We start from the raw sequence: 56,746 nt of genomic DNA, 5'->3' as shown, positions 1-56,746 counted from the left end.
CTACCGGCTGACCTGGGGCGCGATCGAGGAAGACCAGGCCCGGCTCGCCCGCGTCATCGATATCCGCAGCGGCGAGGGCGGCGTGTCCGGTGTGGCCAATGACAATGACGACGTGCGCAAGCTCGTCGTTGATTTCGCCGGCGGCCCGCTGGATGACATGGCGCCCGGCTCGGAACTGCAGGAGCGCCTGCACATTACCAATGGCGAGGTCGTGCATTCCACGGTCTCGGCGATCAGAGGCCAGGGCGTCTGGCGTCTGGCAATCGATATCAAGCCCGCCGGCGACGCGCCGGTGGAAATTGTCGGGGCGCTGACGGACGGGAGCCGCGACGTGAGTGAAATCTGGTTATATCAGTGGAGAAAAGGCGATGACCAACCAAATTGACGGGTCGGATCAGAACATGGAATTCAGCCGGTTTCTTCCGGCGTCCGCGCCGCTTCCCATGCCCGAGCAGCTTCTGGAGCGCCCGCGCCGCCGCGGCGTTATCGCAACGATACTCTCGCCGGTTCTCGTGTGGCAGCGTCCGCGCTCGGCACGGCTCTAGAAACCGGAAGGTAACTTTTCCGGACGGCCCCCCGTTTTCAACGGTGAGGCCCGCAAGGACCAAAGGGATAACCGATGCTGGCCTTCAGACGGACCTTTTCGATCGTATTCGCCGCAATCATCGCGATTGCGGCGTCTCGCATCGCGATGGACGTTTTCTTCGCCGACGGCGCCGACTGGGTCGACTTCGTGCGGATCGCGCTGTGCGCTGCGACCGCCGCTTGGATCGCCTGGGGCGCTGCACTCGGCATTGGCGGCCTTATCGGCCGCAGGTTCAAGACGCCGCCGCGGGCCTCGCTTGCCGAAAGCGGCCAGGCGGCAAAGACGGCCATCCTGATTCCGGTCTACAATGAAGACCCGCGCGCGACGTTTTCGTCGGCCGCCGCCATGGCGCATTCGCTGGCGCAAACGCCCTATGCCGGGCTTTTCGACATCGCCATCCTCTCCGACAGCCGCGATCCCGAGGTGATTGCGCAGGAGGAGGCGTGGTTCCTCACCCTTCACGCCGACATGCCGCGCGGGATCGACGCATATTATCGCCGCCGCACCGACAATAGCGGCAAGAAAGCCGGCAATATCGGCGATTTCGTCCGCCGTCACGGCGCGCGCTACACCTATATGCTGATCCTCGACGCCGACAGCCTGATGGAAGGCGAGACGATCGTGGAAATGCTGCGCCGTATGGAGGCCGAGCCGCGGCTTGGCCTGTTGCAGACGCTGCCGAAGATCATCGCGTCGAAGACCTGGTTCGCCCGCGCCCTGCAGTTTTCCGCCGGCCTGTTCTCGCCGATGTTCACCCGCGGCCTTGCCCGTATCCAGGGTGAGGAAGGCCCGTTCTGGGGCCACAACGCCATGGTGCGCACCAATGCCTTTGCCGAAAGCTGCGGCCTGCCGGCGCTTTCCGGCGCGCCGCCCTTCGGCGGACATATCCTGAGCCACGACTATGTCGAGGCGGCGCTCCTCAGGCGTCAGGGCTGGATCGTGCGGGTCGACCCCGATCTCGAAGGCTCCTACGAGGAAGGGCCACAGAACGCGATCGACTATGCCAAGCGCGACCGCCGCTGGTGCCAGGGCAATCTTCAGCATATCCGTCTTGTAACCGCACCCGGCCTGCATGGGTGGAACCGCTTCACCTTTCTGCAGGGCGTGATGGCCTATATCAGCTCGCCGCTGTGGATGGCGTTCATTGTCGCCTCGATCGTCGCCCCGCTGTTTGCGCCCGCGATCGACTATTTTCCGAGCCCCTACCTTCCGGCGATCTTTCCGCGCGCGGAAACCGCGCTCGCGGTGACGCTGCTGGTCGGCGTCGGCGGGCTGCTGATCGGGCCGAAACTGCTGATCGCGCTGCGCGCCGGCGTCTCCGGCGAAGCGCGCCGTTTCGGCGGGTTTTTCCGGGTGTTCCTGTCCACGCTCGCGGAGATCATATGGTCGTCGCTGCTCGCGCCGATCACGCTGATGTATCAGAGCCGCTCGGTGATGCAGGTGATCTTCGGCATGGATGGCGGCTGGCCGTCCTCCGACCGCGAGGGCCAAACGCTGAAATTCGGCGAGGCCTTCCGGGCAAGCTGGTGGATCGTGCTGACCGGCATTCTGACGCTCGTCGGCTCCTGGACGCTCGCGCCGGACCTGTTCTGGTGGCTGACGCCGATTGCCGGCCCGCAGATCATCGCCCCGCTGCTGATCGCCGTCAGTTCATCGCCGACAAGCGGTCGGTTCGCCTATCGCTGCCAGCTGTTCCGCACGCCCGAGGAACTGGCGCGCCCGGCCATCGTCCAGGAACGCGACCGCGTTCTTGCGCGTTGGAAGGAGAGACCCGCTGTTGACCGGGAGACCGCCGCGCCGAGGACGGATGCAATCGAGCCCGCCTATTCGGCCGCGCAGGGATAACGCCTTTGGACGCAAACAGAAGCAATGCCGCCGCCCCGGCGGCGCCGGTGAAAAGCAAGCGCGATCCGCGCCTCGATGTTCTGCGCGGTCTGGCGCTGATCATCATCTTCATCGACCATGTGCCGGAGAACCTCTATTCGTTCTACACGATGAGGATGTATGGCTTCTCCGATGCGGCGGAAGCCTTCGTGCTGATCTCGGGCATTTCTGCCGGCCTTGCCTATAGCGGCCGGTTCGTGGCCGGTTCGCTGATGGAGACGGCCAAACGCATCTGGCGGCGGGCGGGCACGATCTATGGCGCGCATCTGTTTTCCACGCTTGTCGTGCTGGCGCTTGCAACGCCGCTTCTGGTGCGCTTCGGCATGGAGGAATTCGCCGAGCTGAACGGGCTGTCATGGCTGTGGGAACAGCCGCTCGGCACGGTCGCAGGCTCCGCCCTGCTCACCTACCAGGTCAGCTATTTCAACATCCTGCCGCTTTATATCGTGCTGTTTGCGGCCCTGCCGGCGCTGCTATTGCTTGGCAAGCGCAGTATCAGACTGATGCTGTCGGTCTCGTTCGCGGTCTGGCTTGTTGCGCGCTATTTCGAGATCCGACTGCCGGCCTATCCGGCCGACTGGGCCTGGTTCTTCAACCCGTTTTGCTGGCAATTGCTGTTTGCGATCGGCCTTGCGGTCGGCATCGCCAACCGGCGCGGCAAGGCGCTGGTCGGGTTTCACCCTGCGCTTTACGCCGCCTCGGTCGCTTTCGTGGTCTATTCGGTGTGGTGGCGGCTGATCGGGGAGTATAATTTCCCCTTCCCCGCCTTCATGCCGGACTTCATCGCCGATACCAGCAAGGAATGGCTCAGCCTGCCGCGCATCGCCCACATTCTGGCGCTCGCCTATATCGTGGTCTACATGCCGGGGCTCAAGCGTTTCCTGTCGCTGCCGATCTTCGAGCCGATCAATGTCATGGGCCGGGCGAGCCTTGCCACCTTCGTCACCGGCTCACTGACCGCCTTCGCGTTTCAGATCCTGCGCGAAATGACCGGAATCACGCTCCTGGGAGATAGTATGTTGCTGCTGGCGGGCATCGCGATCCAGTATTTCGCCGCCCGCACCGCACTTGCCCGCGCCGGCAAGGCCAAGGCGGCTGTGATACCGCCCGCGATCACGCCACCGCCGGAGGCCGCCATCAAGCGGTCAGGCTGATTCCGCAGCCTGCGCCGGCGCGCCAAGGAGCATGGGCCGCAGCGCAAGCGCCGCGACAAGGCCGATCAGACAGACGACGGCCGCAAACATGAACAGCATGGTGAATGTATCGCCGTAGCCGCCGATCGCCAGCGCGCGGGCGGGCTCCGGCAGCGCGGCAATGGCGGTCGGCGAGAGCTCGGTAAGCGGTCCGACGCCCGGAATAGGCGCGGAACGGCCAAGGCCATGGGCCAGAATTGCGCCGTAGATGGAAATGCCGGCCGACGCGCCCACCATGCGCGACAGCGTCACCGTGCCGGTGGCCGCCCCGACATCGCCGCCGCGCGCGGCGTTTTGCACGCCAAGCACCGGCACCTGCTGCCCGAAGCCGATGCCGAGCCCGTGCAGGCCGAGGATCGCCGCCGTGAGCGCCAGCGGGGCGGAAACGGCAAACAGCGAAAGCGTCACAAAGGCCAGCGTCGAGAGCGACAGGCCGAGAATCGCCAGCGGCCGGTATCGTCCGGTGATCGACATCAGCCGCCCGCCGGTGAGCGCGCCGACAGCCAGGCCAATGGTGACCGGAATGAAGAACAGGCCCGCCGCCGTGGGCGATAGCCCGTGAACGGTCTGCAGGAACAGGGCGAGATAATTGACCATGCCGATGGCGATGCTGCCGCTGGCAATCGAGATGATCAGAAGCAGGACGACGGTCCGGTTTGAAAACAGCGAAAGCGGGATCATCGGCTCGGGCGCGCGCCGCTCCACCATCACCCACAGGCCGGTGAGCACGGCGACCGCGGCCACCACGCCAAAACTTGCCGGCGACAGCATCGAGCCGAAGATCTCGCCGGAATCGCACCACAGCACGATCCCCGTCACCATCAGCGCCAGAAGCAGCGCGCCAAGGAAATCGATCTTCGGCTTGCGCCCGGTCTTGCGGTTGGGGAGCAGAATATGGAGGCCCGCAAGCACGACGAGCCCGACCGGCAGGTTGACCAGAAAGATCGAGCGCCAGCCGAAGGCGGCCGTCATCGTGCCGCCGAGGATCGGGCCGAGCGCGCCAGACGTCATCAGCACAAGGCTGGCATAGCTCTGGTACTTGGCCCGTTCGCGCGCGGGAAACAGGTCGGCGTTGAGCGAGAAGATCGACACCATCAGCCCGCCGCCGCCGAAACCCTGGAGAACGCGCGCGGCGATCAGCGTGTTCATAGAGACTGCAAGCCCGCAGGTCAGCGATCCGACCAGAAAGATCACGATCGCCGCCATCAGCACATATTTTCGCCCGATAAGATCGCCAAGCTTGCCGTAGATCGGCATCACCGCGCAGGAGGCCAGCAGATAGGCGGAGGCGACCCAGCCGAAGCGCTCGACGGCGCCGAACTCGCCGACGATCGTCGGCAGCGCGGTGGAGACGATCTGGTTGTCGAGCGTTGCCAGGAACATCGACATCAGCAGGAACAGGAAGGCGATGACCCGACGACGCGGATGCTCGACCAGCGAGACGAACTGGCTCTGTTGGTCCATGGGCGGGGCAGTCTCGGTGGAACGCATGGACGATAAATGTGCTGAAAGCAAGTATTTGTCAACAGCATGGATATGCACTATGCATGTTTCAAAATTTCCGATGATCTGATAGACAGAGAGCATGGACGAAAAGCGCGATACGACACCCCCCGACCTGGCCGACGCCATGGACCGGATTTCCGACGCCATGACGCAGCAGCGGCTGATGATGCGGCGCCGCATCATCGGGCGGATCGCGATCGCCAATGTCGCGCCGGCGCTGGAGATCACCCATCTCGATGTGCTCGACGTGGTCTATCGCGCCGGCGAAGACGACCGTGCGACGATCGGCTCGGTTGCCGAAGGCATGCGCATCGATCCCTCGCGCGCCAGCCGCATCGTCGCCGAACTCGTTTCCCAGAATGTGCTGGAACGCCGGGTGTGCCAGAACGATGCCCGCCGTTCGATCCTGGTGATCACGGCGAAGGGCAAGGTGCTTCTCAACGAGGTTCACGCGGTCAAGCGGCGGCTTCTGGAAGGCGTCACCGAAAACTGGTCGGCCGAGGACCTGGATGCGTTCTCCAGGCTCTATCAGCGCTTCGTCAACGGCCTCGAGGACTACGCCCGCGCACACGCCGCCGGCGAAGCCCCCGAGATCGCGCCCAAGGCCCGTTCGGCGGGCTGAGCAGAACGGACCGGGCGGGGATCGACAGGCGAACGCGTCCGGGCGTGCGTGCCACCCTTCCCTTTGCGCCCGATCCGCTCTATTGCGTAGGCGATGAACGAGACCTTCACGATATTGCTGGGCGGCGCGCTTTCGGTTGATGACCGGGTGCTGGCGCTTGTGGCCGAAAGCCGGGTGATCGCCGCCGATGGCGGCATGCGCCATGCCGAGGCGTTGGGCGTGAGACCGGAAGTCTGGGTCGGGGATTTCGATTCCACCGATGCCGAGCTTGTGGCCCGCTTTCCCGAAATCACGCGCAAGAGCTTTCCGCCCGCCAAGAACCTGACCGATGGCGCGCTTGCCGTTGAAGAGGCGCTGGAGCGGGGCGCGGCGCGGATCGTGATGGCCGGCGCGCTGCAGGGCGAGCGCACCGATCACGGGCTGATGAACCTTCTGCTCGCCGTCCGGCTGGCTGGCGACGGCATCGACATCGTGCTGACCTCCGGCGAGGAGGAGGCCCATCCCCTGCTTGCCGGCGAGACGGTGGTGGAGATGCCCGAGGGCTCGCTGTTTTCCGTGCTCGGCGTCTCAGACCTTGCCGGCCTTTCGATCGACAACGCCGTCTATCCGCTGGCTGATTTCGCCCTGCCCTTTGGTGCTGCGCGCGGCGTGTCGAACAAGGCGAAGGGCGGGCCGGTGCGCTTCGGCTTGAAAAACGGTTCGGGGATCATCATTCTCCGACCGCATGATTTTTCGGGAGTATGAGGCGTTATGCCGCCGATTTTGAAACTGGACGATATCCATTTGAGCTTCGGCGGAACGCCGCTGCTTGCCGGCGCGGGCCTGCAGGTCGAGCCGGGCGACCGGATCTGCCTTGTCGGGCGCAACGGATCGGGCAAGTCGACGCTTCTGAAGATCGCCGCCGGTCTGGTCGAGGCGCAGTCCGGGGAAATCTTCCGCCAGCCCTCGGCCACCATCCGCTATCTAGAGCAGGCGCCGGATTTTTCCGGCTATGCCACCGTGGAAGCCTATGTTGCCGCCGGCCTTGCGCCGGGCGACGAGCATTACCGCGCCGACTACATGATGGAGCATCTCGGCATTTCGCCATCGGCGGATCCGAAAAAACTTTCCGGCGGCGAGGCGCGGCGGGCGGCCCTTGCCCGGGTACTGGCGCCCGAACCCGATATCCTGCTGCTCGACGAGCCGACCAACCATCTCGACCTCACCACCATCGAATGGCTGGAAGAGGAGCTTGCCGGCACCCGTTCGGCGATGGTGCTGATCTCGCATGACCGGCGCTTTCTCGAAAACGTCTCGACCGCCACCGTCTGGCTCGACCGCGGCATCGCCCGGCGGATGGACCGGGGCTTTGCGCATTTCGAGGAATGGCGCGACAAGGTGCTGGAGGAGGAAGAGGCCGAGCAGCACAAGCTGGCGCGCCAGATCGTGCGCGAGGAACACTGGCTGCGCTACGGCGTGACCGCCAGACGCAAGCGCAATATGCGCCGCCTTGGAGAACTGCATGACATGCGCGCCCGCCACCGCGGGCATCAGGGGCCGCAGGGGACGGTCAACGCCACGGTCAGCGATGTGCGCGAAAGCGGCAAGCTGGTGATCGAGGCGGAGAACATCACCAAATCCTTCGGTGACCGCGCGATCGTGAAGCCGTTCTCGCTGCGCGTCTCGCGCGGCGACCGCATCGGTCTCGTCGGCCCGAACGGGGCTGGCAAGACCACGCTTTTGAAGATGCTGACCGGCCAGCTTGCGCCCGACAGCGGCTGGGTCCGCCTCGGCGTCAATCTCGAAATCGCCGTCATCGACCAGAAACGCGAGGAGCTCGACCCCGACGACACGCTGGCGCATTACCTCACCGACGGGCGCGGCGACACGCTGCTGGTCAATGGCGAGCAGCGCCATGTCGCGGGCTACATGAAGGACTTCCTGTTCCAGCCCGAACAGGCGCGCACGCCGATCCGCAATCTGTCGGGTGGCGAGCGGGCGCGGCTGATGCTGGCGCGCATCCTGGCGAAACCGTCCAACCTGCTGATCCTCGACGAGCCGACCAACGATCTCGACATCGAGACGCTGGATCTGCTGCAGGAGATCGTCGCCGGTTTTGCCGGCAGCGTCATTCTCGTTTCCCATGACCGCGACTTCCTCGACCGCACCGTCACCTCGACGATCGCGCCGGCCAATCCGCTGTCGCCGGATGGCGAATGGCTGGAATATGCCGGCGGCTATTCCGACATGATGGCGCAGCGCAAGGGCGCGGCCGTCGAAGCGAAGGCCCAGGAAAAGAAGGAAAAGCAGGCCGCCCGGGAAAAGGCAGCGCCCGAGCCCGCCAAGGCAAAAGGAAAACTTTCCTACAAGCAGAAATTCGCGCTGGAAAACCTGCCGAAGGAAATGGCGAAGATCGAGGCGGATATTGCCAAGCTTGAGGAGCGCATGGCCGATCCGCAATTCTTTGCACGCGACCCCGACGGCTTCTCCAAGGCCGCGAAAGTGCTGGAACGCGAACGCGCGACGCTCGCCGCCAAGGAAGAGGAATGGCTGGAGCTGGAAATGCTGCGCGAGGAACTGGAAGGCTGATGGCGCTCGCCTATTTCGCCTACGGCTCCAACATGCTGACCGAGCGGCTGACGCGGCGCTGCCCGTCGGCAAGGCCGGTCGGTCCGGCGGTGCTGGAGAACCATGCGCTCGCCTTTTCCAAGATCGGCAATGAGGGATCCGGCAAGGCGACGATCGTGGAGCGGGCGGGCGAGGCGGTGTTCGGCGTGGTGTTCACGCTCGACGTGGCAGAGCGCGATCTGCTTGATGCGTTCGAGGGCAAAGGCAAGGGGTATGACCGCATCGATGACTGCGCGGTGCGCCTCCTGAAGGACGAAGCGACGGTCTCAGCCTGCACCTACAAGGCCCCGCCCGCTTTTCGCGATCCGACGTTGCTGCCCTTCGACTGGTATCATGCGCTGGTGGTTGCCGGCGCGCGCCAGCACGGTCTGCCGGCGGATTATGTCGACCAGCTCGCCGCCGCCCCTTGCCGCGCCGATCCCGACCGTTCGCGTCCGTCCGGTGTGGAGGCGAGAGAGGTTCTGGCCAGCGCGGGCTTTGATGGCGACGGGGCTTTTGCTGGCTATCGACCTTGAAAGGCGATATGGGGGCAGCATAGATAATGCCGGTCGGCCCGACGGGAAAGAAACAGGCGATGGATCAGAAACCGCATCACAGGACGCAAAGCTGGATCGGCACGGCAGCCGCCGCCCGCGCGCCGCTGATCCCCTCCGTCACGGCCGCGCGCTGGCTTCTGCTCGGCGTGGCGCTCGCGGCGATCTATTTCTTTCACGGCTTCCTGGTGCCGGTGCTGGCGGCACTGATCATCGCCTTTGCCTCGCAGCCGGTCTATCGCAAGCTTGACCGCCGGCTTGGCGGGCGGCGCAAGATTTCCGCCGCGATCGCAATTTTCCTGATCCTTTTGTTCCTGATCCTTCCGATCGTCTTCGCGGTGATCTACATGTCGCGCGAGCTCGAGGCCTGGATCACCTGGGCCGCGGAGGCAAACCGCGTCGGCGCGCCGGTGCCCGACTGGATTTACAACCTGCCCGCCATCGGCGCATGGGTTGCGGCGAAGTGGCAGGAATATCTCGGCCAGCCCGGCGATATCGGGCAACTGATCCAGGCCGTCAGCGGCGAGAATATCGGCAGCATCTATCGCACCGCCCTGTTCGTCGGCGGCCGGGTGTTCGGTCTGGCGCTGGCGGCGCTGTTCATGCTGATCGCGCTGTTCTTCCTCTACAAGGACGGCGACAAGTTCGCAGCCCAACTCGACATGATCGGCGAGCGGCTGTTTCCCGATCGCTGGTACCGGATTTCGCGCGTGGTGCCGGCGACCATCTCCTCGACCGTCACCGGCATGACGCTGATCGCCATGGGCGAGGGCATCGTGCTTGGCACGGCCTACTATCTGGCCGGCGTGCCGAATTTCGTGTCCTTCGGCCTGCTGACGGCGGTGATGGCGATGGTGCCGGGCGGCGCGCCGCTGACCTTCACGCTGATCTCGGCCTATCTGGTGGCGCGCGGCACGCCGATCCACGGCATCGCGCTGTTCGCCTGGGGCACGATCGAGCTGTTCATCGTCGACAAGACGCTGCGGCCGCGCCTTGTCGGCGGGCCGATCAAGCTGCCCTTCCTGCCGACCTTTTTCGGCCTTGTCGGCGGGGTCAAGACCATGGGGCTGATCGGGCTGTTCGTCGGCCCGGTGCTGATGGCGCTGATCGTCGCGATCTGGCGCGAATGGGTGCTGGAGGCAAACCTCGCCGCCGCCGAAAAGCCGGCAGAAGCCGAGCCCCCGCCTTCGCAAGGCCCAACCGCAATTAGCCAGGACTGACCCGACATCGCCTGAACCCGCCTCCCGGAGACGATTGCGACGGCGAAAGATGCTTTACGTACATCATTTTTCCCGCTAGGCTCATCAGGGAAAGGGCAGCCGTCGCCACAAGAGCGAAGCCGCGCCCGTTTTGCGCCGCTCGGGAAGGCGGCGCGGAGGACCATCTTCCGGCGCGGCGCGCCGGAGAGAAATGAGCGCTTCAAGACCGGCGCCTGGGGAGGATCATGATTGAGAAAGCGGGCGGAAACGCCGCTATTCTGCAGACCGAGGGGCTTAGAAAATCCTTCGGCCCGATCGAGGTGCTGCACGGCATCGATCTTTCCGTTCGCGCCGGCGAAATCCATGCCGTGATCGGCGAAAACGGCGCCGGCAAATCCACGCTGATGCGGCTTCTGGCCGGCAATCTGAAGCCTTCGGCCGGCTCCGTGAAGGTCGACGGCGCGCCGGTCAGTTTCGAAAACCCTGTCGAGGCGGAAGCCGCCGGCATCGTGCTGGTGCATCAGGAAATCCTGCTCGCGCCCGACCTTACCGTCGCCCAGAACATTTTCCTCGGCCGGGAGGTCCGCCGCGGCCTTGCCGTCAACGACCGGGTGATGAACGCCGAAGCCCACAAGGCGCTGCTCGAACTCGGCGCCGATATCGCGCCCGATACCCCCGTTTCCAGGCTCTCGATCGCCAAGCGCCAGCTCGTGCAGATCGCCCGCGTGCTGTTGACCCCGCACCGCGTGGTGATCTTCGACGAGCCGACCGCCTCGCTGACGCCGTTCGAGACCGAGGCGCTCTTGAAGGTCATCCGCGCGATCCGAGACCGCGGCGTCGCCGTGCTGTTCATCTCCCACCGCCTCAACGAGGTGAAGGCGATCGCCGACACGGTGACCGTTCTGCGCGATGGCCAGCTGATCGCCAGCCGCGACGCCGATACGCTCGAGCCTGCCGACATGGCCCGGCTGATGGTCGGCCGCGACGTCTCCAAGCTCTATCCCGACCGCGCCCATGACGGCGCAGGCCTGCCGGTGCTGGAGGTCGAGGACTTTACCGTGCCGGGCTATGCCCAACGCTGTTCCTTCACGCTGAATAAGGGCGAAATCCTCGGTTTCGCCGGCCTGATCGGCGCCGGACGCACGGAACTGATGGAAGGGTTGCTGGGGCTCAAACCCGGCAAGGGCGCGGTTCGGCTGAATGGCCGGACGGTCAACTTCAATGCCCCGATCGCGGCCCTTCGCTCCGGCATCGTCTATCTTTCCGAGGACCGCAAGGGCAAGGGGCTGCTCCTGACCAAGGACCTTCGAACCAACCTCACGCTTTCCGCTCTCGAGCGGTTCACGAAGAACCTGCAGGTCGACCGCAAGGCCGAGTACAAGGCGCTTGACGAAGCGATCCGCGACTTCGATATCCGCACCGGTTCGAAGGAACTTGCCGCCGGCGAACTGTCGGGCGGCAACCAGCAGAAACTGCTGCTCGCCAAGATGATGCTGCTCGAACCCGAGATCGTGATCATCGACGAGCCGACGCGCGGCATCGACATCGGCAACAAGGAACAGATCTACAAATTCATCGCCGACCTCGCTCAAAACGGGCACTCGATCATCGTGGTTTCCTCGGAAATGCCGGAACTGATCGGCCTTTGCGACCGGATCGTGGTGATGCGTTCGGGCGAGATCGCCGGCGAGGTGACGGGAGAGGACATGAACGAAAACGAGATCGTGGTGCTGGCGACCGGCGTTTCCGGCAAGCGGGAGATGGCGTCGTGAGCGGACAGGCTGAAACCAATTCCGGATTCATGAGCCGGCTCGACCTTCGGGTGATGGCGCCGTTCCTGGCGCTGGCGCTGCTTCTGGTGCTCGGCGCGTTTTCCAACCCGAACTTCCTGACGGTCACCAATCTTATGAACGTGGCGACGCGCTCGGCCTTCATCGCGATCATCGCGGTCGGCGCGACCTTCGTCATTTCCGCCGGCGGGCTCGATCTTTCGGTCGGCTCGATGGTCGCCTTCGTCGCCAGCCTGATGATCATGTTCATCAACACGGCGGTGATTTCCAACCCCTATCTGCTGATCGCCGCCGCTATGGTGCTCGCGATCCTGATCGGCATGGCCTGCGGGCTTTTGAACGGGGTGATCACCACTGTCGGGCGGGTCGAACCCTTCATCGTCACGCTCGGCACGATGGGGATATTCCGGGGGCTGACGACATGGCTGTCGCAGGGCGGCGCGATCACGCTGAAGGATTTCGACGTCCAGTCGGCCTATCGCCCCGCCTATTTCGGCACGGTGTTCGGCATTCCGGTTCCCGTGATCGCGATCGTGGTGACGGCGCTGATCGGGGCCTTCGTGCTTTACCGCACCCGCTTCGGCCGCCATGTGATCGCCGTCGGATCGAACGAGGAGGTGGCGCGTTATTCCGGCATCTCGGTGCGCAATATCCGGATCATGACCTATCTGATCCAGGGGCTCTGTGTTGCCGTCGCCGTCCTGTTCTACGTGCCGCGTCTCGGCTCGACCTCGGCGACCACCGGCATATTGTGGGAGCTGCAGGCGATCACCGCCGTGGTTGTCGGCGGAACCGCACTCAGGGGCGGCGTTGGCCGCATATGGGGCACGATCTGCGGCGCCTTCATTCTGGAGATCGTCGGCAACATCATGCTCTTGTCGAACTTCATTTCCGAATATCTGATCGCCGCCATCCAGGGCACGATCATCATCATCGCCATGCTGGTGCAGCGCTCGCTGTTCAACCGGCAAAAAAGTTAACGCACTTGCGGGTTTTACGGACCGCCCGCAGCCCGGACATTCCGGACTGAACCGGTCCGCCACTTGGGAGGAGTAAACATGAAACATATGGTATTGGGCGCGACCCTTATGGCGGCGACATCGCTTGTCGGCGTTACGCAAGCGCAGGCGCTGACGGTCGGCGTATCCATCCCGGCCGCCGACCATGGCTGGACAGCCGGCATTGTCTACCATGCCGAGCGCGTGGCCGAGGAGCTGATGGGCGAGTATGAAGATCTCGACATCATCGTCAAAACCTCGCCCGATCCGGCAAGCCAGGCAAACGCCGTGCAGGATCTGGCCGTGCAGGGCATCGACGCGCTGGTGATTCTGCCGACCGACCCGGATCCGCTGGTCAACGCCATCATGCAGGTCAAGAGCCAGGGCGCCTTCGTGACGCTGGTCGACCGCGCGCCGTCCAACAACGACAGCAATGTCCGCGACCTCTATGTCGCCGGCAACAATCCGGCACTCGGCGCCGTCGCCGGAGAATACATCGTCGAGACCACGCCGGACGCCGAAGTGGTCGTCATCCGCGGCCTGCCGATCCCGATCGACCAGCAACGCCAGGACGGTTTCGACGCGGCGCTCGAAGGCTCCAACGTCAAGGTGCTCGAAAAGCAGTTCGGCAACTGGAACCGCGACGACGCCTTCCGCGTGATGCAGGACTATCTGACCAAATATCCGAAGATCGACGTGGTCTGGGCGCAGGATGACGACATGGTCGTCGGCGTGCTGCAGGCGATCGAACAGTCCGGACGGGACGACGTTCAGTATGTCATCGGCGGCGCCGGGTCCAAGGACATGATCAAGAAGGTCATGGACGGCGACAGCATGATCCCGGTCGACGTGCTCTATCCGCCGGCGATGATCGGCACCGCCATGGAGCTGACGGTCGCGGGCCTGATGGATCAGGTGCCGGTGGCCGGCAGCTACATCCTCGACGCCACGCTGGTGACCGAGGACAATGCCGAGGACTACTACTTCCCGGATTCGCCGTATTGATCCGGTAGGCCGTCCCACTGGGGGCGGCATGACAGAATACCCCGGCGGAGCCTCCTGCCCTGCAAAAGCAGGGCCGCTTCGCCGGAAACCCGAGGTGCATGCCACCGACACGACGCGACCGCATAGAACGGAGGAAATATCATGAAGACGATCAAGGGACCGGCCATCTTTCTCGGTCAGTTCGCGGGCGACGAGGCCCCGTTCGACAGCTGGGACGCGATCACCAAATGGGCGGCCGATTGCGGCTATGAGGGCGTTCAGGTGCCGACCTGGGCCGGCCAGCTCATCGACCTGAAAAAGGCCGCCGAATCCAAGGACTATTGCGACGATTTCAAGGGCCAGGCCCGCGAGAACGGCGTCGAGGTGACCGAGCTTTCGACCCACCTCCAGGGCCAGCTGGTCGCCGTGCACCCGGCCTATGACGAGGCCTTTGACGGCTTTGCCGCACCCGAAGTGCGCGGCAACCCCAAAGCCCGGCAGGAATGGGCCGTCAACCAGGTGAAGATGGCGATCTCCGCCTCGAAGAATATGGGCATCAACGCCCACGCGACTTTTTCCGGCGCGCTCGCCTGGCCGTTTCTTTATCCCTGGCCGCAGCGCCCGGCAGGCCTGGTCGAGACCGCCTTTGCAGAACTTGCAAAGCGCTGGACGCCGATCCTGAACCACGCCGACGAGAACGGCGTCGACATCTGCTACGAGATCCATCCGGGCGAAGACCTGCATGACGGCGTGACCTTCGAGATGTTCCTCGACCACGTCAACAACCACCCGCGCGCCAACATGCTCTACGACCCGTCGCACTATGTGCTGCAGTGCCTCGACTATCTCGACAACATCGACATCTACAAGGACCGGATCAAGATGTTCCACGTCAAGGACGCGGAATTCAACCCGACCGGCCGGCAGGGCGTCTATGGCGGTTATCAGGGATGGGTCGATCGCGCCGGACGGTTCCGCTCGCTCGGCGACGGCCAGGTGGATTTCGGCGCAGTGTTCTCGAAGATGGCCGCCAATGATTTCGACGGCTGGGCCGTGGTCGAGTGGGAATGCTGCCTGAAACACCCGGAAGACGGCGCCCGCGAAGGCGCGGAATTCGTGCGTCACCACATCATCCGCGTGACCGAAAAGGCCTTCGACGACTTCGCCGGCGGCGGCACCGACGAGGCCGCCAACAAGCGGATGCTGGGGCTGTAAGGTTCGCTGGCGCAGGCGGTTCCCCCCTCACCCCAACCCTCTCCCCTGAGGGGCGAGGGGGCTTGCTGGTCGGGGTGACGGGCAGAGAACCAGCCACACGATCCCTTCTCCCCGCCGGGGAGAAGGTGGCGGCAGCCGGATGAGGGGCGCAGGCGCAACGAGGAAACGGAAAATGGCGGCTGTCGGAGGGCCGCAGACAAACACAACGGCTGCGTGGGCTGATAGCCTCCCCCCTCACCCCAACCCTCTCCCCTGAGGGGCGAGGGGGCTCGCTGATCGGGTTGAGGGGCAGAGAACCAGCCCCACGATCCCTTCTCCCCGCCGGGGAGAAGGTGGCGGCAGCCGGATGAGGGGCACCACCCCGGACAAAGACAATTCAGGAGAACACGACATGGCGATTGAAGGCAAAGACGAGAAATATTCGGGCCGCATCCGGCTTGGCATGGTGGGCGGCGGCTCGGGCGCGTTTATCGGCGGCGTGCACCGCATCGCGGCGCGGCTTGACGATCACTACACGCTGGTCGCGGGCGCGCTGTCGTCAACGCCGGAAAAGGCGCTGGCCTCCGGCAAGGAACTCGGTCTCGACCCCGAGCGCACCTACGGCTCCTATGAAGAAATGGCCGAGAAGGAAGCCGCGCGCGAGGACGGCATCGAGGCAGTCGCGATCGTCACCCCCAACCACATGCATTTCGGCCCGGCCAAGGCCTTCCTCGAAAAGGGCATCCACGTCATCTGCGACAAGCCGGTGACCTCCAATCTGGAAGACGCCAAGGCGCTGAAAGAGATCGCCGACAAGGCCAATGCGCTGTTCATCCTCACCCACAACTACACCGGCTATCCGATGATCCGCCAGGCCCGCGCCATGGTCGCAAAGGGCGATCTGGGCGATATCCGCCTGATCCACGCCGAATATCCGCAGGACTGGCTGACCGAGCCGGTTGAAAGGCAGGGGTCGAAACAGGCCGAATGGCGCACCGACCCGAAACGCTCGGGCGCAGGCGGCGCGCTGGGCGATATCGGCACCCACGCGCTGAACCTTGCACTGTTCGTCTCGGGTGCGACCGTCGAAAGCCTTGCCGCCGATCTCGACAGTTTCGTGGAAGGCCGACAGCTCGATGACAACGCCCATGTCATGCTGCGCTTCAAGGAGAAGAACGGCGTCAGGCCAAAGGGCATGCTGTGGGCCAGCCAGGTGGCGCCCGGCTTTGAAAACGGTTTGAAAATCCGCATCGCCGGCACCAAGGGCGGGCTCGAATGGGTGCAGGAACACCCGAATATCCTGTGGTTCACCCCGTTCGGCCAGCCGAAGCAGATGCTGACCCGCAACGGCGCCGGCGCCCTGCCGGAATCCACCCGCGTTTCCCGCATCCCCGCCGGCCACCCGGAAGGCTATCTCGAAGGCTTCGCCAACATCTATTCCGAGGCCGCGCTCGCCATCAAGGCATTCCGCGATGGCGGAGAAGCCCCCGACGTGATCTACCCGACGATCGAGGACGGCGTGATCGGTCTTGCCTTTGTCGAGGCCTGCGTCGAATCGGCGAAGAAGGACGGCGCCTGGGTGAAGCCGGACGTCTGACGCGCTTCGGTCCTGCATGCGCGCTCAACGGCGCCATGCAGGGTCGGGTGACGCAATTCGGCAACGTTGCGCGGATAACTTCTGTAACGTTACAGATTTGCCGCCGGCGTTCTGTACAAAGCGCTTTGGATTTTCTAGAGATCGGCCTCGAAAAAGCCGTTGCGCCCTGGCGTTGCGGCGGCGAGACGACTGAAACCGGGTGGCATCGTCCTCATCCGGTCGAGACGAAAGGATATCCAGCATGATCGATCCCAAGGCCCTGGCCGGACGCTTTCCGTCCGATTTCATGTTCGGCGTCGCGACGGCCTCCTACCAGATCGAAGGCGCTGCCCGCGAGGATGGCCGCAAACCATCGATCTGGGATGCGTTTTCCCACATGCCGGGCCGAACCTTCAACGGCGACAGCGGCGATATCGCCTGCGATCACTACCATCGCCTCGACGAGGACCTCGACCTGATCAAGTCGCTCGGCGTGGAGACCTACCGGTTTTCGATCGCCTGGCCGCGCATCATTCCCGATGGCCGCGGGCCGATCAACGAGGCCGGCCTCGATTTCTATGATCGCCTGATCGACGGCTGCAAGGAGCGCGGCATCAAGACCAATGCGACGCTCTATCACTGGGACCTGCCGCTGACGCTTGCCGGCGATGGCGGCTGGGCGGCGCGCTCCACGGCCTATGCCTTCCAGCGCTATGCGCAGACGGTGATGAAGCGGCTCGGCGACCGGCTCGACATGGTCGCGACCTTCAACGAACCCTGGTGCATCGTCTGGCTCAGCCATCTCTACGGCGTTCACGCGCCGGGCGAAAAGTCGATCGACGCCGCTCTTGCCGCGCTCCACACGATGAACCTCGCCCACGGCCTTGGCGTCGAGGCGATCCGCCAGGAAGCGCCGAACGTGCCGGTCGGCATCGTCTGCAATCACCAGGCGATCGAACCCGCCTCCGACAGCGCAGCCGATATGGCAGCGGTCGAACGGGCCTTCCAGTTCCACAATGCCTGCTTCTTCGATCCGATGCTGAAGGGCGAATACCCGGCCGATTTCATGGCCGCCTATGGCGACCGCATGCCGGAGATCGAGGACGGCGATCTCGCGACCATCAACCAGAAGCTCGACTGGTGGGGCCTCAATTATTACCGCCCCATGCGCATCGCCCATGACGGCAGCCCCGACGCGGCATTTCCGGCGGCAAGGGAGACCGCCCCGGTCAACAATGTCCTCACCGATATCGGCTGGGAAGTCTACGCCCCCTCGCTCGGCAAGCTGATCAAGCAGCTCTACGAGCGCTACGACCTGCCGGACATGTACATCACCGAGAACGGCGCCTGCTATAATATGGAGCCGGTCGACGGCGTGGTCGACGATGCCCCGCGCACCGAATATCTCTCCGAGCACATTGCGGTCTGCGCCGACCTCATCGACGCCGGCATTCCGCTGAAGGGTTACTACGCCTGGAGCCTGATGGACAATTTCGAATGGGCAGAGGGCTACCGCATGCGGTTCGGTCTGGTGCACGTGGATTACGACACGCAGGAACGCACCATTAAGGACTCCGGCAAGTGGTACAAGGCGCTTGCCGAAACCTTCGGCGAAAGCGAAGTGGCCTGATCAGCCGATCACCAGCCTGACGCCGGCGGCGGCCAGGATGCTCCAGACGATATAGAGCACCGCTGAACGCGATATGCGCCCGGCCAGCAGGCTGCCGCAGGCAACGCCCGCCAGCATGGCGGGCAGGACCCAGATGACCAGGATCAGCGTATCACCCCTTGCGTAGTAACCGGTGGCAACGAACCACGAGAATCGGCAGAGGCCGATCGACAGGATGAAGATGCTGATCGACGCCCGGAACCTGCGGTAATCCGGCAGACGGCGCGAGAGATAGACCGAATAGATCGGCCCGCCCGTGCCGAACAGGGCGGTGAAAATGCCGCCGAAAAATCCGGCCGGAATCGACCATGTCGCCGATACCGGGCCGAGCGAAGCGCGGTGAAGAAACGACCAACCGGAATAGGCGAGCAGGAAAAGCCCCAGCGTCAACTTCAGCGCGCGTTCGGGCGCATAGTGAAACACGACGAGCCCGCCGGCAACGCCGATCGCGCACCACGGGACGAGTTTCGCCAGTTCCCTGAAATCCGCCGACCGCCGGCCCCTGACGCCGACGAGACAGCCGGCGAGGATATCGAATATCTGCATCAGCGGAGAGGCGACCGTCAACGGCAGAAACAGCGCCAGCAGCGGCAGGGACGTAATCGTCGAGCCAAACCCGGTAAGCCCGTAAACCGCATAGCCGAGGAAGACGATCGGTGCGGCCGCGAAAAACGCCTCCGGGGGCATGGCTCAGCCCTTGCCGGACGTACCCGGCTCCGTGTCGAAGATCATAACGCAATCGACCACGCTCGGGCCATCCGGCCCTACAAGAACCGGATTGAGATCAAGCTCGGAAAGGTGATCGCCCATCCCCACCGCCCAGTGCGAGAGGTTCGCCAGCATATCGGCGATCTGTCCCCGGTCGACGGCGGGCTTGCCGCGAACGCCATCCAGCACCGCGCCCATGCGCAACTCGGCAAGCATGCTCAGCGCCTCCTCGCGGCAAAAGGGGGCCTTGCGGAAGGTGACGTCCTTCAGCACCTCAACCAGTACGCCGCCGAGCCCCGCCATGACGATAATGCCGAACACCGGATCACGGCTGACGCCGACGACCAGCTCGACATGGCCAGCCGACATTTCCTGCACCAGCACGCCGGAAAGCCGCGCATCCGGCATCCGGGTCTTTGCCCGGTCAATCAGCGTATCATAGCCCGCGCGGATATCGGCCTCGCTGTCGACGCCGAGCAAAATGCCCTCGATCTCGGTCTTGTGAAGGATATCGGGGGATTCGATCTTCAGCGCCACCGGCCCGCCATTGCCGCGCCAGAGCGCCACTGCCGCATCCGCGCTGTCTGCCAGCGCGACGTTTGCCATCGGCACGCCGGCCTGCCTCAGCCAGGCGGACGCCTCCACGGTCGGCTGCGCGCCGGAGACCGTGCCGCGCGGCAAAGCCATCGGCGTGACGGCACTATCACCGCCATGATCCTGATACATGCCGTAGTGCGCAAGGGCAGCGGCAGCCTCCACCGCGCGCTCGCCGGCGGTAAACATCGGAATGCCGAGCGCGCGCAGGCCGGTCACCGCCGCTTCCGGGGCCGCGACCCAGCAGACCAGGAAAGGCTTTGTCGTGCGATCGCGGATTTCGGCGAAGATTTGCAGCAGTTTGTCGACATGGGCGGTCATCAACTGAAGCCAGACGATGGCGACATCGATATCCGGGTCCCCCAGCAGACCGATAACGGATTCGCTCAAGAGCTCCGGGCGGGCGACGAACTGGCCGGTGACGTCGACCGGATTGCCGGCCGCCCCGAAGGCCGGCATGACGGCGGCAAGTTTCGCCTGGGTCTCGGGCCCGAGTTCGGGCACTTCCAGCCCCACCTCCTCGGCGCGGTCCGCCATCATCACGCCCGCGCCGCCGGACTGGGTGGCGATGCCGAGGCCGTTGCCTTTCGCCCGGCGCGGCTGGCAGAACGCCTCCATCATGTCCAGCATTTGCTCTTCATTGCGGGCGCGCAGCACGCCATACTGACGGACCACGGCGTCGAACACCGCGTCCGAGACGGCGAGCGCCCCGGTATGGGAGGCGGCGGCCCGTGCGCCGGAGCCCATGCGGCCGACCTTGGTGAGGATCAGCGGCTTGCCGAGCGCGCGGCACTTCTTCGCAAGCCGGACCAGCGCCTCGCCATCGCGCACGCCTTCCAGATAACCCGCCGCCACAGTGATGCGCGGGTCCTCGACCACGACTGACATCAACTCGGCGAAATCGAGATCGGCCTGGTTGCCGGTGTTGACGAAATAACCGAGCCCGAGACCGCGCCGGCGCACGAGGGCGGCGAGAGCCGTGCCAAACGCGCCGGACTGGGTGACGAAGGCGATCGGCCCCGCGCCGGTGTCGCCATCAGCATACTGACTGAAGGTGGCATAGACATTCTCGAACGCGTTGATGAAGCCAAGGCAGTTCGGCCCGAGCAAAATGACGCCCGCGGCCTTCGCCGTCTCGGCGAGCGTCTGTTCCAGCGCCTTGCCCCGCTCTCCCATCTCGCCGAAGCCGGAGGAGAAGATCACGGCCGCGCGGATGCCCCGCCTGCCGAGTGCGCTCACGCAATCGCAGACGAAGGCCGCCGGCAGCGCGATGATGGCAAGGTCTGCGGCAACGGGTAGCGACGCGATATCGGGATAGCAGGTCAGCCCCGCAATCTCCTGATATTTCGGGTTCACCGGCAGGATGTCGCCGGTATAGCCCTTTTCCAGCAGATGCTTGAGGGGGCGGCCATTGACCTTGGAGAAATCCGCGGAAGCGCCGATGACCGCTATCGAGCGCGGGCTAACGAGCTTGCGGATGGTCCCGGTGCGGTCTGGGCTGTGAAAGGTCATCGGGCAGTCCTTGAGCAATCAGGCGATCAACATCCATAATTGCGGAAAAGAGTTGCAACGGTTCCGCGCTAGAATGCGGAAATTTCGGTCTGGGCACGTCCGAGCACGAGCGCGTGGATATCATGTGTGCCTTCCAGCGTGTTGACCGTTTCCAGGTTCATCAGATGCCGGATCACATGATACTCGTCGGAAATGCCGTTGCCGCCATGCATGTCGCGGGCGGTGCGGGCGATCTCAAGCGCCTTACCCGCATTGTTGCGTTTGAGCAGCGACACCATTTCCGGGCTCGCCTTGCCCTCGTCGCGCATGCGACTCAGATGCAGCGTGGCGGTCAGCGCCAGCGTGATCTCGGTCTGCATGTCGGCAAGTTTTTTCTGGATCAGCTGGTTGGCGGCGAGCGGCTTTCCGAATTGCTTTCGGTCCATCACGTAGGCGCGCGCCGCATGCCAGCAATATTCCGCCGCTCCGATCGCGCCCCAGCAGATACCGAAGCGGGCGTTGTTGAGGCAGCCGAAGGGCGCGCCATAACCGCGCGCGCCGGGTAACCGGTTCTTCTCCGGAACGAAGACGTCATCCATATGGATTTGCCCGGTGGGCGACGCACGCACGGAGAACTTTCCCTCGATCTTGCTGGTGGCAAGCCCCTCCATGCCGCGCTCCAGGATGAAACCGAGCAGCGTCCCCTCCTCATCCTTGGCCCAGACCACCATGATATCGGCGATCGGCGCATGGGTGATCCAGGTCTTGGAACCGGTCAGGCGATAACCGCCATCGACCTTTTTCGCCCGTGACTGCATACCGGAGGGGTCGGAACCGTGATCGGGCTCGGTCAGGCCGAAACAGCCTAGCCTTTCCGCCTTTGCCATAAGCGGAAGGTATTTCTCGCGCTGCGCCTCGGATCCATAGAGATAGATCGGCAGCATCGACAGCGTGCTCTGAACGCCGAGCGCGGAGCGGAAGGCGGTGTCCACCCGCTCGAACTCGCGCGCGATCAGCCCGTAGGCGACATAGCTGATTCCGGCGCAGCCATAGCCGTCGATCGTGGCGCCGAGAAAGCCGAGTTCGGCGAGTTCCTGCATCACTTCAATATCGAAACGCTCATGCCTGTTGGCGTCCAGAATGCGCGGCATCAGCCGATCCTGGGCATAGTCGCGGGCGGCATCGCGAATCATGATCTCCTCCGCCGACAGCAGGTCCTCTATCAGAAACGGGTCCTGCCAGTCGAAATGGGCGCCCTTCATGCGCGCCCGGTCGAGAACGGCCTTTGCCGGTTCGGTCATGATCTCTCCTCCACATCTTCCCTCGAAAGGGAGGCGCTCGGCCGCATTCTCCCCAACGCGGGCCGAACGCCTGAATTCTCAGAAGCCGTCCTTCTCCGGTTCAGCTCCGAATTGCGGCTTACGCTTTTCCAGAAAGGCTTTCACCCCCTCCTTTTTGCCTTCGGAACCGAGGCAGAGCTGGAACCAGCGATGCTCGTAGTCGATCGCATGGTCAAGGCTCATATCGGCTGTCCTTGATACGGTATCGATGATTGCGCGCGCGGAGACAGGCGCAAGCTCCGACAGTCGCTCGGCCAACGTCTCTATTTCCGCATCGAAAACTTCCGGTTCGACAACCCAATTGAGGATGCCGAGCCGCTCGGCCTCGTCCGCCTTCACCGGCTCGCCGAGCAGGATCATCCGCATGGCGCGGCCGCGTCCCACAAGCCTCGTGAGCCGCGCCGTGCCGCCATTGGCGGGCAATATGCCAATCCGGGTTTCCGGCAGGCCCACGACCGCGCTCTTGGTGCCGATCCTCAGATGGCAGGCAAGCGCCAGTTCCAGCCCGCCGCCAAGCGCATAGCCGTTGATGGCAGCGACGGTGACAAAGGGAGCGGTCTCAAGATGCCGCGCCAACGCTCGGCGCTTGCCGAAATCAATCTCGCTCCATGGCGTGCGCCGCTGCATCTCTTCAAGATCGGCGCCGGCCGCGAACGCCCGATCGCCGGCGCCGCGCAGTACCAGCACCCGGGTGGCCCCCGAAAGGTTTGAAACGGCGTCCAGCACCTCGGCGATCAGCGTATTGTTGAGCGCGTTCAATACGTCGGGCCGGTTGAAGGTCAGAAAAGCCTTAGGGCCATCCTGCGTGAGTGTGATTGTCTGATAATCGGGCATACTGCTTCAATCCTGTCGGGACAACAGGGCTAGCAGCAGGAGCTCTATACAGTCCAATTTATTTTTAGGAGTATTATTATTCAGATCATGAATAATGTAGCGGTTAAAGCGTCTCGCAGATCGCCATGAGATGGTTTCGCAGCCAGCGGTGCGCGGGGTCATCGTTCAGCGTGTCGTGCCAGATCATGAAGACCGGAAATTGGGGCGTGCGCACCGGCGGAGTATATGTCTTCAGGCGGAAATGGTCGGCATAGATATAGGCCATGCGGCGCGGCAAGGTGGCGAGCAGGTTGGAGCGCTGGACGACGGCCGGCATCGACAGGAAATGCGGCACGGTCAGCGCGATCTTGCGCTTCAGACCGCGCTTGTCCAGCGCCAGATCGATCATCGGACGGGATTTGCGCCGTGGGGTGATCACCACATGCTGAAGATCGAGATAGGTGTCGAGACTGAGCTGCTCGCCGATGGTGGGGTGATCGATCCGTGACAGCGTGATCAGGTCCTCCGTCAGCACGCACTTGCTCTCAAACCCCTCGCCACGCAATGCGAAATAATCGAGCGCCAGATCGACCGTGCCTTCGCGCAGCTCACGGGTGAGCGAGGAAGAGAGTTCCGGGCGGATCTCGATATGGATGCCGGGCGCGACATCGGCAAGCCAGTCGATGAAGCGCGGGATCAGCACGGTCTCGCCGTAATCCTCCACCGCAATCACGAATTCGCGTGTGGAATGCTGGTGGTCGAATTCCTCGTCGCTGCGAAAGCCGCGTTCGAGCAGTTCCAGCGCCTGGCGGATTGGATCACGCAGCATCTTGGCGCGTGCCGTCGGTATCATGCCGGACCCCTCGCGCTTGAACAGCGGATCGCCGACCGCGTGACGCAGTCGCGCCAACGCGTTGGAAACGGCGGGCTGCGAGAGATTCAGCCGCACCGCCGCGCGCGAGATGCTGCGTTCGGAATAGACCGCATCGAACACCAGAAGCAGGTTGAGGTCCATTGATCTGAGTTTCATGCGCCCTCCTCCAGGCGCGAGAGACAGTCAATTACAATATTCACCATCTCAATAACATCTATCACCTATAGAAACTAGACAAATAAAATGCCCCTGCCATCCTTTTAGGAAACATGCGGGCCGGATCTTCAATCGGCCCGAAGGGAGGAGAAATCGATGCGAGGCAAGGTAGCCATTGTCGGCTATGGCAGGACGCCGTACAGCCGGGTCAAGCCTGGCGAGAAAGTGCTGACTGTCGATGAATATATCGCCTGGGCGGCGGATCTCGCGCTTTCGAGCGCCGGCATGTCCAAGGCCGACTTCGATGGTCAGGGGCTTGGCGTTTCCCATGCCGAGGTCGCCCATACCGTGAACTGGTCGGCGGCGACCGCCGAAAATCTTGGCATCAGCCCAAACGCCCTGATCCGCGGCGACCAGGGCGGCTGTTCCGCCACCTCGATGCTGATCCGCGCCGCGGCCCTTATCGAGGCGGGCGTGATCGACCGGGCGCTGATCGTGGGCGCCGACACGCCCCTCTCAATGCCCTCGATCGCACCCGGTCTGCCGCTTTCGCCGGAGCGCACCCGCGGCGTGTTCTGGGATTTCCAGGGGCCCTTCGGCGTGATGGGCGCCACCGCGCAATTCGCGCTAGTGCTGCGCCGCTACATGGAAGAGTACAGCGTTACCCCGGAACAACTCGGCAAGGTGGCGGTCACCAACCGCTATCATGCCTCGCTCCATCCGGGCGCGATCTATCGCACCCCATTCTCCATTGACGATTATCTCGGCTCGCGCATGCTGTCCGATCCGATCCGGCTTTTCGACTGCGTGCCGATCGTCAATGGCGGTCTTGCCTTTATCGTCACATCGGCGGAGACGGCGAAGACGATCACCGACAGCCCGGTCTATGTGCTCGGCTTCGGCGAGACAAACAATTTCTACGCGGGATCGAAAGTGTTCCCGGACGTTACCGTCACCGGCTTTTCCGAATCCGCGCCGCGCGCGATGAAAATGGCCGGCGTCGAACATGACGATATCGACTTCCTGCAACCCTATGACGACTATCCCTTCATCTCGATGATGACCATCGAGGACTGGGGTTTCTGCAAGAAGGGCGAGGGCGGCAAGTTCATCGAGGAACACGATTTGCGTTTCGACGGCGACTTTCCGCTCTCCACCGACGGCGGCCAGCTTTCGGGCGGCCAGCCCGGCGGGGCCAATGGCGGTTTTATGCCGCTGGTGGAAGGGGTCGCGCAACTGCGCGGCGAAGCCGGCAAACGCCAGGTGAAGGATGCCGCGATCGGCGCCATCTGCGGCTTTGGCGGCATCCCCTATGGCAGACCGGGGCGAAGCTGCATCTCTGTCATTCTCGGATCGGAGGCTTGAGACGATGAACGCATTGCCGCCAAAACCGCTTCCCGAGATTTCCGATCTGACGCGCCCGTTCTGGACGGCGGCGCGCGAAGGAAAACTCTTGATGCAGAAATGCCCGCGCTGCGGCACGGTCAATTTCCAGCCCAAGCCGTGGTGCATCGAATGCGGCGAACGAGCACTGGAGTGGACGGAAATGAAGCCGGAAGGCACCGTCTATTCCTACACGGTCTCGCATTCCGTTGCGATGAACTACCTCGGATGGCAAAAGGAGCTGCCCGTGGTGATGTGCCTGATTGATATCGACGAGGGCGCGCGCATGTATGCGCAGCTGACCGATGTGGCGGAGGAGGATATCCGCATCGGCATGCGCGTGAAGGTCTATTTCGAGGAGATCAGCAAGGAGGCCGGGATCCCGAAATTCAGACCGGCATAGTCAGTCGGCATTGATACTGGGGCGCAGGTCCGGACGCCCGAGGCGTTCGCCATCCGGACGGAGGACCAGTAACACTCTGGGAGGAGAACTGTTATGAAGACTTCAGCAAAACATGCGGGCCTTGCGACAGCGTTTGCCGCTTGCGCGACGCTCGCCTGTTGGACCGGCGGCGCGCTTGCGCAGGACCAGACCGAGATCAGCCTGATCAGCGCGCCCTTCGGCACCGGTTCCTATGTCATGGGATCGGCGCTTGAGGAGATTTCCAAGAAGAACGACATCGGCGTTCGCATCACCCATACCGAAAGCCCCGGCTTCGTCTTCAACATCAAGAAGCTCGATGCCGAGCCGGAACTGAAGGAAACCACCATAGTCGGTTCGGGCGGCGGCGTCCTGGGACTGGCCATGGCCGGCGACGAACCGTTCGACAAGCCCTATGACGGGCTTCAACTCCTTGCCAACTACAATCTCAACTCGAGCTGGCTCGCGACCCTCGACCCGGACATCAGGACGATCGAGGATCTGAAGGGCAAGAAGATCGCCGTCGGCCGCCGCGCCCAGATCAACTGGGCGATCCAGCCGGTCGCGATCCTGAAAGATGGTTACGGCTTCACCGATGACGATATCGATATCCAGTATGTCGGCACATCCGAGGCGATCGACGCACTGCTCGACGGAACCGCCGATGCCGCCGTGGTGGGCGGCTATATCGATCCGGTCAGCGACCGGGTGATGATGAGCCCGCAGACCATCGAATTCCTGGCCTCCGGCCGCAAGCCTCATCACCTTTCCTGGGGCGCCGAACAGGTGACGAAGGCGCGCGAGGCCGGCATCAGCATGGCAAACGCCACCATTCCGGCCGGCGCCGATCCCTCGATCACCGAGCCGCTGGAAGGCTTTGCCGATAGCGTAGCCTGGACCGTGGCGCCGGAATTCCCGGAGGAAACCGCCTATCAGATCACCAAGATGATCCTTGAGAACGTCGACCAGTTCGGCGAATACCAGGCCACCGGCAAGCTGATGTCGCCGGAGGGCATGGTCTATGGCTGGGATGTGGAGGATATCCACCCCGGCGCGCTGAGGGCTTATCGCGAGGCTGGCGTCATCCAATAAGGCGCACCGCCGGCGGAGCCAATCTTCGCCGGTTTTTTTTCAGTCAAGTTGCAGCGAATGGCGGACACTGTCCCCGCCTTTAAGTCTGAAGAAGGGCGGAAGGTCGCCCGATACCGGAGCTTGCGGAACATGCGTGTGAGAGTGTTGGACGGCGCACTGATCGTCACTGGACTGGCGATGTTCGCCTACCAGATGTTTTCGACCCAGTATCTGTTTCTGGGCTCATACGAACATCAAGCCGTCCATCTGGGCTTCGTTTTCACGCTTCTTTTCCTGCATCAGGCGCGGCAGGCAAAAACCCGCTTCGGCATGGGGCTGAACCTTGCCTTCGGCGCGCTCGGCGTTGCCGCCTGCGCCTACGTACTTGCCAACATCATTCACCTTGAAGAGGTTTTCGGCTTCCCCGACCCGACCGATGTGGTCGTCGGCGTCGTGCTGATCGGCCTCGTGGTGATTGCCACGCGCGCCGCCTGGGGCTGGACGCTGCCGATCGTGGCAGCGATCTTCGTCGGCTATTTCCTCTGGGGTGACAGCCTGCCCGGCCATCTTTATCACCGGCCGTTCAACTTCGATTACGTCGTCTCCTATCTCAGCATCGGGCTTTCCGGCATTTTCGGCCAGTTTCTCGGCATTTCCGCCAATCAGGTCTTCCTGTTCGTGGTCTTCGGCGCGCTGCTCGGCATCATCAAGGTTAACGACTTCTTCCTGGAAGCGGGCAAGATCGCCGGCAAGGCGTTTCGCGGCGGTCCGGGACAGACAGCGGTGGTCTCAAGCGGCTTCATCGGCATGATTTCGGGCGCGGCCGTCGCCAATGTCGCCGTCACCGGCGCCTTCACCATCCCCTATATGAAGCAGGTCGGCTACAAGCCCGAACATGCCGGCGCGATCGAGGCGGCGGCATCCACCGGCGGACAGATCATGCCGCCGGTCATGGGCGCTGCCGCCTTCCTGATGGCGTCCTTCCTCGGCGTTTCCTACGATACGGTGATGCTGGCGGGCGTGCTGCCGGCGGTGCTCTATTTCTGGGGCGTGATGCTCGGCGTACAGTTCCTTGCAGTGCGCCACGACATCCGCTCGCCGCTGGAACGCGTCGATTATCGCAAACTGCTCCGCCGGCTGCCGCTGTTCGGCATCCCGCTTGGGGTGCTGATCACCATGCTGATCATGCAGTACAGCCCGGCAAAATCGGCGTTCTGGGCGATCGTGCTTGCGATCGGCCTGTCCTATATCGATCCGCAGACCCGGCCACGCCCCGTCGAACTGGCCAAAAGCATTGCCGGCGGCGCGCTAATCGGCGCGCAGATCGGCATTTCGCTCGCGATCGTCGGGCTGATCGCGCAGACGCTGATCACGACGGGTCTCGGCAACAAAATCGCCGGGCTTGTTGAGATCCTGAGCGCCGGCAACCTCCTGATCGGTCTGGCGTTGACCATGGTAGTCTCGATCATTCTCGGCTGCGGCGTGCCCACAAGCGCTGCCTACACGCTGGTCGCGATCGTCGTCATTCCCTCCATTATCAAGATGGGCGTGGAGCCGATGGCCGCGCATTTCTTCTCGTTCTATTTCGCGGTAATCTCATCGCTGACGCCGCCGGTGGCGCTGGCGGCGCTTGCCGGCGCGGGGATTGCCGGCGCGCCCTATTTCAAGACCGCGCTTTCAGCGGCAAAGCTCGCGATCTCCGGCTTCATCATTCCGTTCCTGATCGTATTCAACCCGCTTTTGACTTTCAATCCGGTCGGCTGGGTCTGGGGCATCGGCACCATCATCGCCGTTCCCCTCGGCATGACAGCACTGACGGCAACGATCTATGGCTGCGGGCTGGCGGTGTTTACCGCACGCGAACGAGCGCTTGCGGCGCTGGCGGCAGCCGGGCTGTTCGGCTACTCGGCCTTCCGCCATGTCGAAGGCCTGCCGCTTGAATATCCGCTGCTGGCGATCGGCTGCGGCGCGTTCGCGGCGGTCATGATGTCTCAAATCCGCGCCAACCGAACGGCAACACCCGCCACGCCACAACCGAGCACGACGCGGGTGTAGCTCTGCCGGCTCACCCTTGCGCTTCGGGCGCCAGCACGTTCTCGAAATCGAAATCCTTGAGTTCGACGCGGCGCTCCAGCGCATTGCCGTCGCCATCGAACAGGTGGCAGTCGGCGGCGTTGATGCCGATCACGACGTCCTCGTCGACGCGCACCGGGGCCGAGCCCGAAGTCAGCGAGCAGAAGGTCTTGTCCTCGCCAAGCGCCGCATAGGCGATGGTGTTGATGCCGAGGCGTTCGATCACCGTCGGCTTGATTGTGATCGCGAGTTCGCCGCCGCCGAGCACGGTATGCTCCGGGCGAATGCCGAGTGTCAGCGTTTCGCCGACGAGGCCGTCGCGGGGCTCCACCGGAACGGTGAGGCTCTTGCCGTCATATTCGACGGTGACGCCCGATTGATCCGCGCCGGTGCAGGTCACCTTCAGGAAGTTCATCGGCGGATTGCCGATAAAGCCCGCGACAAACAGGTTCTGCGGCTTGTGGTAAAGCTCGAGCGGCGCGCCGACCTGGGCGATATCGCCGGCATTGAGCACCACAATCCGGTCGGCCATGGTCATGGCCTCGACCTGATCATGGGTCACATAGATCATGGTTGCCGCGAGGTCGTGATGGAGGCGGGTCAGTTCGATGCGCATCTCGCCGCGCAGCGCCGCGTCGAGGTTGGAGAGCGGTTCATCGAACAGGAAGATCTTCGGTTTGCGCACGATCGCGCGGCCGATCGCCACGCGCTGGCGCTGACCGCCAGACAACATGCCCGGTTTCTGCTGCAGGCGCTCGCCGAGCTGCAGGATATTCGCCGCCGCCTCGACGCGCTCGCGCACTTCCGGCTCCGCCATTTTCTGCACGCGCAGCGGAAAGGCAATGTTCTCGTAGACCGTCATGTGCGGATAAAGCGCATAGGACTGGAACACCATCGAGATGCCGCGCTTGACGGGAGCGAGATTGTTGACGCGTTCGCCGTCGATCGTGATGTCGCCGGATGTGATGTCCTCAAGGCCGGCGATCATGCGCAGAAGCGTGGATTTGCCGCAGCCCGACGGGCCGACGAAAACCACGAATTCGCCCTCATGCACCTCGAGATCGATGCCCTTGATGACATCGTAGATGCCGTAATTCTTGTAGATGTTTTTGAGATTGAGCTGTCCCAAGAGGTCTCTCCTGCCGCATCCGGGCCGCCATTCCAGGCCAACCCGCAAATGGGAAGCCGCCCGGCGGGGTCGCCGGGCGGCCGTCGTTTTACTTGTACTCTTCGATTTCGGCCGCGGTCGAGGAGAGGATCTCGGCCGGCTCGGCGGAACCGATGACGACGGACTGGACCATGTCGACCATGGCGTTCTGGAACGCCTGGTAGTCGGTGAACAGCGGCTCCGGACCGCCGAACTCGATACCGTCGAGGAAGGGCGCCCAGGTCGGGTCCGCTTCAACCATTTCCTGCACGCCCGCTACCGGCCGCAGCGGCGTCAGGCCGTGGGTCTTCTCATAATAGAACTGGTTGTCCGGATTGGTGAGCCATTTGGCGAGGCTGATCGCCTGCTCTTCCACGCCCGAGCCATCGAACACGGCCATGCTGTCGGTGATCAGCAGCGTGCCGGGACCCTTGCCCTGCGGGCCGACCGGCAGCGGCGCGACGCCCCAGTTGAGATCGTCATTGACGCGGTTTCTCACCCACGGGCCCTGCTCGATCATGGCGACCTGGGCGTCGTTGAACAGCGGCGTCAGCTCGTCCTGCTCGTAAGCCGTCGGGCCTTCCTCGGAGACATCCACCATCTTGCCGTACCATTCCAGCGCCTCGAGGTTCTGCGGGCTGTCGAGCACGATATTGCCATCGGCGTCGATGACCTGGCCGTTATTGGTGTAAACCCAGTGCAGATACTGGTGCATGGTGTTGTCGAAGCTCTTGGCGGTCAGGCCGAAACCGGGCGTGCCGGTCTTTTCCTTGATGGTGGCGGCCATGTCGTAGAGTTCCTGCCAGGTCTTCGGCGGGGTTTCCGGGTCGAGGCCGGCCTGTTCGAACAGGTCCTTGTTCCAGTAGAGCGCCTTGGTGGAGAAGGCCACCGGAACGCCCCACTGCTCGCCATCAAAGGTGACGGTGTCGACGATGTGCGGATAGTAGGAGGCCTTTTCCTCTTCGCTCATCGGGATCGGCACGATCAGGCCGTTTTCGGAAAGCTGCTTGAGCGTGCGTGAGCCCATATAGGCGAGCGCGATCGGCGTGCCGGCAACGGCGAGATTGGTGGCCTTGTCCTGGCACTGGCCCCAGCCGACGACCTCGGTCTCGACCTTGTAGCCGGGATTGTTCTTTTCCCATTCGGCGATGAAGCCGTCATAGCCTTCGGCAAGCTCGTCGCCGCACTGGATCATCGAGACGACCTTGTCGTCGGCGGAGGCGACGGAGGCCGAGGCGACAAGCGCGAGCGTTGCGACGCCGAGGCTGAGTTTTTTCAGATCAGGCATTTTGAATTCCCCTATCTTTCGTCCATTCGATGATCGCCCGTGGACGGTGCGGGCCTTTGCGTTCCGGCAGTCAAACCCCTGCCGTTCAAACTGGCGATCGCATGCGACGCATGTTCTCCCGATCGCCAAATCAGTGGACGGTCGAAACCGCCGGTCAGGTCTTCACCGCGCCCGCCGTCATGCCGGCGACGAGGTAGCGCTGAAGGAACAGGAACACGATGAACACCGGCAGGATGCCGACGAAGCTTGCTGCCATCAGCTCGTTCCAGATCACCTCCTGCCGTCCGAAGAAGGCGTAGAGCCCGACCGGAAGCGGCATGTATTCGGTCTTGGAATTGAAGGTCAGCGCGAAGATGAACTGCTGAGCGTAGATCGTCAGGAAGGCGGCGATCGCGATCACGGCGATGCCGGGCATGGCGAGTGGCACGATCACCCGGCGGAAGGTGTAGAACCGGCTCGCGCCATCGACCAGCGCGGCCTCCTCCAGCTCGCGCGGGATGCGCAACATGTAGGTTCTGAGAAGCCAGATGCCGGTCGGGATGGTGAAGGCGACGCCGGGCACGATCATCGCGAAATAGGTGTTGATCAGCCCGAAGGAGCGCATCAGACGGAAGAGCGGGATCAACAGCACCGCGCCGGAGAACATGTTGACCGCCAGGAACGCGCCGAGCAGCGGGCCGCGGCCCTTGAACTCGAAACGGGCGAAGGCATAGGCCGCCGGCGTCACGAAAATCACCGAAAGCGCCGTGCCGATGCCGGCAATCAGGATCGAGTTGAAGATATAGCGTCCGAGCAGCGGTACCCGCTCCCACATATCGAAATAGGCGGCAAGCGACGGGTCTTCCGGCCAGAATTTGTAGGGCGCGGAAAACAGGTGGTTGAGCGGCTTCAGCGACACCATGAAGCCTTCGAAGAACGGCGCCAGCACGAAGGCGAGGAACACGGCAAGCCCGGCATAGACGCCGATCAGCTCGTACCATTTGTAGTGATGGATGCGGGCGGTGGGTTTCATCGTGCGGCCTCCCCGGAAAAGCGGCTGACGGCGCGGAAATAGACGAAGCAGAAGATCGACAGGAAGATGCAGATCAGCACCGCCCGGGCCGCACCCGCGCCGAACTTGTAGGAGCCGATCGCGACCTTGTAGGTGTCGATGATCATGGTCGTGGTGGCATTGGACGGGCCGCCCTTGGTCAGGATCCAGATGATGTCGAAGGAGTTGAAGGTCGAGATCAGCGAGATCATCGACATCGTCACCAGAGCCGGCACGATCAGCGGCAGGGTGATGCGGCGGAAGCGGTAGAACCGGCCGGCGCCATCGGTCCAGGCGGCCTCGTAGAGATCGGACGGGATCGACTGCACGGCGGCCAGCATGTAGATCGTGACCATCGGCACGCCGATCCAGACATCGGTGACGATGGTGGCGATAAAGGCCGACGTGCCGGTGGCCAGGATCGGGAACGGACCGTCAAGCAGGCCGAAGCGCTGCAGCAGGCCGGAAATCATGCCGAACTGGCCATTATACATCCAGCCCCACATGAAGATGCCGATCGCCATCGGCACGATCCATGGCGGCATGGTCAGCACTCTGAAAAGCGTGCGGCCTGGCACGGCGGCGCTCAAAAGCACGGCACCGAACACGCCGATCACCATTTTCGCGGCAACCGAGAAGAAGGTCCAGATAAAGGTGCGCAGGATCACCTCGCCGAAGCCGCGCTCGAAGATCTTGAAATAATTCTCGAGCCCCACCCAGTCATAGGTGCGTTTCAGCGAGGCGTCGGTGAAGGAGAGGTTGATCGTGTCGAGCAGCGGATAGGCGACGATCAGCAGGATATAGATCAGGGCGGGGGCGAGAAGGAGCCAGGCGAAGATGACGGCTGAGCGTTTGGTATCCATCCCGGTCCCCCTCAGCCCGCGGCTTTCGCTTCGGCGGTCTCGCCGTGAAGCAGCGCGTCATAGCGCGCCCAGACCGGCGCGAGGTCGATGACCTTGCGCTCGCGGCGGGCCTCATCCATGGCGAGCGCCAGAATGCCGGCCTCGATGGCGTCGAGCGCGGAGACCGGCAGGGCCGCGCCGCGGGTGATATGGGCGATCACGTCCTCGGCCATCTGCTCGTCCGCGCCGTAATGCTGCGAGCGTTCGGATGGGGCGGAATAGGTGCGCGACACGGTCTTCTCGCCGGTACGGGCATCATGGACATCGAGGAAGCCGCGCACGAAATCGCCCTCCGCCATGCCCTTCGCGCCGATCACGCAGAAGCGGCGGAACTCGTCGGGCACATTCAGATTGGTGTGAAACGTCATGGCGACGCCGTTTTCATATTCGACGGTCGCGGTCTGGTAATCGATGATGTCGCCGTCGCTGTCGAACACCTTGTCCGACCCCATCCAGCCGCTCGGCTTGCGGTGATAGACCTCGATATCGTTGGCGCCGGCGCCCTGCGGCGCATTGGCCGGCGTGAAGCTCTTTCGGCCGCCGAAGCTTGCGACATAACGCGGCCGCGCGCCGACGACGCCGTTGTAGAGGTCGAGGTCGTGGCAGCATTTTTCCAGCATGAACGGGCCGGAATAACGCGTATTGCGCCGCCAGTCGCGCATGAAGAACGCGCCGTGATAGGGCGCGATATGCTCCGACGCCTCGATCGAGACCACATCGCCCAGCCGGCCATCGGCCTGGGCGGCGCGCAAATCGCGGTAGAGCGGGGAATAGCGCAGCACGAGGCCGACCAGCAGCCGGTCGTGGCCATAGGTATGGAGGAGGGCCGCGAGCGCGTAGCTTTCCTCGATACTCATCACAATCGGCTTTTCGGTGAAAACCGTAAGCCCCGCCTCAAGCCCGATGCGGATATGGTCGAGATGCATGAAATTGGGCGAGCCGATCATCAGGAGATCAAAGGTCTCGTTTTCGATCAGCGCTTCGGGCGTCTCATAGGCCTTGCCGGGAGAAATGCCGTCTTTTTCAAGCGTTTCGAGCCCGGCGGGCGCCGGGTCCACATAGCCCACGATCTCGAAATCGGGGTCCATTTCGGAAAACACCGCGCCAAGATAACCCAGACGGAAACCGAGTCCGATAATAGCGACCTTCATGGAGGACTGTTCCCAACATTTTCGTAATTTATTTTCTTCAGACTGAGACAAGAAAGCCGAAACGTCAACAAACTTTCGCTAAAAAAATGAGTTCATGAAAATGATTTTCAGAAACTTGGATTGGGTGTGGCGCTGATGCGAGGGCCCGTCGCGTTCCGACAACGCCGGCACATGACAAAAAAGGCCCCGGAAAACCGGGGCCATGTTGAGGTGTAGGGGGGGCAAGTCACCTCGGGCATTGCAGCCGATGTCCGGCTTCGCCGGCGCCAACGGCGAAAGCCGCATTCTGCTCGATATCAGTCGACGGGCTGCTGGGCCTCGTCGCTGACAGTCATTCCGGCGCTTTCCGCGGCGTCGAAACGCTTGGCGCTTTTAATGTCGACGCTGCCGGCGGACACCATCATCCGCAGACCGTCCATCGGGATCGCCGCGGGCTGAAGAGCGAAGGCCGCCGGCGCGGTGGCCAGCAAAAGGACCAGGGCTGAGGGGACCGTGAACCTTGTCATTGCCATTGCTCCTGAAAGCGTGCGACGCCGGAGACCGGCGCGCACGGGTTATCTGACGCGTCAGTCGTCGCTCTGGCGAACCTGGTCAACGAGCTTCAGCGAGCCGTCATCGGCCACGCGGAAATAGTTCACGTAGCGGTCGCCGAACTTGTCGGTGCTGTTGATCTGAACCGTCGAGCCGACCGGAGCCTTGGAGAGCGTACCGGTTTCCGGCACGGCCGAAGGCTGGATGGCGAAGGCGGCCGGTGCGGCGGCCAGAAGGGAGAAGAGAGCGGCGGATGCTGCGATCTTTTTCATTTTTATCACTCCTTGAGAGGGGTGCGGCGCCATTGCCGGCGCCGGCGCCCTGCTTTTCTTAGTCGTTGCTCTGGCGAACCTGGTCGACCAGCTGCAGCGAGCCGTCATCGGTCACGCGGAAGAAGTTGACATAGCGGTCGCCGAAATTGTCGGTGCCATTGATCTGAACCGTGGAGCCGACCGGGGCCTTGGAGAGCGTGCCGGTATCCGGAACGGCCGAAGGCTGGATGGCGAAAGCCGCGGGGGCTGCTGCGAGAGCGGAGACCAGGGCGGCGGTTGCTGCGAACTTGTTCATTTCAGAATACTCCTTGGGTATTTCAGTCGGATGCGGCGCCGTTTTCCGGCGCGCGATTATTTCTGGTTTCAGTCGTTGCTCTGGCGAACCTGATCGACCAGCTTGAGCGAACCGTCATCGGCCACGCGGAAATAGTTCACGTAGCGGTCGCCGAAATTGTCGGTGCCATTGATCTGAACCGTGGAGCCGACCGGTGCCTTGGAGAGCGTGCCGGTATCCGGAACGGCCGAAGGCTGGATGGCGAAAGCCGCGGGGGCTGCTGCGAGAGCGGAGACCAGGGCGGCAGTTGCTGCGAACTTGTTCATGATGAAACTCCTTTGATCATCATTGTGTCGTTTGATGACCGGGAGATGGGATTTAATCAATTGATTAACAAGTCTCCATTTTAGAGCCGCTGCGTCGTTTTTTTGTTGACGATCCACTCCGAAGTCTTTGATGCCGCTCCATTTTTCAGAACAGAGCGACCTGAAGCGCGCAACAATTTCCATTATAAATCAACTGATTAAATCAGTATTGATGCCACCGTTTACAAGCCTTCCGGCGCTGTTTCAGGCAACAAAAAACCCGGCCGCGAGGCCGGGTTGATAGCGTCATTCTTTTGTAAAAAACTTCAGGCGTCGAGCTTTTCCGCCACCAGCGTGCGCAGTTTTCCGAGGTCCTTGGCGAAATTGCGGATGCCTTCGGCAAGCTTTTCGGTCGCCATCGGGTCCTCGTTCATCATCCAGCGGAAGGTCTTCTCGTCCATCTCGATCTTGTCTTCGGCCTCGAAGACATCGGGCGTCAGCTTGCGCTCCAGCTTGCCCTCGTCGGCGGCGAGTTCTTCCAGAAGGTTCGGGGAGATCGTCAGCCGGTCGCAGCCGGCAAGGCCTTCGATCTCGCCGGTATTGCGGAACGAAGCGCCCATGACCACGGTCTTGATGCCATTGGCCTTGTAGTAATTGTAGATCGAGCGGACCGACAGCACGCCCGGATCGGTTTCCGACGTATAGGTCTCGCCGGTGTCCTTCTTGTACCAGTCCAGGATACGGCCGACGAAGGGCGAGATCAGGAACGCGCCGGCATCGGCGCAGGCAATCGCCTGGCATTTGGAAAACAGCAGCGTCAGATTGCAGTCGATGCCTTCCTTCTGCAGGATTTCGCAGGCGCGAATGCCTTCCCAGGTGGAGGCGAGCTTGATCAGGATGCGCTCGCGGCCGATGCCGCGGTCTTCATAGGCCTTGATGATCTCGCGGGCCTTGGCGACCGAGGCGTCGGTATCGAAGGAGAGATCGGCGTCGACCTCGGTCGAAACCCGGCCGGGCACGAGCTTGACCAGCGCAGCACCGACATCGATGGCGAGCCGGCTGGCGACGGCTGCAACGACGTCATCCTTGGCACCGCCCTGTTCCTTGCCCCATTTGATCGCCGCGTCGAAGGCATCGTCGAACATGTCGGTGGACAGCGCCTTGAGCACGATCGAGGGATTGGTGGTGCAATCGACCGGTTTCAGTTTCTCGACAGCGCGGATATCGCCGGTATCGGCAACGACCGTGGTCATCTCGCGCAATTGGTCTAGCTTGGAAGCCATTTTCCTCATCCTTCCTTCTCTGGCACGGCCCAGAAGGCCGGCCGCAATCCTGTTCCGCCGAAGCCATCGCGGCGCTCCCGCGATGATAGCGGGTCGCGGTGATGCGTTCATGACTGTTCGCAGACATCGGCCCGCCATGCAAGGGCGGTCGTTTCCCCGCGACTATCGCAAGCGGGACTTTTCAAAGTCAAGGAAGGATATGGAAACGAAGGGCCGAAACGGCAACCGGTTCGGCTGGAATATCTGGTTTGGTCAAGCGCGGCGCTCACGCCTTGCCGGCCTCCCAGCCGAGCATCGCCCGTTTGCGGGTCACGCCCCAGTGATAGCCGGTCAAGGCGCCGGATTTGCCGAGCGCGCGATGGCAGGGAACGACGAAGGAGACCGGGTTTCGCCCGATCGCGGCGCCCACGGCGCGCGAGGCATTGGGCCGGCCGATCTCGGATGCGATCTCGGAATAGGACTTGGCCTTGCCGAAGGGTATCTTCAGCAGGCTTTCCCAGACCTGTATCTGAAAGTCCGTGCCGATCAGAACGACCTTGAGCGGCCGGTCCGAGGACCATTCCTCCGGATCGAATATCCGCCGCGCATAGACCGCGGTCGCCGGCTCGTCTTCTATATAGGTGGCATTGGGCCAACGCGCGGTCATGTCCTCGAAGGCGGTGCGCTCCTCGCCCGGATCGGCGAAGGCGACGCCGGCAAGCCCGCGATCGGTGATCATCAGCAGCGACCGGCCGAAGGGCGAGGCATGAAAGCCGTAACGGATCACCAGGCTCTCGCCGCCGCTCTTCCATTCGCCCGGCGACATCGCCTCGTGGGTGACGAACAGATCGTGCAGCCGGCCGGGGCCGGACAGACCGAGTTCATAGGAGGTGTCGAGCACCGGAAGCCGCTCCTTGCCGAGCAGTTCCTTGGCGTGGTCGAGCGTGATCGCCTGCAGGAATGCCTTGGGCGACAGGCCGGCCCAGCGGGTGAAGGTCTTCTGCAGCCCGGTCGGCGACATGCCAAGCCGCTCGGCGATGGTTTCGAGCCCCGGCTGTTCGCGATAATCTTCGCTGATCATCGTTATGACGCTGCGCACCGTGTCGTAATCGGCCCCACAGGGCGTGGTTTCAACGGCGCTGTCGGATATGGTTTCAAATAAGGCGTTCATCGGCTTCGTGCTCCTTCGTCACGGCAGGAAGCACGGTTTCTTTCCGCGCCGCCACCCGATTCTTGCCAGCCGCCCTCAAATGCGCTGTTTCACGGTGGCAAGCGCCTGCCGGAACGCCCTGGCGAAGCTCTCGCGATCATCCGGGTTGAGGAAGGCGCCGATCTCGGTCCTCCGCCCCTCTCCCGCAAGCGCCATCTGCGTGATGCCGAATTCATCGTGGCGATCGACGGTGAAGCGCGCCCAGAACGGATTGTAATGCGCCTCGAGCCGCTTGCCCGCCGGCGTCACCTTGGTGACGGATATCTCGAGCCGCGACACCCGTACGTGCTCGCGCTCGAGCGCGCTACGATAGGACAGCCGGAAGGCGGCATAGAGACCGGCAAAGGCCGCAAGGCAGTAAAGCGCGATCGGCCATGCGCCATGGACGGTGAAATAGAGCACATTCGGCACGAAGCCGAGGGCCGCGAGCATGAGCAGCACGCGAAAACCCTTGCGCCCTAAAGAGCGATGGGGGAAAAGTTCAGCCGAAAAGACCGGCCTGTCATCAAGCGCTTCGGTCATTGCGCGTCGAGCCAGATTGAAAAAATGACAAAAACCAGAACCACAGTCAGCACCCAAAGGCGCAAAAAGTCAAATCGCGCGCGGGCGAGCGCCTATAGCGAGGCGGAAATTCGCGAGATATTCCGCCGCTTCTCTGTCCAGCGGCCGGAGCCGAAGGGCGAGCTCGAGCATACCAATCCGTTCACGCTGCTGGTGGCGGTGGCGCTTTCCGCCCAAGCCACCGATGTCGGCGTCAACAAGGCGACCCGCGCGCTTTTTGCCGAGGTCGAGACGCCGCAGCAGATGCTGGACCTCGGCGAGGAACGGTTGATTGCCCATATCAAGACCATCGGGCTTTATCGCAACAAGGCCAAGAACGTGATCGCCATGAGCCGGAAGCTGGTCGACGAGTTCGGCGGCGAGGTGCCGAGGACGCGCGAGGAACTGGTGACGCTGCCCGGCGTCGGCCGCAAGACCGCCAATGTGGTCATGTCGATTGCCTTCGGCCATGCGACGATCGCCGTCGATACCCATATCTTCCGCATCGCCAACCGCATCGGCCTTGCGCCGGGCAAGACCCCGGACGAGGTGGAGGCGAAGCTGGAACGGGTGATCCCGGACGAATACCTGTTCCACGCCCACCACTGGCTGATCCTGCACGGCCGCTATGTCTGCAAGGCCCGCAAGCCGGACTGTCCGGCCTGCGTGATCGCCGACATCTGCAAGGCCGCGGAAAAGACCTCCGAGATGCCGGCGCCGCTGGTTCCGATCGGGTGAACCGGCGATCGCCGCCCGTTTTTCAGGCGGCGACCATGCCATGCGGGTCGATGACGAATTTCTTGGCCGCCCCGCCATCGAAATCGGCATAGCCGCGCGGGGCGTCGTCGAGGGTAATGAGTTCGACATTCACCGCCTTGGCGATATCCACCCGGCCATACAGGATCGCCTGCATCAGCGCCCGGTTATAGCGCATCACCGGGCACTGGCCGGTGTGGAAGGAATGCGACTTGGCCCAGCCGAGACCGAAGCGAAGGCTGAGGGAGCCTTTCTGCGCCGCCTTGTCCGCCGCACCCGGATCTTCGGTGACGTAAAGACCCGGAATGCCGATCTGGCCGCCGGCCCGCGTCAGGTCCATGGCCGAGTTCAGCACGGTGGCCGGCTGTTCGTGGCTGTGATCATGGCCGCAGCCATGGGCCTCGAAGCCAACGCAATCGACAAAGGCATCGACTTCCGGCGTGCCGGTGATCTCGGCCACCATGTCTCCCAGCGTCGCATCCTGCCTGAGGTCGATGGCCTCGCAGCCGAAGCTTTTCGCCTGTTGCAGGCGCTCTGGAATCATGTCGCCGACGATGACGCAGGCAGCCCCCAGAAGCCTTGCGGAGGCGGCGGCGGCAAGCCCCACCGGCCCGGCGCCGGCGATATAGACGATCGAGCCCGGCCCGACGCCCGCCGTCACGCAGCCATGGAAGCCGGTGGGGAAGATATCGGAGAGCAGCGTCAGGTCGGTGATCTTCTCCAGCGCCTGTTCGCGGTCGGGGAACTTCAGCAGGTTGAAATCGGCATAGGGCACCATGACATATTCGGCCTGCCCGCCGACCCAGCCGCCCATATCGACATAGCCATAGGCGGCACCCGGGCGCGACGGATTGACGTTGAGGCAGATGCCGGTTTTGCCCTCCTTGCAGTTGCGGCAACGCCCGCAGGCAATGTTGAACGGCACCGAAACGATGTCGCCGACGCTGATAAACTCCACATCGCGGCCGCACTCGATCACCTGACCGGTGATCTCGTGGCCGAGCACGAGCCCCTGGGGCGCGGTGGTACGGCCGCGCACCATATGCTGGTCGGAGCCGCAGATATTGGTGGTCAGGATTTTCAGGATCACGCCGTGATCGCAACGGCGTTCTCCCAGCGCCAGTTTCGGAAAATCGATCGTCTCGACAGTCACTTTGCCGGCGCCCTGAAATATCACGCCGCGGTTCGATGCACTTGCCATGTCTTCCTCCCAGGCTTTTCTACGAACCCGCATCATCCGCCCGCAACGCGATCGGTTCAGGCCTGAATGCGACATGATCGCATATCAAAAAGGCCGCCATGGGCGTGGCGGCCTCAGACTGCTGAAAAACCCTTGCATGCGTGGGTGACGTCTTCACTGGCGTTTCCCCCACAGGGGTCATGCTCGGCCTTGATCCGACCATCCAGGCGATTGAATTTCAGCAGACTTTTGCGATCCCTTGCCGTGTTGCCTGGATCCTCGTGTCGAGAACGAGGATGACGCCGAGTGTAAGGACAGGTTTGTCGACAAACCGAGATCGCCATCGGCATCAAGAAAATCCGGCAGCGCGGCTGCAGGCGACCGCCCGATCAGATCGCGTTCGCCCGCCGGTCGGCGATATAGAGGTCGCGCAGCTTCAGGCTGATTTCGCCCGGCTTGCCGTCGCCGATCTTGTGGCCGTCGATCGCGATGACAGGGGTCACGAAATTGCTGGCGGAGGTGTAGAAGGCTTCTTTCGCGGCCTTCGCCTCCTCAACGGTGAAGGCGCGCTCTTCCACCTTGAAGCCGTTGCGGGCGGCGATTTCGAGCGCGGTGGCGCGGGTGATGCCCGGCAGGATTTCGCGTGACAGCGGGCGGGTGACGACGACATCGTCCGCAGTCACGATATAGGCGGTTGCCGAGGTCTGCTCGGTGATGAAGCCGTCCTTGACCATCCAGGCATCGTCGGCGCCCTTGTCATGGGCCTCCATCTTGGCAAGGCTCGGATAGAGAAGCTGCACGGTCTTGATGTCGCAGCGGCCCCAGCGCAGATCCTCCACCGTGATCACGGTGATGCCGTTCTTGCCCGTCGCCGCGCCGAGCACATTCTTCTTCTGGGTGAACATCGAGAAGGTCGGCGTCATGTCCTTTTCGAACATGAAGTCGCGGTCGCCGGGATTGCCGCGCGAAACCTGCAGATAGATCAGGCCTTCGGTCATGTCGTTGCGCCTGGCGATCTCGCGATGCAGCGCAAGCAGGGTGTCGTCGTCGGTCGGCATGGCGATGCCGATGGCCGCCGTCGAGCGCTTCAGCCGCGCGGCATGGCCGTCATAGTCAAGCAGCTTGCCGTCCAGCACGCAGGTGACCTCGTAGATCGCGTCGGCAAACACATAGCCGCGATCGAAGATCGAGACCTTGGCCTCTTCTTCGGGCAGCCATTCTCCGTTGAGATAGACGATACGGCTCATCGCGCGCTCCTGCGTTTTCGTGGTATGAAAATGTCATAGCGGCTCGCAGGCTTCGATTCAAGCGCGAAATCTTCGTCGTTTATTGCGACTTGAGATCAATTTTCCGCACGAACCACGGCTTTTGACGGCTCCATGCGCTTGAACAGGTGCATCATGAAAGCGGTGGCGAACAGCGGGGTCGCGAGATTGACGATCGGGATCGCCACGAAGCCGGCGACGATCAGGCCCGCGAGGAACACCGTCAATCCGCGCTTGCGCCGGAAGACCCGCGCCTCCGGCGGGCTCATGAACCGCATCGCCGCGAATTCGAAGAACTCGCGGCCGAGCAGATAGCCGTTGACGACAAAAAACGCGATCAGGTTGACACCCGGCACCAGCAGGAGCAGCAGGGCGAAGATATTGCCGATGATGACGACGCCGAGAAAGGCCAGCGCCTCCTTCGTCGCGGCGAAGACCGGCAGCGCCTCGCCCGGCGGATCGTCGGGATAGTGATTGCGCTCGATATGCTCGGCCGCCTCATCAAGAAAGATGCCGGCCACCAGCGCGGAGACCGGCGCCATCAACAGCGCGAGGCCAAGCGCCAGCCCGACCGCGGCGAAGATCAGCAGCACGAAGGTGATCCAGCCGGTCCATTCCGGCATGGCCGGAAACAGGTTCTGAAGCCATGGAACGGCAAGCCACATGAACAGGCTGCGGATCGCAACCCATAACCCGATCAGGCAGAGCAGGGAGAGACCGAGCACCTTCCACAGGATGGCGCGCATCTTCGGGTCGATCAGATCGTAAAGCGCCCGGCGGGCGGCATCTATCAGCATGGTCGGCTCCGGCATGCAGGCAAGGACCGGCCTTGGCTACACCGCGCAAGGCTTCCTGCGCGATGTAGTGTGGTTTTTCTCGTGAAACAAGCGGCCTCAGGCCGGGTGATGCTGTTGCTGGGCGAGCCAGTCGAGGCTTTCGCGGAAGCCGGTGAGGTCGGCGGTCGCCACCTCCTGGCTTTCCGGACCGTCATAGGTCACCATGATCGCGTCCTCACCGACCCTTGCCGCCGCCAGCACCGGCTGAACGATCTTCGGATCGGTGGTCACATAGCCGCCCTCGGCGTCATCCTGCCTGAGCTCGTTGACCTTGATCGCGGCGATCTCCTCACCATCGACCGAAATGGTGAACTTGCCGTCGCTCGGGAGCGTGTCCCAGCCATCGATCGTCGGCAGCACCATCATGACCGGTGACTTCGCGCCACTGGTGCGCACGAAGGAGGGAATCGCCAGACCGCCGTCATTGGCCGGCAGGTCGCTGGTGGTCAGCCGGCAGGTCATGACGGCGTCGCAGGCCGCATTCCAGGTGGCTCCGGTATCAAGCACTTCCGCCGCCGAAGCCGTGGTCTGCAGCGAAAGAATGCCGACAACCGAGGCGGCCAGCCCTGCATAGACAAGTGAACGCATTTTCATGAGTGTTTTCCTTTCTGCACATTGACAGCGCGGCGACAATGGCGCGCCGTTCACGCCCAAATTGTGACGTGTGCGAAAGGCATTTTTTGAGCGATTGCTTATGGAAAACAAGGGGTTGTTTCGTTGGGCGAGGCGCCGTCGGCGACAGCCCGAGCGGCAGCGTTGCGCCCCTCAATCTCTCCCCTTGAGGGCAGGATTATCGCATTTGGCGTTGCAGTTTGCTCCCTATATTCTCTCCCGCTGGCGGGAGAGATGCCCCGAAAGGGGCAGTGAGGGTGGCGCGGCATTTCAAATCGTGAGGGCGTTCGCGGTGAAAGTCTCCCCCCTCACTGTCGCTTTCGCGACATCTCTCCCCTCCGGGGCGAGAAGATTGGGGGGCTATGCGGCTGGGCAGAGCCCCCGTTATTCACACTTCCTGCCGTCTCTCAGCCCGCGTCCTTCGCCTTCAGCTCCAGACGGCGTTTGTGGAGCACCGGCTCGGTGTAGCCGTTGGGCTGTTCGCGGCCCTTCAACACCAGATCGAGCGCGGCCTGGAAAGCGATGGATTCATCAAAATGACCGGCCATCGGGCGATAGAGCGGATCGCCCTCGTTCTGGCGGTCGACGACGGCGGCCATCTTCTTCATGGTCGCAACGATCTGCTCCTCGCTGACGACGCCGTGATAAAGCCAGTTCGCCATGTGCTGGGAAGAGATGCGCAGCGTGGCGCGGTCTTCCATCAGGCCGATATCGTTGATGTCCGGCACTTTGGAGCAGCCGACGCCCTGGTCGATCCAGCGCACGACATAGCCGAGAATGCCCTGCGCATTGTTGTCGAGCTCGGCCTGGATTTCCTCCGGGCTCCAGTTCGGGCGCACGGCCACCGGAACGGAGAGGATGTCCGTGAGACTGGCGCGCGGGCGGTCCTTCAGTTTTTCCTGAACCTTGGCGACATTGACCGCGTGGTAATGGGTGGCGTGCAGCGTGGCCGCCGTCGGCGACGGTACCCAGGCGGTGTTGGCGCCGGCCTTCGGCTGGGAAATCTTCGCCTCCAGCATGCCGGCCATCAGGTCCGGCATCGCCCACATGCCCTTGCCGATCTGGGCATGGCCGGCAAGCCCGCATTCGAGCCCGATATCGACATTCCAGTCCTCATAGGCCGCAATCCAGGGCGCGCCCTTCATGTCGCCCTTGCGAATCATCGGGCCGGCTTCCATCGAGGTGTGGATCTCGTCGCCGGTGCGATCGAGGAAGCCGGTATTGATGAACACGACCCGGTCCTTCGCGGCACGGATGCATTCCTTGAGGTTGACCGTGGTGCGGCGCTCCTCATCCATGATCCCCATCTTCATCGTGTTCGGCTTCATGCCGACGATCTTTTCGACGCGACCGAACAGTTCCGAGGCGAAAGCGACTTCCTCCGGACCGTGCATCTTCGGCTTGACCACATACATGGAGCCGGCGCGGGAATTCATGTGGCGACCGTTTTCGCCAATGTCATAGAGCGCGATCAGCGCGGTGACGGCGGCATCCATGATGCCCTCCGGCACCTCGCGGCCATCGGCATCGAGGATCGCCGGATTGGTCATCAGGTGGCCGACATTGCGCACCAGCATCAGCGAGCGGCCGGGCAGCGTCTTCGGCGCGCCATCGGCGCCGGTGAATGCGATGTCCTTGGCAAGCTTGCGGGTAAAGGTGCGGCCGTTCTTGGTGACCTCTTCCGTCAGGTCGCCCTTCATCAGGCCGAGCCAGTTGGAATAGGCCAGCACCTTGTCCTCGGCATCGACGGCGGCAACGGAATCCTCGCAATCCATGATCGCGGTGATGGCCGATTCGAGCGCGATATCGCCGATGCCTGCCGGATCGTCCTTGCCGATCATGCTGGCAGGATCGACAAACACCATGGCGTGGAGGTTGTTGTTGACGAAATAGAGCCGGAAGGCATCGCCCTCCTCATCTTTGAAACCCGCATATTGCGACGGATCGGCAAGGCCGGTTTCGCCGGCTGGTGTCTTGACGATCAGCGCGCCGCCATTATAGCCGAAGCCGGTGACATCGGCCCATTTGCCGCCTGCAAGCGGAATGTTCTTGTCCAGAAAATCCTTGGCCCAGGCGATGACCTTCGCCCCGCGCTTCGGGTTATAGCCCCTGCCCTTTTCCGCGCCGTCATCCTCGGCAATCGCGTCCGTGCCGTAAAGCGCGTCATAGAGCGAGCCCCAGCGGGCATTGGCCGCGTTCAGCGCATAGCGGGCGTTCATCACCGGCACGACAAGCTGAGGACCGGCGATGGTGGTGATTTCCGGATCGACATTCTCGGTGGTGACGGCAAAATCCTCGCCTTCAGGCAGAATATAACCAATCTCGCGCAAAAACGCCTCATAGGCCGCCATGTCGGAAGGCGCGCCGTTTTCCCTGTACCAGGCGTCGAGCTTTTCCTGCATCGCATCGCGCGTCTTGAGCAGCGCGCGGTTCTTCGGCGCAAGGTCCCCGACAATCGCGGCGAAGCCCTCGAAAAAGGCATCCGCGTCGACATTGGTGCCGGGCAGCACCTTTTCGGTCAGGAAATCATAAAGCGCCTTGTCATAGGCAAGGCCGTTTTTCTCGATGCGAGCCATGAAATCACCATCCCTGTGGCTGGAACTGTCTTTGTCGCCACTCTAGCGGCTAAGGGCACGGGGTCAATTCGGAATAAATTCTAAACTTTCTTTCCATTTTGGCATAAATAGCCGCGACACGAGACCTTGCCTACAGTTTGTTGACAAACCTATCCTCAAACTTGGGGTCATCCTCGTCATTGACACGAGGATCCACGCGGCGTGGCAAAGCTTCGCAAAAGACATTTTAATTCAGCGGGTTAAGTTTCCTGGATGCTCGGATCAAGTCCGAGCATGACGCCCATGGGGTACGTCAGCGAAGGTCTCAACCTGCACATCCAGAGGTTTGTCAGCAGTCTGAGGGCGGGGACTTCGCCGCCTGACTACCCCTCCAGATACGGCGCGATCAGCGCCAGATCGGCTTCGCTCAGGCGGTCGCTCGCGGTGTTGCGCTGGTGCCAGTAGGGGTATTGCAGCCAGGGCTGGCTGACGGCGTCGAGGCGGCTGCGCTCGTCATCGGTGAGTTTCAGCTCGGCTGAGGCGAGGTTGTCGCGGAACTGTTCTTCCGTGCGTCCGCCGATGATCACCGAGGTCACGCCCTTGCGGCCGAGCGTCCATGCGAGCGCCACCTGGGCCGCCGAAACGCCGCGGGCCTCGGCGATTTCCACCAGCGTATCGATAATGGTCCACAGCCGCTCCTCGTCGCGGATCGGCGGCTCGGTCCAGCCGGCGAACTGGCGGGTGCCCTCCGGCGCCTTGCGGTCACGGCGGTGCTTTCCGGACAGAAGCCCGCCTGCGATCGGGCTCCAGACCAGGATGCCGAGCCCCTGATCCACGCTGATCGGCACCAGCTCGTTTTCAGCATCGCGGCTTTCGAGCGTGTAGTGGATCTGCTGGCTGACGAAGCGCTGGCGATGCTCGCGTTCGGCAATGCCCAGCGCCTTCATGATATGCCAGCCGGAGAAATTCGAGCAGCCGACATAGCGGACCTTGCCGTGGCGCACCAGCCTGTCCAGCGCCTCCATGGTTTCCTCCAGCGGGGTCAAGCCGTCCCATTCGTGGACCTGATAGAGGTCTATGACATCGGTCTTCAGGCGCTTCAGGCTGGCCTCGCAGGCGGCGATCAGGTGGTGTCGGGAAAGGCCGGCATCATTCGGCCCGTCGCCCATGGCAAAGCGTGCCTTGGTCGCGATCATCATCTTGTCGCGGCGCGGCTTGTCCATGATCTCGCCGATGATTTCCTCGCACACGCCCTGCGAATAGGCATCGGCCGTATCCATCAGGTTGACCCCGGCATCGATGCAGATATCGACGAGGCGTCTTGCGTCCTCGGCGCCGAGATCGCCCACCGTCTTCGCCCAGCCAACACCGCCGAAGGTCATGGTGCCCATGGTGATGGTCGAGATTTTGAGGCCCGAACGGCCGAGCTGGCGATATTCCATGATGTTCCTCCGGAATGTATTTTCGGATGTTTGAAAGGTGGCGTCGCCACGCGCGACACAACAATGAGACTGGCCTCATCGTAAGCAGCGGCCGAAGCGAAATCAATTCCCGCGGAGAAATCCGCCCGGCGCTACCGGTCGGCCTCAGCCGAAAGCGCGCCAAGACGGTCGGCGATGATATCGAAGACCACCCGGATGCGCCGGCTCGAATGCAGTTCACGATGGGTGACCAGCCAGATAGGCACCGTGATCGGCCGGAACGCCGGAAAGACTTCTTCCAGCTCGGCAAACAACCGGGCATCCTCCCGCATCATCAGGCCGATGCCAAGCCCCGCGCGCATCAGCTCCATCATCAGCGTTCCGCTCTCGGTGATCACCGGAAAATTGTTGGCCGTGACCTCGATCCCGGCCTCGGCATAGAGCGGCAGCAACTGCTCGCGATATTCAAAGCCGATAAAATCGGCGGTCTGCAGCTTCTCGATGGTGACCGGTCGCCCCAGCCGGTCGAGATAGGCGCTCGAGGCATACATGACCGCGAAGGAAACGCCGACATGTCTGGCGATCAGCTCCGCCTCCGTCGGCCGGGCGTGGCGTATGGCGATATCGGCCTCGCGGCGGATGAGGTCGCTCAGATGGTTCGATGTCTTGATTTCGAGCGCGATGCCGGGCGCCTCGCGCCGCACCGCCTCCACGATCGCGGGCAGATGGTAGGTCGCCATCGCATCGGTGGCGGCGATCCGCACCAGACCCTCGACCGCCTGGGAATGGCCGGACGCGACGAGCGAAATCCTGTTGGCGGCGCCCGTCATGGCGCGGGCCTCGGCAAGAAGCTGAAGGCCCGCCGCCGTGAGCGTCATCGACCGGGTGCCGCGTTCGAACAGGATGACGCCGAGGCTTTCCTCCAGCCCCGCCACCTGGCGGCTCAGCGTCGGCTGCGTCAGCTTCAGGGCCCGCGCAGCAGCCGAAAGCGAGCCTTCCTCGGCCGTGGCGAGAAAGGCGCGCACCTGGTTCCAGTCATAGGACACTGCATTCCATTTCATCGAAATCCGTATAGCAGTTCTAGGAATTTAGGCAATTCCCGCATAGGCTGAAACCGAGTAGAAGCGGCCCGACTTCATCAGACAGTGTAGTGCGAGAGCAGCGGGGATAGTGCGATGCCGGTTTCCAAGACGAAGACCAAGCGCTTCTGGGATAAGATAGCGGAGAAATATGCGAAGGATCCGATCGCGGACGAGGCGTCCTACCGGACCAAGCTCAACGTCACGCGCGACTATCTGGGACCGGAGATGCGGGTGCTCGAATTCGGCTGCGGCACCGGCACCACCGCGCTTTACCACGCCCCGGCCGTGGCCGAGATCGACGCCTTCGACATTTCCGACGCCATGATCGCGATTGCCCGCAGGAAGGCGGAGGAGCAGGGGATCGCCAATGTCCGGTTCCAGCAGGGCGATATCGACGCGCTTGCAAGCAGCGCCGGCCGCTACGATGCCGTCATGGCGCATTCGATCCTGCATCTTCTGGAGGATCGCCAGAGCGTCATCGCCAAGGTTCACGCAATGCTGAAGCCCGGCGGCGTCTTCATTTCCTCAACCGCCTGTCTCGGCGACTTCTCCTTCTATATCAGGGCGGCGATACCGGTGATGCAGATGGTCGGCAAGGCGCCCTATGTCGGCATGTTCACCGAAGATGAGCTCGTCGCGGAGATGGAAGCAGCCGGCTTCGCCATCGCCCACCGATGGTGCCCCGGCAAGAACAAGGCGGCTTTCCTCGTGGCCCGGAAGGCGGGATAGCAAGGCCGGAACACGCGTTCCGGTCTCGGCCTGCATACGGCCATGATGCAGACCCTCTGAGCCTGCCTGCAACTCTGTCCGTCACCCCGGACTTGATCCGGGGTCCAGGGCTACGGAACGCTCCACGTGCAAGAGGGCTACCGTTGATAGACCTCGAAAACTGGCCCTGGATGCCGGGTCAAGCCCGGCATGACGAACGTATATTTCGAGAGTTGCGCCAACAGAAGGAGGCCGGAACATGCGTTCCGGCCTCCTTCTGCAAGACCGAACTGCAGAAATGCCGCTACAGAATATACCGCGACAGGTCCGTGTCCTGCGCCATGTCGCCCACATGCTTGCGGACGTAGTCGCTGTCGATGGTCAGCGACTGGCCGGACTGGTCGGGGGCGGTGAAGGAGATTTCGTCTAGCACCCGTTCCATCACCGTCTGCAGCCGCCGCGCGCCGATATTTTCGACGGTGGCGTTGAGGTGCACCGCGACATCGGCGAGCGAATCGATCGCGTCCTCGGTGAAGTCGAGCGAGACTTCCTCGGTTCCCATCAGCGCCTTGTACTGGCGGATCAGGCTCGCCTCGGTTTCCGTCAGGATACGGCGGAAATCTTCCTTGGTCAGCGCCTGCAATTCGACGCGGATCGGCAGGCGGCCCTGCAGCTCCGGCAACAGGTCCGATGGCTTGGAAACGTGGAATGCGCCGGACGCGATGAACAGGATATGGTCGGTCTTGATCGGTCCATACTTGGTGGCAACCGTCGTGCCTTCCACCAGCGGCAGCAGGTCGCGCTGCACGCCCTCGCGCGAGACGCCGGCACCCATGCGGCCATCGCCTGCAGCGATCTTGTCAATCTCGTCGAGGAACACGATGCCGTCTTCCTGCACCAGCCGCACGGCCTCGCGCTGGATCACCTCGTCATCGAGCAGCTTGTCGGACTCATCGCGCACCAGATCGTCATGGGAGGCCTTGACCGTGGTGCGGACCTTCTTGGTCTTCTGCTGCTTGCCGAACATTTCGGAAAGGTTCAGCACGCCGATATTGGCCCCGGGCATGCCCGGGATTTCGAAGCCCCCCATGCCGGAACCGGTATCGTTGATCTCGATGTCGATTTCCTTGTCATCGAGTTCGCCGGCGCGCAGTTTTTTGCGGAAACTATCGCGGGTCGCCGGCGAGGCCGTCTTGCCGACCAACGCGTCAAGCACGCGCTCCTCGGCATTGGCGTGGGCCTTGGCCTGCACCTCCTGGCGTTTTTTCTCGCGCACCAGTACGAGGCCGATTTCCACCAGATCACGGATGATCTGCTCCACATCGCGGCCGACATAGCCGACCTCGGTGAACTTGGTGGCCTCGATCTTGATGAAGGGCGCGCCGGCGAGTTTGGCAAGCCGTCGCGAAATCTCGGTCTTGCCGACGCCGGTCGGGCCGATCATCAGGATATTCTTCGGCATCACCTCGTCGCGCAGATCGTCGGGAAGCTGCTGGCGGCGCCAGCGGTTGCGAAGCGCGATCGCGACGGCGCGCTTGGCGTCGTGCTGGCCGATGATGTGGCGGTCGAGCTCGGAAACGATCTCGCGGGGGGAAAAATTGGTCATCTGTCACTGCTCCTCAAGGGTCGCGGGCCATCAGCAGCGCCGGACCGCCTGTCATGCTGAAAGTTCCAAGCCGGACGAAGCCGGCCTTCTCGTAAGCGCGGATCGCCGCCGCGTTATCGGGGTGCGGATCGACGAGCACACGGCTTGCGCCGTCATTCAAGGCCCGCTCCGCCATGGCGGCAACCAGCCTTGTGCCGAGGCCCTTGCCGATCATCTCCGCCGGGCCGATGAACTGGTCGACGCCGAAGGTGCCCTTGGGCTGGCTTTCGAGCGCGGGCTCGTTGTCGCGCTCATGATCAAGATCGCAGAGCTGGATGTAACCGAACGGCACATCATCCAGCAGGACGACGAGGGGCGAAACCGTCGGATCACCGATATGGGAGCGCATCTGCTCGACCTGCTTTTCTCCGCGCGGCCACCATTCGGCAACATGCGGCTCGGCGAGCCAGCGGGCCATCATGTCGAGATCATTCTCGGCAAGCGGGCGGAAGCCTATGACGCCGTCACTATGCGGCATCCAGCGTTTCCACGATGATGTTGCCATTGGTGTAGACGCAGATCTGCGAGGCGATTTCCATGGCGCGGCGGGCGACATCCTCGGCGGGCTTGTCGGTATCCATCAGCGCAAGGGCTGCGGACAGCGCGTAATTGCCGCCGGAGCCGATCGCCATGACGCCCTGCTCGGGCTCCAGCACATCGCCATTGCCGGTAACGGCAAGCGTGATGTCCTTGTCGGCGACCAGCATCATCGCTTCAAGATTGCGCAGATATTTGTCGGTCCGCCAGTCCTTGGCAAGTTCCACGCAGGCGCGCATCAGCTGGTCGGGATATTGCTCCAGCTTGCGCTCCAGTCGCTCCAGAAGCGTGAAGGCGTCGGCGGTGGCGCCGGCGAAACCGGCAATGACATTGCCGTTCTTGCCGATGCGGCGCACCTTGCGGGCATTGCCCTTCATCACCGTCTGGCCGAGCGAGACCTGGCCATCGCCGGCCATCACCACCTTGCCGTCCTTGCGCACGGTGATGATCGTCGTCGCATGCATGGTGCCGAAGGGATTGTGTTCGCTCATGATCAAAAACCTCAATTGCGGCCCGGCGGGACGGGCCTTTCCGGCTCCCTATGTAGGCAGCCATGCCATATTTGCAATCCGCTCAGGCTCTCGGACGGGCCTGCGCCAGAAGAATGCCGGCCAGAATGAGGATCAGGCCGGAAATCCGCAGCACCGGCGAGGCCGTCACCCCCTCGGCCATGTCCATCGCCGCGCCGGCGATCATCTGGCCGCCGATGATCAGCACCGCCGTGTTGACCGCGCCGATCTTCGGAATGACCCACGAGCCGGCCGCGACGAAGATCACCCCGAGCGGCCCGCCGAGCCAGGCATAGGGCGGAATATCGGAAAACGAAGCCGGCCAAAGCCCGCCGAGCGCCAGCAGAACCGCGCTCATGACCGCGAAGCCGACCAGATGGTTGTAGAAGGACGACGTCATCGGCGAGGTGGAGAGGCTGAGGCGCCCGTTGACCTGCCGACTGAGGATTACCAGGATGCCGGTGACAACCGCATAGATGATTGCCGCGATCATGCCTGCGCCCCCGAGAGGATGACCAGAAGGCCGCCGGCGAGGATCAGCGCCACGACGATCACATCACGCCGGTCGAGCCGGCGCGCCGGCAGGCCGAAAAAGCCCCAATAATCCGCGGCCAGCGAAAACAGTACCTGGCTGGCAAGCCCGATCGCGATCGCGCCGGAAAGCGCCAGTGGCGAATTGACGGCCAGCGCCGCGCACACCACGGTTGCCGCGCCGAACACGCCGCCGAGATAGGCCCACCATGGGATCGCCGGCTTGGCCTCCGCCGCGCCCGCGCGCTTCCTGAGTCCGAGAAGCCCGAGCAGCGCGATCGACACCACCGTGCCGGTGGCATGCGCCGTCCAGGAGGCGAACATCGCATTGCTGTAAAAGCTCATGACGGCGTTCAGATGCGTCATCAACGCCAGCACGCAGCCGGATGCAAAGGCGGCGAGGAAGTAAAGCAAGGCGGGGCGTTGGGCGGCGGGCATGGGAAGGGCTTTCAATGACGATTGCTCCTCCCTTAGCCGAGAATGGGCGCGCGGGAAACACGCCCGCTTTTCTTTTGCGCTTCCCGAGCCTGCCTGATAAGAAACGCCCATTATCCCGTTTCGATGGAGGCATCAGGCATTATGGCCGCTCAGACCGAAGCCCGCCGCGCGGAAATTTCGCGCAAGACCAATGAAACCGCGGTTTCCGTGTCCGTCAATGTCGACGGCACCGGTGAAGCGCGGATTGCGACCGGTATCGGCTTCTTCGACCATATGCTCGACCAGCTTTCCCGCCATTCGCTGATCGACATGACGATCGAAGCCAAGGGCGATCTGCATGTGGACGACCACCACACGGTGGAGGATGTCGGCATCGCCATCGGCCAGGCGCTGGCCAAGGCGCTCGGCAACCGTGCCGGCGTGACCCGCTACGCCTCGATCGATCTCGCCATGGACGAGACCATGACCAAGGCGGCGCTCGACCTTTCCGGCCGGCCTTTCCTGGTGTGGAACGTCACCTTCCCGAGCGAGAAGATCGGCACCTTCGATACCGAGTTGATGCGCGAGTTCTTCCATGCGCTCGCCCAGAATGCCGGCATCACGCTGCATGTGCTCAATCACTACGGCGCCAACAGCCATCATATCGCCGAGACCTGTTTCAAGGCGGTGGCGCGGGCCTTGCGCGCGGCTGCCGAAATCGATCCCCGTCAGGAAGGCCGCGTGCCGTCCACCAAGGGCATGCTGGCCTGAGGCCATAACACCGGAAATGACACCATGACCCAGACAGTCGCGATCATCGACTATGGTTCGGGAAACCTGCGCTCGGCCACCAAGGCCTTCGAACGCGCCGCCCGCGAAAGCGGCGCGGATGCTGAAATCGTGCTGACAGACAGGGCCGATGTGGTGGCAGCCGCCGATCGCATCGTGCTGCCGGGTGTGGGCGCCTATGCCGATTGCCGCGCCGGCCTTGCCGCCGTCGATGGCATGGTCGAGGCGATCCGCGAGGCGGTGGAGGCGAAGGCCCGTCCCTTCCTCGGCATCTGCGTCGGCATGCAGCTGATGTCGGAACGCGGGCTGGAAAAGACCACCTCTGAAGGATTCGGCTGGATTGCCGGAGACGTCACCCCGATCACCCCCGCCGATCCCGCGCTCAAGATCCCACAGATCGGCTGGAACACGCTGACGCTGACGACCCCGCATCCGCTGTTCGATGGCATCGAAACGGGCGAGGCCGGCCTCCACGCCTATTTCGTGCACTCCTATCACCTTGCCGCAAAAAAGCCGGAACAGGTGATCGCCACCACCGACTACGGCGGCCCCGTCACCGCCTTCGTCGCCGACGGCAACAAGGCCGGCAGCCAGTTCCACCCGGAAAAGAGCCAGCGGCTTGGCCTCAAGCTGATCGCCAATTTTCTGACGTGGGCGCCGTGAGCACTGCTCGACCGTGTAAAGACGCTGAAGAGAGGTTGATGCGGATAGTCTAAACTGGCAGAATCCCGCCGATCGACGGAAGTGAGCGGCGGGATTTGTTTCGATCATGCTTCAGCTATCGGAAAAGGTCCATCTGACCAAGGTCGGGTTTGGGCGGAAGAGGAACAACTTTTCGACGCCTGCGATGAGGTGAAAAGTCTGTACTTGCAGCCAAATCGGGCCGCTCGCGAACGAATTCCGTTTTGGCTTCTTCGCGAGAACCGGAATTCTTTTCTTCGCTCCAAACTTCATAGAACCTGAAGGGGCTTTTTTTATGTTGCTCCACTAATTTCTGGACACCGATACCAATCCAGCGGGCTTTCCAGATTTCCTTGGCTACGTCGTTTGTAAAATAATCCACAGGGTGGCTCCTTTTGCAAGAATGGTGCCAGCCAACTGCGAAATCCATTTGATTTTAAGAATCGCATGTGCAATTCAAAAACCTGTGAGAGATGCATTTCACTTCCCTTGGCACCTAGTTGTCTTCGGGAGCAAAAGGCCGGGCTGCAACCCGGCTTTTTGCGTTAGCGACCCAAATATTTATTGTATCTTGAATGTGAGAGTCTCAGCAGAAGCGAGTTATCCCCAAAAATTCTGCTTTTGTTCCGGTTTAGAGAAATAGTTATGATCCTTTTCCCCGCAATCGACCTGAAGGACGGCCAGTGTGTGCGTCTGAAGCTTGGCGACATGGAGCAGGCGACGATCTATAATCCCGATCCGGGCGCGCAGGCGAAGGCCTTCGAGGATCAGGGGTTTTCGTGGCTGCATGTGGTCGATCTCAACGGCGCGTTCGCCGGCGAGAGCGTGAATGGCGCGGCGGTCGACGCGATCCTGAAGGCGACGAAGAACCCTGTGCAGCTCGGCGGCGGCATCCGCTCGCTGGAGCATATCGAGAATTGGCTGTCAAAGGGTCTTGCCCGCGTCATTCTCGGCACCGTGGCGGTGCGCGATCCCGAATTGGTCAAGGCCGCCTGCAAGGCCTTTCCCGGCAAGATCGCCGTCGGCATCGACGCGCGCGGCGGCAAGGTGGCGGTCGAAGGCTGGGCCGAAGCCTCCGAGCTTGAGGTGGTCGAACTGGCGAAACGTTTCGAGGGCGCGGGCGTCGCCGCGATCATCTACACCGATATCGACCGCGACGGCATTCTGACCGGCATCAACTGGGATTCAACGCTGACGCTGGCAGCCGCCGTCGAAATCCCCGTCATCGCCTCCGGCGGCCTCGCCTCGGTGGACGACATCGCCCGGATGACGAAGCCGGACGCCCAGATTCTCGAAGGTGCAATCTCCGGACGCGCGCTCTATGATGGCCGGATCGATCCGGCGGAGGCGCTTCAGATGCTGAAAGCCCAATGAAACGAATCAGTTAGCTACTAAGTTATTGAAACTTAAAGTCGTTCTTGACATATTTGGCTCTGACGCCTATATTATTTACCAAGTGGACCGGGGGATGTTCCCAGTCGGCGTCTGGCTCTGGAGGTTGCTCCGGGGCCTTTCGCTTTTTCAGGGGAAGCTCTTCAGGCCATAGCCGCGATACCCTCCCGCTCCGCCTGTGCGAAATTTAGGCTCGATAATATCAAAAGCCCTGTTTTGCTGCTCTGGCCGCAGTTCGTGCAGCCCGATCGGTCGAGCAATCAGATCGGAGATCTGTAGGCCAGAGGAATTTGCGGTTTTCTCGACAAAGCGAATATCGAAGCAATCCATGGCATCACCGTGATAATTCGACCGGTCGCATATTCTTCGAAATTCCAGCTCCAGCTCTGCGTCCTCCTTCTTTCCCCGTTTCTCGAAAACGCAGTGCGTCAAGGCGCTCTCGGCGTGACGGTCGATCATCAGGCGATAAAGGCGCTCCATACAGAACTTCAGGGCGATTTCGTAAGGGTTGCCGGGGTTCTCGTATCTGCTTTTCAGTCGCGTTTTATCAATTGCCGCTGCGATGACGGTAAATTCGGCCTGATCAATAACCTCGTTCTGAACCGCTCCGGGTTTGCCGGAGGCTTGGTTTCAATAGTTACGCGGCTTGGACT

The 56,746-nt window shown here is 62.7% G+C and carries 57 protein-coding genes (1 of these 57 cut by a window edge); 25 read left to right on the top strand and 32 right to left on the bottom strand.

Annotation, left to right across the window (positions count from 1 at the left end; genetic code table 11):
* The 4 genes from V6767_RS14040 to V6767_RS14025 form a co-directional block, all read left to right on the top strand.
* Nucleotides 1–385 carry the 3' portion of a glucan biosynthesis protein gene (locus tag V6767_RS14040; RefSeq protein ID WP_448474051.1) on the top strand. 1,235 nt of this gene lie to the left of the window's left edge, so 385 of the gene's 1,620 nt are visible here — the last part of the coding sequence; its start codon lies off the left edge, out of view; the stop codon is at nt 383–385.
* Nucleotides 369–545: a hypothetical protein gene (locus V6767_RS14035; RefSeq protein ID WP_448430405.1), complete on the top strand. Its 177-nt coding sequence runs from the start codon at nt 369–371 to the stop codon at nt 543–545. The genes V6767_RS14040 and V6767_RS14035 overlap by 17 nt, the downstream gene beginning before the upstream one ends.
* A gap of 74 nt (nt 546–619) precedes the next feature.
* The gene (mdoH, locus tag V6767_RS14030) at nt 620–2,431 is read left to right on the top strand and encodes a glucans biosynthesis glucosyltransferase MdoH (protein WP_448474050.1); all 1,812 of its coding nucleotides are present in this window, start codon (nt 620–622) and stop codon (nt 2,429–2,431) included.
* Nucleotides 2,432–2,436: 5 nt separating this feature from the next.
* Nucleotides 2,437–3,624 (top strand): OpgC family protein, encoded by a 1,188-nt coding sequence (locus V6767_RS14025; RefSeq protein ID WP_448474049.1) that lies wholly within the window; start codon nt 2,437–2,439, stop codon nt 3,622–3,624.
* Here the strand turns inward: V6767_RS14025 and V6767_RS14020 are convergent.
* On the bottom strand, nt 3,616–5,127 hold the full coding sequence (locus V6767_RS14020) for an MDR family MFS transporter (protein WP_448474048.1): 1,512 nt from the start codon (nt 5,125–5,127) through the stop codon (nt 3,616–3,618). The two genes, V6767_RS14025 and V6767_RS14020, sit on opposite strands and share 9 nt — an antisense overlap.
* Before the next feature lie 121 nt (nt 5,128–5,248).
* On the opposite strand from V6767_RS14020, the gene V6767_RS14015 reads away from it, so the two are divergent.
* From V6767_RS14015 to V6767_RS13965, 11 genes are all read left to right on the top strand, one after another.
* Entirely contained in the window at nt 5,249–5,791 is a 543-nt protein-coding gene (locus tag V6767_RS14015) for a MarR family winged helix-turn-helix transcriptional regulator (RefSeq protein ID WP_448474047.1), read from the top strand.
* Nucleotides 5,792–5,884: 93 nt separating this feature from the next.
* A complete protein-coding gene (locus tag V6767_RS14010; protein ID WP_448474046.1) occupies nt 5,885–6,535 on the top strand; it encodes a thiamine diphosphokinase in 651 nt (216 codons plus the stop codon).
* 6 nt (nt 6,536–6,541) lie between these two features.
* Nucleotides 6,542–8,359 (top strand): ABC-F family ATP-binding cassette domain-containing protein, encoded by a 1,818-nt coding sequence (locus V6767_RS14005; protein ID WP_448474045.1) that lies wholly within the window; start codon nt 6,542–6,544, stop codon nt 8,357–8,359.
* Nucleotides 8,359–8,913: a gamma-glutamylcyclotransferase family protein gene (locus V6767_RS14000; protein WP_448474044.1), complete on the top strand. Its 555-nt coding sequence runs from the start codon at nt 8,359–8,361 to the stop codon at nt 8,911–8,913. The genes V6767_RS14005 and V6767_RS14000 overlap by 1 nt, the downstream gene beginning before the upstream one ends.
* Nucleotides 8,914–8,972: 59 nt before the next feature.
* Nucleotides 8,973–10,151, top strand: coding sequence for an AI-2E family transporter (locus V6767_RS13995; protein WP_448430391.1), 1,179 nt, complete (start codon nt 8,973–8,975; stop codon nt 10,149–10,151).
* Between the two features lie 224 nt (nt 10,152–10,375).
* On the top strand, nt 10,376–11,902 hold the full coding sequence (locus V6767_RS13990; RefSeq protein WP_448474043.1) for a sugar ABC transporter ATP-binding protein: 1,527 nt from the start codon (nt 10,376–10,378) through the stop codon (nt 11,900–11,902).
* Nucleotides 11,903–11,931: 29 nt separating this feature from the next.
* A complete protein-coding gene (locus V6767_RS13985) occupies nt 11,932–12,900 on the top strand; it encodes an ABC transporter permease (RefSeq protein WP_448474099.1) in 969 nt (322 codons plus the stop codon).
* A 108-nt stretch (nt 12,901–13,008) separates the two neighbouring features.
* Nucleotides 13,009–13,923, top strand: a complete 915-nt coding sequence (locus V6767_RS13980; RefSeq protein ID WP_448474098.1) for a substrate-binding domain-containing protein — start codon at nt 13,009–13,011, stop codon at nt 13,921–13,923.
* 141 nt (nt 13,924–14,064) lie between these two features.
* Nucleotides 14,065–15,117 (top strand): sugar phosphate isomerase/epimerase family protein, encoded by a 1,053-nt coding sequence (locus tag V6767_RS13975; RefSeq protein ID WP_448474042.1) that lies wholly within the window; start codon nt 14,065–14,067, stop codon nt 15,115–15,117.
* Nucleotides 15,118–15,508: 391 nt separating this feature from the next.
* Complete coding sequence (locus V6767_RS13970) at nt 15,509–16,693, top strand: Gfo/Idh/MocA family protein (RefSeq protein WP_448474041.1); 1,185 nt, start codon at nt 15,509–15,511, stop codon at nt 16,691–16,693.
* 241 nt (nt 16,694–16,934) lie between these two features.
* Nucleotides 16,935–18,302 (top strand): GH1 family beta-glucosidase, encoded by a 1,368-nt coding sequence (locus V6767_RS13965; RefSeq protein WP_448474040.1) that lies wholly within the window; start codon nt 16,935–16,937, stop codon nt 18,300–18,302.
* Here the strand turns inward: V6767_RS13965 and V6767_RS13960 are convergent, their stop codons facing one another.
* The 5 genes from V6767_RS13960 to V6767_RS13940 form a co-directional block, all read right to left on the bottom strand.
* Nucleotides 18,303–19,028 (bottom strand): TSUP family transporter, encoded by a 726-nt coding sequence (locus V6767_RS13960; protein WP_448474039.1) that lies wholly within the window; start codon nt 19,026–19,028, stop codon nt 18,303–18,305.
* Between the two features lie 3 nt (nt 19,029–19,031).
* A complete protein-coding gene (locus V6767_RS13955) occupies nt 19,032–21,155 on the bottom strand; it encodes an acetate--CoA ligase family protein (RefSeq protein WP_448474038.1) in 2,124 nt (707 codons plus the stop codon).
* Nucleotides 21,156–21,223: 68 nt separating this feature from the next.
* A complete protein-coding gene (locus tag V6767_RS13950; protein ID WP_448474037.1) occupies nt 21,224–22,435 on the bottom strand; it encodes an acyl-CoA dehydrogenase in 1,212 nt (403 codons plus the stop codon).
* A gap of 78 nt (nt 22,436–22,513) precedes the next feature.
* Nucleotides 22,514–23,308, bottom strand: coding sequence for an enoyl-CoA hydratase/isomerase family protein (locus V6767_RS13945; protein WP_448474036.1), 795 nt, complete (start codon nt 23,306–23,308; stop codon nt 22,514–22,516).
* Between the two features lie 103 nt (nt 23,309–23,411).
* The gene (locus V6767_RS13940; protein WP_448474035.1) at nt 23,412–24,317 is read right to left on the bottom strand and encodes a LysR family transcriptional regulator; all 906 of its coding nucleotides are present in this window, start codon (nt 24,315–24,317) and stop codon (nt 23,412–23,414) included.
* A 156-nt stretch (nt 24,318–24,473) separates the two neighbouring features.
* Here V6767_RS13940 and V6767_RS13935 point away from each other — a divergent pair, with 156 nt between their 5' ends.
* The 4 genes from V6767_RS13935 to V6767_RS13920 all read left to right on the top strand — a co-directional run bounded on the left by V6767_RS13935 (nt 24,474) and on the right by V6767_RS13920 (nt 29,247).
* Complete coding sequence (locus tag V6767_RS13935) at nt 24,474–25,682, top strand: thiolase family protein (RefSeq protein WP_448474034.1); 1,209 nt, start codon at nt 24,474–24,476, stop codon at nt 25,680–25,682.
* A 4-nt stretch (nt 25,683–25,686) separates the two neighbouring features.
* Nucleotides 25,687–26,103, top strand: a complete 417-nt coding sequence (locus V6767_RS13930) for a Zn-ribbon domain-containing OB-fold protein (protein WP_448474033.1) — start codon at nt 25,687–25,689, stop codon at nt 26,101–26,103.
* 93 nt (nt 26,104–26,196) lie between these two features.
* Complete coding sequence (locus V6767_RS13925; protein ID WP_448474032.1) at nt 26,197–27,213, top strand: TAXI family TRAP transporter solute-binding subunit; 1,017 nt, start codon at nt 26,197–26,199, stop codon at nt 27,211–27,213.
* A 129-nt stretch (nt 27,214–27,342) separates the two neighbouring features.
* Nucleotides 27,343–29,247 (top strand): TRAP transporter permease, encoded by a 1,905-nt coding sequence (locus V6767_RS13920; protein ID WP_448474031.1) that lies wholly within the window; start codon nt 27,343–27,345, stop codon nt 29,245–29,247.
* Nucleotides 29,248–29,257: 10 nt separating this feature from the next.
* On the opposite strand, the gene V6767_RS13915 is transcribed toward V6767_RS13920, so the two are convergent.
* The 12 genes from V6767_RS13915 to V6767_RS13860 form a co-directional block, all read right to left on the bottom strand.
* Nucleotides 29,258–30,394: an ABC transporter ATP-binding protein gene (locus V6767_RS13915; RefSeq protein ID WP_448474030.1), complete on the bottom strand. Its 1,137-nt coding sequence runs from the start codon at nt 30,392–30,394 to the stop codon at nt 29,258–29,260.
* 88 nt (nt 30,395–30,482) lie between these two features.
* Nucleotides 30,483–31,700 carry an ABC transporter substrate-binding protein gene (locus V6767_RS13910; protein ID WP_448474029.1) on the bottom strand — a complete coding sequence of 406 codons (1,218 nt, stop codon included), beginning with the start codon at nt 31,698–31,700 and terminating at the stop codon, nt 30,483–30,485.
* A 154-nt stretch (nt 31,701–31,854) separates the two neighbouring features.
* Nucleotides 31,855–32,712, bottom strand: a complete 858-nt coding sequence (locus V6767_RS13905; RefSeq protein ID WP_448430377.1) for a carbohydrate ABC transporter permease — start codon at nt 32,710–32,712, stop codon at nt 31,855–31,857.
* Nucleotides 32,709–33,593, bottom strand: coding sequence for a carbohydrate ABC transporter permease (locus V6767_RS13900; RefSeq protein WP_448463352.1), 885 nt, complete (start codon nt 33,591–33,593; stop codon nt 32,709–32,711). Before V6767_RS13900 ends, V6767_RS13905 begins: the two co-directional genes overlap by 4 nt.
* 11 nt (nt 33,594–33,604) lie before the next feature.
* Nucleotides 33,605–34,783 carry a Gfo/Idh/MocA family protein gene (locus V6767_RS13895; protein ID WP_448474028.1) on the bottom strand — a complete coding sequence of 393 codons (1,179 nt, stop codon included), beginning with the start codon at nt 34,781–34,783 and terminating at the stop codon, nt 33,605–33,607.
* A 296-nt stretch (nt 34,784–35,079) separates the two neighbouring features.
* The gene (locus V6767_RS13890; protein ID WP_448474027.1) at nt 35,080–35,289 is read right to left on the bottom strand and encodes a hypothetical protein; all 210 of its coding nucleotides are present in this window, start codon (nt 35,287–35,289) and stop codon (nt 35,080–35,082) included.
* A 60-nt stretch (nt 35,290–35,349) separates the two neighbouring features.
* Nucleotides 35,350–35,586 (bottom strand): hypothetical protein, encoded by a 237-nt coding sequence (locus tag V6767_RS13885; RefSeq protein WP_448463346.1) that lies wholly within the window; start codon nt 35,584–35,586, stop codon nt 35,350–35,352.
* A gap of 58 nt (nt 35,587–35,644) precedes the next feature.
* Nucleotides 35,645–35,881, bottom strand: a complete 237-nt coding sequence (locus tag V6767_RS13880) for a hypothetical protein (RefSeq protein WP_448430367.1) — start codon at nt 35,879–35,881, stop codon at nt 35,645–35,647.
* Between the two features lie 68 nt (nt 35,882–35,949).
* Complete coding sequence (locus V6767_RS13875) at nt 35,950–36,186, bottom strand: hypothetical protein (RefSeq protein WP_448474026.1); 237 nt, start codon at nt 36,184–36,186, stop codon at nt 35,950–35,952.
* A gap of 305 nt (nt 36,187–36,491) precedes the next feature.
* A complete protein-coding gene (gene tal / locus V6767_RS13870; protein WP_448474025.1) occupies nt 36,492–37,448 on the bottom strand; it encodes a transaldolase in 957 nt (318 codons plus the stop codon).
* Between the two features lie 265 nt (nt 37,449–37,713).
* Complete coding sequence (locus tag V6767_RS13865) at nt 37,714–38,598, bottom strand: methylated-DNA--[protein]-cysteine S-methyltransferase (protein WP_448474024.1); 885 nt, start codon at nt 38,596–38,598, stop codon at nt 37,714–37,716.
* A 75-nt stretch (nt 38,599–38,673) separates the two neighbouring features.
* Nucleotides 38,674–39,159, bottom strand: coding sequence for a DUF2244 domain-containing protein (locus V6767_RS13860; protein WP_026173495.1), 486 nt, complete (start codon nt 39,157–39,159; stop codon nt 38,674–38,676).
* A gap of 24 nt (nt 39,160–39,183) precedes the next feature.
* Here V6767_RS13860 and nth point away from each other — a divergent pair, with 24 nt between their 5' ends.
* On the top strand, nt 39,184–39,915 hold the full coding sequence (gene nth / locus V6767_RS13855) for an endonuclease III (RefSeq protein WP_448474023.1): 732 nt from the start codon (nt 39,184–39,186) through the stop codon (nt 39,913–39,915).
* 22 nt (nt 39,916–39,937) lie between these two features.
* Here nth and fdhA read toward each other — a convergent pair whose 3' ends face one another.
* The 7 genes from fdhA to V6767_RS13820 form a co-directional block, all read right to left on the bottom strand.
* Nucleotides 39,938–41,134 carry a formaldehyde dehydrogenase, glutathione-independent gene (gene fdhA, locus V6767_RS13850; RefSeq protein ID WP_448474022.1) on the bottom strand — a complete coding sequence of 399 codons (1,197 nt, stop codon included), beginning with the start codon at nt 41,132–41,134 and terminating at the stop codon, nt 39,938–39,940.
* 368 nt (nt 41,135–41,502) lie between these two features.
* Complete coding sequence (locus V6767_RS13845; RefSeq protein WP_448474021.1) at nt 41,503–42,360, bottom strand: D-amino-acid transaminase; 858 nt, start codon at nt 42,358–42,360, stop codon at nt 41,503–41,505.
* Nucleotides 42,361–42,455: 95 nt separating this feature from the next.
* Nucleotides 42,456–43,175, bottom strand: a complete 720-nt coding sequence (locus tag V6767_RS13840; RefSeq protein WP_448474020.1) for a sulfate transporter family protein — start codon at nt 43,173–43,175, stop codon at nt 42,456–42,458.
* 96 nt (nt 43,176–43,271) lie between these two features.
* Complete coding sequence (locus V6767_RS13835; RefSeq protein WP_448474019.1) at nt 43,272–43,808, bottom strand: hypothetical protein; 537 nt, start codon at nt 43,806–43,808, stop codon at nt 43,272–43,274.
* Nucleotides 43,809–44,233: 425 nt separating this feature from the next.
* Nucleotides 44,234–46,402, bottom strand: a complete 2,169-nt coding sequence (locus V6767_RS13830; RefSeq protein WP_448474018.1) for a malate synthase G — start codon at nt 46,400–46,402, stop codon at nt 44,234–44,236.
* Between the two features lie 362 nt (nt 46,403–46,764).
* Complete coding sequence (locus V6767_RS13825; RefSeq protein ID WP_448474017.1) at nt 46,765–47,823, bottom strand: aldo/keto reductase; 1,059 nt, start codon at nt 47,821–47,823, stop codon at nt 46,765–46,767.
* 131 nt (nt 47,824–47,954) lie between these two features.
* Nucleotides 47,955–48,863: a LysR family transcriptional regulator gene (locus V6767_RS13820; protein ID WP_448474016.1), complete on the bottom strand. Its 909-nt coding sequence runs from the start codon at nt 48,861–48,863 to the stop codon at nt 47,955–47,957.
* 114 nt (nt 48,864–48,977) lie between these two features.
* On the opposite strand from V6767_RS13820, the gene V6767_RS13815 reads away from it, so the two are divergent.
* Nucleotides 48,978–49,613, top strand: coding sequence for a class I SAM-dependent methyltransferase (locus tag V6767_RS13815; protein ID WP_448474015.1), 636 nt, complete (start codon nt 48,978–48,980; stop codon nt 49,611–49,613).
* A 283-nt stretch (nt 49,614–49,896) separates the two neighbouring features.
* On the opposite strand, the gene hslU is transcribed toward V6767_RS13815, so the two are convergent.
* From hslU to V6767_RS13790, 5 genes are all read right to left on the bottom strand, one after another.
* Nucleotides 49,897–51,198, bottom strand: a complete 1,302-nt coding sequence (hslU, locus tag V6767_RS13810; RefSeq protein WP_448474014.1) for an ATP-dependent protease ATPase subunit HslU — start codon at nt 51,196–51,198, stop codon at nt 49,897–49,899.
* 13 nt (nt 51,199–51,211) lie between these two features.
* Nucleotides 51,212–51,715 (bottom strand): GNAT family N-acetyltransferase, encoded by a 504-nt coding sequence (locus V6767_RS13805; RefSeq protein WP_448474013.1) that lies wholly within the window; start codon nt 51,713–51,715, stop codon nt 51,212–51,214.
* Complete coding sequence (gene hslV / locus V6767_RS13800) at nt 51,705–52,265, bottom strand: ATP-dependent protease subunit HslV (RefSeq protein ID WP_448430235.1); 561 nt, start codon at nt 52,263–52,265, stop codon at nt 51,705–51,707. Before hslV ends, V6767_RS13805 begins: the two co-directional genes overlap by 11 nt.
* An 82-nt stretch (nt 52,266–52,347) precedes the next feature.
* Nucleotides 52,348–52,776 (bottom strand): DMT family transporter, encoded by a 429-nt coding sequence (locus tag V6767_RS13795; RefSeq protein WP_448474012.1) that lies wholly within the window; start codon nt 52,774–52,776, stop codon nt 52,348–52,350.
* Entirely contained in the window at nt 52,773–53,252 is a 480-nt protein-coding gene (locus tag V6767_RS13790; protein WP_448474097.1) for a DMT family transporter, read from the bottom strand. Before V6767_RS13790 ends, V6767_RS13795 begins: the two co-directional genes overlap by 4 nt.
* Before the next feature lie 141 nt (nt 53,253–53,393).
* On the opposite strand from V6767_RS13790, the gene hisB reads away from it, so the two are divergent.
* Together hisB and hisH are read left to right on the top strand one after the other, a co-directional pair.
* The gene (gene hisB, locus V6767_RS13785) at nt 53,394–54,002 is read left to right on the top strand and encodes an imidazoleglycerol-phosphate dehydratase HisB (protein WP_230722022.1); all 609 of its coding nucleotides are present in this window, start codon (nt 53,394–53,396) and stop codon (nt 54,000–54,002) included.
* A 24-nt stretch (nt 54,003–54,026) separates the two neighbouring features.
* Nucleotides 54,027–54,683, top strand: a complete 657-nt coding sequence (gene hisH / locus V6767_RS13780) for an imidazole glycerol phosphate synthase subunit HisH (protein WP_448474011.1) — start codon at nt 54,027–54,029, stop codon at nt 54,681–54,683.
* 115 nt (nt 54,684–54,798) lie between these two features.
* Here the strand turns inward: hisH and V6767_RS13775 are convergent, their stop codons facing one another.
* Nucleotides 54,799–55,083: a hypothetical protein gene (locus V6767_RS13775; RefSeq protein ID WP_448474010.1), complete on the bottom strand. Its 285-nt coding sequence runs from the start codon at nt 55,081–55,083 to the stop codon at nt 54,799–54,801.
* A gap of 263 nt (nt 55,084–55,346) precedes the next feature.
* Here V6767_RS13775 and hisA point away from each other — a divergent pair, with 263 nt between their 5' ends.
* Nucleotides 55,347–56,075: a 1-(5-phosphoribosyl)-5-[(5-phosphoribosylamino)methylideneamino]imidazole-4-carboxamide isomerase gene (gene hisA, locus V6767_RS13770; protein WP_448474009.1), complete on the top strand. Its 729-nt coding sequence runs from the start codon at nt 55,347–55,349 to the stop codon at nt 56,073–56,075.
* A gap of 147 nt (nt 56,076–56,222) precedes the next feature.
* On the opposite strand, the gene V6767_RS13765 is transcribed toward hisA, so the two are convergent.
* On the bottom strand, nt 56,223–56,630 hold the full coding sequence (locus V6767_RS13765) for a DUF3800 domain-containing protein (protein ID WP_448474096.1): 408 nt from the start codon (nt 56,628–56,630) through the stop codon (nt 56,223–56,225).
* On the opposite strand from V6767_RS13765, the gene V6767_RS13760 reads away from it, so the two are divergent.
* The coding region (locus tag V6767_RS13760) for a hypothetical protein (protein WP_448474008.1) at nt 56,538–56,746 on the top strand (209 nt) is incomplete at its 3' end. The two genes, V6767_RS13765 and V6767_RS13760, sit on opposite strands and share 93 nt — an antisense overlap.

This window comes from Martelella sp. FLE1502, from assembly GCF_053484255.1.
Note: the sequence above shows the minus strand (reverse complement) of the source record. Positions and strands in the feature narration are given on the sequence as shown.

Coding starts and splice junctions, on each gene's coding strand:
- V6767_RS14035 (WP_448430405.1), top strand. CDS start 369: ATGACCAACCAAATTGACGGGTCGGATCAGAACATGGAATTCAGCCGG.
- mdoH (WP_448474050.1), top strand. CDS start 620: ATGCTGGCCTTCAGACGGACCTTTTCGATCGTATTCGCCGCAATCATC.
- V6767_RS14020 (WP_448474048.1), bottom strand. CDS start 5,127: ATGGACCAACAGAGCCAGTTCGTCTCGCTGGTCGAGCATCCGCGTCGT.
- V6767_RS14015 (WP_448474047.1), top strand. CDS start 5,249: ATGGACGAAAAGCGCGATACGACACCCCCCGACCTGGCCGACGCCATG.
- V6767_RS14010 (WP_448474046.1), top strand. CDS start 5,885: ATGAACGAGACCTTCACGATATTGCTGGGCGGCGCGCTTTCGGTTGAT.
- V6767_RS14005 (WP_448474045.1), top strand. CDS start 6,542: ATGCCGCCGATTTTGAAACTGGACGATATCCATTTGAGCTTCGGCGGA.
- V6767_RS14000 (WP_448474044.1), top strand. CDS start 8,359: ATGGCGCTCGCCTATTTCGCCTACGGCTCCAACATGCTGACCGAGCGG.
- V6767_RS13995 (WP_448430391.1), top strand. CDS start 8,973: ATGGATCAGAAACCGCATCACAGGACGCAAAGCTGGATCGGCACGGCA.
- V6767_RS13990 (WP_448474043.1), top strand. CDS start 10,376: ATGATTGAGAAAGCGGGCGGAAACGCCGCTATTCTGCAGACCGAGGGG.
- V6767_RS13985 (WP_448474099.1), top strand. CDS start 11,932: ATGAGCCGGCTCGACCTTCGGGTGATGGCGCCGTTCCTGGCGCTGGCG.
- V6767_RS13980 (WP_448474098.1), top strand. CDS start 13,009: ATGGCGGCGACATCGCTTGTCGGCGTTACGCAAGCGCAGGCGCTGACG.
- V6767_RS13975 (WP_448474042.1), top strand. CDS start 14,065: ATGAAGACGATCAAGGGACCGGCCATCTTTCTCGGTCAGTTCGCGGGC.
- V6767_RS13970 (WP_448474041.1), top strand. CDS start 15,509: ATGGCGATTGAAGGCAAAGACGAGAAATATTCGGGCCGCATCCGGCTT.
- V6767_RS13965 (WP_448474040.1), top strand. CDS start 16,935: ATGATCGATCCCAAGGCCCTGGCCGGACGCTTTCCGTCCGATTTCATG.
- V6767_RS13960 (WP_448474039.1), bottom strand. CDS start 19,028: ATGCCCCCGGAGGCGTTTTTCGCGGCCGCACCGATCGTCTTCCTCGGC.
- V6767_RS13955 (WP_448474038.1), bottom strand. CDS start 21,155: ATGACCTTTCACAGCCCAGACCGCACCGGGACCATCCGCAAGCTCGTT.
- V6767_RS13950 (WP_448474037.1), bottom strand. CDS start 22,435: ATGACCGAACCGGCAAAGGCCGTTCTCGACCGGGCGCGCATGAAGGGC.
- V6767_RS13945 (WP_448474036.1), bottom strand. CDS start 23,308: ATGCCCGATTATCAGACAATCACACTCACGCAGGATGGCCCTAAGGCT.
- V6767_RS13940 (WP_448474035.1), bottom strand. CDS start 24,317: ATGAAACTCAGATCAATGGACCTCAACCTGCTTCTGGTGTTCGATGCG.
- V6767_RS13935 (WP_448474034.1), top strand. CDS start 24,474: ATGCGAGGCAAGGTAGCCATTGTCGGCTATGGCAGGACGCCGTACAGC.
- V6767_RS13930 (WP_448474033.1), top strand. CDS start 25,687: ATGAACGCATTGCCGCCAAAACCGCTTCCCGAGATTTCCGATCTGACG.
- V6767_RS13925 (WP_448474032.1), top strand. CDS start 26,197: ATGAAGACTTCAGCAAAACATGCGGGCCTTGCGACAGCGTTTGCCGCT.
- V6767_RS13920 (WP_448474031.1), top strand. CDS start 27,343: ATGCGTGTGAGAGTGTTGGACGGCGCACTGATCGTCACTGGACTGGCG.
- V6767_RS13910 (WP_448474029.1), bottom strand. CDS start 31,700: ATGCCTGATCTGAAAAAACTCAGCCTCGGCGTCGCAACGCTCGCGCTT.
- V6767_RS13905 (WP_448430377.1), bottom strand. CDS start 32,712: ATGAAACCCACCGCCCGCATCCATCACTACAAATGGTACGAGCTGATC.
- V6767_RS13900 (WP_448463352.1), bottom strand. CDS start 33,593: ATGGATACCAAACGCTCAGCCGTCATCTTCGCCTGGCTCCTTCTCGCC.
- V6767_RS13895 (WP_448474028.1), bottom strand. CDS start 34,783: ATGAAGGTCGCTATTATCGGACTCGGTTTCCGTCTGGGTTATCTTGGC.
- V6767_RS13890 (WP_448474027.1), bottom strand. CDS start 35,289: ATGACAAGGTTCACGGTCCCCTCAGCCCTGGTCCTTTTGCTGGCCACC.
- V6767_RS13885 (WP_448463346.1), bottom strand. CDS start 35,586: ATGAAAAAGATCGCAGCATCCGCCGCTCTCTTCTCCCTTCTGGCCGCC.
- V6767_RS13880 (WP_448430367.1), bottom strand. CDS start 35,881: ATGAACAAGTTCGCAGCAACCGCCGCCCTGGTCTCCGCTCTCGCAGCA.
- V6767_RS13875 (WP_448474026.1), bottom strand. CDS start 36,186: ATGAACAAGTTCGCAGCAACTGCCGCCCTGGTCTCCGCTCTCGCAGCA.
- tal (WP_448474025.1), bottom strand. CDS start 37,448: ATGGCTTCCAAGCTAGACCAATTGCGCGAGATGACCACGGTCGTTGCC.
- V6767_RS13865 (WP_448474024.1), bottom strand. CDS start 38,598: ATGAACGCCTTATTTGAAACCATATCCGACAGCGCCGTTGAAACCACG.
- V6767_RS13860 (WP_026173495.1), bottom strand. CDS start 39,159: ATGACCGAAGCGCTTGATGACAGGCCGGTCTTTTCGGCTGAACTTTTC.
- nth (WP_448474023.1), top strand. CDS start 39,184: ATGACAAAAACCAGAACCACAGTCAGCACCCAAAGGCGCAAAAAGTCA.
- fdhA (WP_448474022.1), bottom strand. CDS start 41,134: ATGGCAAGTGCATCGAACCGCGGCGTGATATTTCAGGGCGCCGGCAAA.
- V6767_RS13845 (WP_448474021.1), bottom strand. CDS start 42,360: ATGAGCCGTATCGTCTATCTCAACGGAGAATGGCTGCCCGAAGAAGAG.
- V6767_RS13840 (WP_448474020.1), bottom strand. CDS start 43,175: ATGCTGATAGATGCCGCCCGCCGGGCGCTTTACGATCTGATCGACCCG.
- V6767_RS13835 (WP_448474019.1), bottom strand. CDS start 43,808: ATGAAAATGCGTTCACTTGTCTATGCAGGGCTGGCCGCCTCGGTTGTC.
- V6767_RS13830 (WP_448474018.1), bottom strand. CDS start 46,402: ATGGCTCGCATCGAGAAAAACGGCCTTGCCTATGACAAGGCGCTTTAT.
- V6767_RS13825 (WP_448474017.1), bottom strand. CDS start 47,823: ATGGAATATCGCCAGCTCGGCCGTTCGGGCCTCAAAATCTCGACCATC.
- V6767_RS13820 (WP_448474016.1), bottom strand. CDS start 48,863: ATGAAATGGAATGCAGTGTCCTATGACTGGAACCAGGTGCGCGCCTTT.
- V6767_RS13815 (WP_448474015.1), top strand. CDS start 48,978: ATGCCGGTTTCCAAGACGAAGACCAAGCGCTTCTGGGATAAGATAGCG.
- hslU (WP_448474014.1), bottom strand. CDS start 51,198: ATGACCAATTTTTCCCCCCGCGAGATCGTTTCCGAGCTCGACCGCCAC.
- V6767_RS13805 (WP_448474013.1), bottom strand. CDS start 51,715: ATGCCGCATAGTGACGGCGTCATAGGCTTCCGCCCGCTTGCCGAGAAT.
- hslV (WP_448430235.1), bottom strand. CDS start 52,265: ATGAGCGAACACAATCCCTTCGGCACCATGCATGCGACGACGATCATC.
- V6767_RS13795 (WP_448474012.1), bottom strand. CDS start 52,776: ATGATCGCGGCAATCATCTATGCGGTTGTCACCGGCATCCTGGTAATC.
- V6767_RS13790 (WP_448474097.1), bottom strand. CDS start 53,252: ATGCCCGCCGCCCAACGCCCCGCCTTGCTTTACTTCCTCGCCGCCTTT.
- hisB (WP_230722022.1), top strand. CDS start 53,394: ATGGCCGCTCAGACCGAAGCCCGCCGCGCGGAAATTTCGCGCAAGACC.
- hisH (WP_448474011.1), top strand. CDS start 54,027: ATGACCCAGACAGTCGCGATCATCGACTATGGTTCGGGAAACCTGCGC.
- hisA (WP_448474009.1), top strand. CDS start 55,347: ATGATCCTTTTCCCCGCAATCGACCTGAAGGACGGCCAGTGTGTGCGT.